This window comes from Sinorhizobium sp. BJ1 (genome assembly GCF_002531555.1).
GTDB lineage: Bacteria > Pseudomonadota > Alphaproteobacteria > Rhizobiales > Rhizobiaceae > Sinorhizobium > Sinorhizobium fredii_B.
This window is the reverse complement of record NZ_NWTH01000020.1, coordinates 1-57,671: the sequence shown is the minus strand read 5'-3', so window position 1 is coordinate 57,671 and position 57,671 is coordinate 1. Positions and strand designations below refer to the sequence as shown.

Here is a 57,671-nt window from a genome sequence, read left to right as displayed (position 1 = left end):
CCTCGACGGGCGAGCTGAAGAAGGCGCGGACCATGATCAGCGCGCGCGGGACGGTTGGATGATGCGCGGCTCTCGGCCGGCGTTGTCTCGCCGCGAGCGCTGCAAGGCGACAAACCCGGCGTCAACAGATCTGGCCAGCTCCTGCCGCAGCCCCTCGATGCCCGCATCCCGCTCGGCGATCGAAGCCTGCCACGGCCCGCTTAGCATCAGGAGCCAGACGCGGTCCGAACCTCGTCTATGCTGATCAGGACCGCCGTCATTCGCTCGAGGTCTTGTTAGAGGGTACTGCGCTGCAGATGGGACAGCCGCTTCTCCTTCAACAGGCTCCTGGCTTCTTGCGCTGAACGGGCCCCGGCGGGCCGATGTCTTGCGGTGATGCAGGCATTGGGCCAAAGGGTCGGCTGGCAATGCGCTATCAGCGGGCCTTTGGCATCAGTTGCCTGCTTCAGGCAGGCGGCAGTGCCGGGATCGAAGAAGCAGTCGGCCGTCGAGCGTCTCGGTATGGGCGTTGCGGCGGGTCCGGACAGCGTCGCGCCGGCCCGACGCCCATCGAAATAAGTCAACAGATCATCGAGCTCGCCGAGACTGTGCTGGTTCTCGACCCCCGCGCGGAAGCCGAATTGGCTGGAGCCGGCATAGCCTAGAAGGCGGCAACGGAAGCATGTTTATACTGAATCATGCCGGCGATTGTGCCGAAGGGCCAGTTGGCAATGTGCCATGCGATCGTGCGTCTGAACTGCCTCGTCGTGATCCGCCAGGGCCGATCACCGGGTCCGTCCGGAATTGCCAGTGTGTCCGGTGTGCCGAACAGGTCGTTGAGATGGTCGCGGAAGCGGTTGAGCTGACGAACGATCTCGGCTGAGAGGTGATCCTTGCAAACGGGCCTTGCGATAAGCACCGGCCAGAGCGTCGTGAGGCCATGGGCAGATGCCATGACAGGCGCTCGAGAACTTCGACAGCCTTGGCTACAAGCTCGATCGTAATTCCCTCGGCCGGCTCACCTTGGTCTGACCTACCCCTCTAGGCGACCGATCGAACGCGATGACGCATGATCATCCCATCTTCACTGCGCGTGAAGGAAAGACACCCGCGCTGCATTTGCCTGCACCTCCCCAATCGCGCATCCGGTCATATAGGCGCAGAGGATATAGGCTGCCGACTGCCCATCGCGTAGCATACCCTGCCGTGCTAGACGTGACCGAAATCATGAGGGGTTGGAAGGCGTGTGAAAGATCGTGCGGCATTTGAAGAGGTCCCATCGGGAGCGGACCGGTTCCCGCTCAATGGCTCCTCAAAAGGCCCGGAGCCGGGCGCGATCAGCCCCAGCCGGCTAGTTGACCCTCCAAGGATCGATTAAGGAAGATACGGAGGCGCGCAATACGCCATCACAAGAGAGCGGGATTGACCGGCACCTCCAAGCATGAAGTTTGCGCTACATCCCCCATCACGGCGGGAAGCCACGTCGACTCGAGGTGGGATTTTATTTGGAGGTTGAGAGGTTGGCCTTCATGAGCGCTTCATCTATCGATTTTGCTCCAAGCGCCGCGAGCGCACGAGCAAGGCTTTGTTCGACTTCAGGGATACATCTTCCCTGAATCAGAGCGATCTCGGCGACAGATCTATCTTCGGACACCCACCGAAGACACGATTTTTCGTGGGGTGAGAGCATGGTTTCCCAATTCAACCGCCAGGTTGTGCACTGCGCACTACGGACCATCGGCCTCGGAAACCGTAACAAGAGCATCGCCGGCGAAAGGATGGCCAACGGGTGGCCATATACTCCCTAGGGACTTCTTGATGAGGGATGGAGAGCGCAGTGAAGCCCGATGCCTCCCCTCCTGCTCCTTATCCCAAGTGGAGCTGAGTTCGAGTTCGGGCCTGAGTTGCAGGAAATCCGCGTTGGCTTCTGGGAGCAAGCCGACCTTTCCGTGAAAGGATGCTCCCTGCCGCCTGCGCAGGGTGATCTGAAGCCATACGTCGCGCCGGCTGCCACAGCGCGCGCGTCCCTCGCCTTGAGCACAGTAGAGGGCCGGCGCGCCGGCCCTCGCCGGAAATGCCGCGGCAATCGCGATAGCCGCGGAATGCAAGGACGCGGGACAGTTTCATGAGCTTCTCCCAAGGTTGAAGATGCACTCCTCTTACGCGGGCCTCTGTGCCACTTATTTACATTGCGCAAATTAATCCACATTGCAACAGATTGTTCGAACCTTTTGTCCGAAGCCGGACAAGAATGTTGGTGGCAGGCCAGGGATTTCGCTGGCGGCCGGCGCCGACAGTGGTGCGGCGAAGGGGGCGCGCCAATCCGGCACGCAACTTGCTCGGAGGGTTTTGTTGACAGCGGACGGCAGCGGCACATCTTCGGTGGATTGGCAGACGTTCGTGATGAGAGCGTGACAGGCGTATCAAATTATTTTCATCGGGGATTGAACATGCGAGTAACATTGATTTCTACGTCGATTTTTGCCTTGTGTTGTTCGTCGAATGTCAGGGCAGAGGCGGTGCTTCCAGTGAACCCTTCATCATATCTGGTCGGCGCTATCACGAGAAACATGTTTAGATTGCCAAAACCTGACCAGGACTTGGTTCTACTATCCGCGCATCGCGGATCTTGGGAGGTATATCCCGAGAACTCAGCTTACGCCTTGCAAGATGCCTGGAATTCACAGATTGAAATCGTGGAGGTCGATGCCCGCTTTACTGCCGACAAGGAAGTCATTCTATCTCACGATTACAGGCTTGAACGGGAGTCTACTGGAACCGGCTTGTTGTACAATCAGAACTATTCGCAAGTACAGCTAGCCGATCTACGCGACCGCCATGGGCGCGTGTTCAAGGACTCGCAAGGGCGCAAGGCCAAGTTCCTGACGTTTTCCGCGGCGCTTGATCTGCTCGCCCAATACGTCACCGATGATGGGCATGGTTATGTGATGATCGTCGATGCGAAAGGGGCGGTGGATGATCAGGATCCCACTGATCCCATCGAACTCACGCAGCGTTGCCTTGACATCCTCGCGGCCAAAAAGAACCGGCAGTTGAGCAAGGCTGTGGTATTCAAGCTGAAAGCCAAGGATGCGGTGGATATTGGCACGTTTCTGAATCGGACCACCTACGATCCCAATGTCATAGGCGGGTTGGTTATAGTTGAAAACCCGGACGACAAGAACGTTAAGGATTCCAACGATGATCCTCACCAGGATACGATCTACGATCAGTGGAATGTCGCGCCGTTCCCCGTTCAGTTTGAAATGAACCAATTCTACAAGGGTGACGGTCTTCAGGCGTATCTCGACTATATCGATCAAAGGCAGGGCTTCGCCACCTATCATGAAAGTAACTATTATCCGGAGGGCGTCGCCAACAGCGCGGGAAAATGTTGCTTCGAGCACAACACCGATCCAACATCGGCCGCTCCCGGAGGTATCGTGCCGGACTATCGCGGCGATCCGGAAATGGCGATCGTCAATCGTACGAATCTGATCACCACTGACTGGCCCGATGTGGTTGCCGACATGCTGCGCCAGTTAGGGCACCGCAACACCAGCAATCTGAGCCGCTAAGGTAAGACCTACCGCCTAAGGAGGAGTCTTCCAATGAAAACTGGAAAAACAATCGCTCTACCATTCTCTATAATGGCGTGTTTTGTTGGTGGCGCAAGCCAAGCTGGTGCATGCGCCAATCAGGCTGACTGCTTGAAGAGCGCGTCGGTAAAAGTGTCTCAGACACTCACCCCCAAGGTCGTGCCTGTTTTCGGTAACTATCCAAAGCTATATATACACGACTCTGCGGCGAAGGCGGATTATCCAGTGCCTGATAATACGAAGCAGGCATTTGACTTCTATACGGATAAGACTTCATTCAACTTTCCGCCGAACTCGTCAATCGAGACAAGGGAGATCGCATCGATCAGCCCGGCCACGGGTTTTACGATCCTTCTGGTCGAAAAGACCCGCGATAATACCGTTCCCAATGGCGGTAGCACGCTGTCGCTATTGAGTTCCGATTCCAACGGCGCTTACTTGTCATTCGCCTTGGGCGCCCAGCCCAGCTTAAGTGGGCAAAAGTGGTCTTTTGCCAAAAGTTTGCTTCAAGGCAACATGGCGCAAACCGCATATTGGCAGAAGCCGTGGGATATGAATCTCCTGGGACCAACAGGCGACTTCTCCGGAACCGAGTGGATCTATTATACCTTCACTCCAGACGGAAAGGTTCGCATCGACCGTTTCGCGCCGTATACCTATTTTCTGGCGTTTACCGCTTACCAGTGGGATGAGGCGGTGCTTGACGGTGGCTTTCCGCATTTTCCCTTCGACACTGGTACGCCGACCGACCGGCCGAAGTCCGTCACTTTCGGATCGGTCGGGCCATGGCTTATTGGCGCTGCTGGTGCGCCCGGACAAACCCCGCCGACGCCCGAGCCGATAGAGGCATTGCCCGGATTTGAGGGAGCGACGATATTCTCAGCGCCCTTGTCGATGAAGGAAGTTGTAGCTTACCAGAACTCTCTGAAGGGAAGTTATTTTCTCGACGTGAACATGCTGCCCTGCAATAGCGGCCAGTATCTATCCGGCCGAATTAGTACTCCCTGCGGTACAGGTAGTCCTGGCAATCCGCCACCGAACATGAACTCTGTCGCTCAAGACAGGATCAGCACCAATATCAATCGCTAGGTCGTAAGCAAGCAAGACTTTGGCCTTGCCTCAACAACGGTTGAAAAGATCTTCAAGGCGAGAAGATCAATCAGCGACGAGCAAACTTCAGGCCAGACCGCATAAGCTCATCGATGATCTCCTCGATCATTCAGGCTTGGCGGTCGGACGCTCGACCAGTTGCTAAGCTGAGGACGCGGTGACTAATTATAAGGCTCCCCAACGTCAGCACAATGCAGCTTACGGCGGGACGGATCTATTATCGGGCCAGTTGCGGTATCTCGCGCTAAACATAGATGGGAAAACCAGTCACCGACTGATCCGAAACCGCCCGCCCCAGTTCCGGACCACGGCACCAGCGCTCAGTTTAAGGTGCCCGACCTGTCGCCAACGTGGCGATTCAGGGTCAGGTAAGAAGCCGCACACGAAATCCCCCGTATCTGCGCCGATATCGCGTTCGTGTACTGTACGGAAACCGGTGCTGCGGCGCCCTGATAGTCCACCACCAGACCACTGCGTCACTGATCAGCATCTTGGCGGGTAGTCTATGAGGGAAGGGTCGCGCAATAGAGCACCATGTTCCAGGCGGGCCGAAAGTCCGCATCCTCGAGGAGAGCCACTCAACCTCATAGGTCGACGAAAGTCCTTCGGCGCCGACATCTGGTTCCAGTCCAGCATAGATTGCAACGCCGATGGTGTAGAGCAGAACGGCGACTCGCTGAACCAACGGTCGCCACCGTGGCGGCAGCTGCAAGACCCCGCTTGCCAAACCGCAACGAAATCACCTCATTTGTTCTTTCTGGCAACGGACCAAAACGGACCCAAGACGCGCGTCGATCTGCACTGTGGGAATTTCGAACTGCCCACGAGGGCGAAGATATGTTTTGCAGATACCGATCGCATCAGCTTTGGCCGCCCCTCTCAGATGCTGCGGGCTGGGAGGCAATGACGGTCACCTTCCCATTCGCCTGTCGGTGAATGGCCGAGGAGACGCCTGCAGCGCGGCACAACACATGCCCCGCAGCGCAGTCCCAGAGATTGGTGCCATGCTCGAGATAGCCGGCAAGCCGACCGGCCGAGACCATCGCAAGCGAAGCAGCACAGCTTCCCAGACAGACTACATGGTAACCCTGCGCTTCAAGCGCAGCCTCGCTTTCCAGCCGATGTGCAATCGCCCACGTCCGGTTGCGGCCGATGCCAAATGCGAGTGGCCGCGTCCCGACAAGCGGCGGAAGAGATCCCTGTGTGTTGAGCTGACCGTCCACCGAAGCCCACAACAGAGTATCGAGTCCCGGTAGCGCAACAGCGCCAAGGACCGGCTCCCTGTTGCGGACATAAGCGATCGAGACCGCCCAGAACGGTATGCCCGACAGGAAATTCGCGGTCCCATCGATCGGATCGATCAACCAATGGTCATCTTCGGCATCGCCAAGCTGTTCCTCGCCGACGATCGCGTCGGCGGGGAACTGGGCGTGAATCAGCCTGCGGGCGAGACTTTCGGCCTCACGATCGGCTGCGCTGACGTAGTCGGCCTCACCCTTCGTCTCAATGGCAATGTGGGGAAGACTGCGAAACCGGGCCAGCGCAAAGGCTCCAACCTTGCCGGTGACGTTCCGAAGCAGATCCAGCCGAGTGTCGAGCTCGCTTGTCAATTTGCCGCCCGATCCCGCGCCGATGCAACCATCTCTTCAAGCCTGAGAGCGATAGCGTGTGCCCGCTGATAGTAGGACGACTCCGACAGCACGTAGCGGTCCATCGGCGTCTCGAAGTTCAGGGGCGTCCTGTACTTTGTTGCCGCAATGGCGTTTGTGATCGCATCCCAGTCGAGCCTGCCGTCGAATGGCAGCAGATGGTCGTCCTTTGCGCCGAAGTTGTCGTGAATATGCGTGGCGATCAGCCGATCGCCATGGTGCTCCAGCACCGACAGCTTGCCGGGCTCGATCAGTTCCCAATGGCCGCTGTCGTAGCAGACGCCAACGAAGTCGGAACTGTAGCGGCTAAAGAGGCGGGCATAGAGCTTGAGGTAATTTTCCGCATTTGCCTTGACCAGGGTTTCGACCGCGATCTGCACGTTGCGTTCGAGGCAATGGGCCTCGACGTCGTCGAAGGATCGGAACAGGGGCTCGAACAACAGGTTCTCGTTTTCAACGCTGCGGAACGTGTCGTTGGTGATGTCGACGTGGAGCACGACATTCGGGGCGCCGAGGGCCGCAGCGAGATCGATACGATTTTTCAGAAGCTCCACTCCGCTTTGACGCTGCCAATCGTGGCGAGAAAGGATGTTCTTGCGTGTCTCGTGTGCGAATGGGGCAGGTCCGGCATGGGCGAGCTCGCTCACCGGATTGACGCCGTTGCTGGCATGAACGGAGTGTGTTTTCAGGCCCGCCTCCGCAACGATGCGGCGAGTGAACTCGATTTCCGCGTCGGCAAGCATATAGGAGCTGCCGGAATCCGGGTTCCAGTTGATATGCGTAAAGCCGGCCTCGCGGATCAGGTCGAGGGAGTGGCGGATGCCCTCGTCGTACCAGCGTTCATGCATGGGCCAGTGCCAGACGGTGATGCAAGTATCCATTTCAGTGTCCATTCAGAGGTTGCTCGATTCCGGGGTGCGGCCGAGGCTCAGGCGCTCGGCGATGAGGATGACGGCCAGCGAGAAGGCCATGATCAGGGTGACGTAGACGAGGCTGACGGCGGCCTGGTCGGGGTCGGCCGAAACGGCGCCATCGACGATGGCGATCGGCAGAGGCTTGTTGTTGACGTTGTAAAGGAAGGCCGAGAGCGGGTATTCCGCCAGCAGATTGTTGAACTTCATGCCGGCGACCAGGATGGCGGTCGGCGCCACGAGCGGCAGGACAACACGGCGGAAGCGATATGGCCTCGAGGCACCCATTGCCCGGGCCGCTTCGTCGAAGGCCGGATCGATCCCGATGAAGGCCGAGCGCATGAAGCGGACCATGAGCGGCAGGCTGAAGATGACGTAGCCGATCGGCAGAAGCCAATAGCTGCCGAGCAGAACGAGATTGCCGACGAGCGGATTGGGCGCATCGAAAGCAACGATCAGTCCCACCGCAAGCAGCATGGTGGGGATGATCCAGGGCAGGACGAAGCAGATATCCAGGCCTCGCGTCAGCCAGCTGCGCTTGCGCACCATGATCGGCACGGCGAACAAAGTGATTGCGAGGCCGACAGCAACCGCGATCGAGCTCATCACCATCGAATTGAAGAAGGGGACAAAGGCCGCGCCTCCGCCCAGCACCCGAGCGTAGTTTGCCAGCGTGAAGCTGGATGGCAGGACGTCAATGCCGATGCTCGAAGCCGGGGCGAAGGAGAACAGCACAATGAGCGCGACCGGCACCAGGTAGATCGCCGCCAGCAGATAGGCGAGGGCGGTCACCACGATACGGGCAAGCGGATTGCGTATCGCCCGCAACCGGATGCGAGTCGTCGTCTTTGCCCCGGCCGTATAGGCGCCCTTGGCCTCGAAATACTGCGACAGCAGGATCAGACCCATGAGCACCAATCCCATCAACAGCGCCAGCAGCGCCGCCATGTCGGGCCTGCGCAGGCTGTTCAGCGTCAGGACCATCTGGCTCAGCATGTGGAAGTCCCGGCCGCCCAGCACCTGGGGCGCGGCAAAGGAGCCCATCGCCGTAATCAGCGTGAGCAGCGTGACCGCGAGCACGGTGGGCAGGATGACCGGCAGGACGACGCGCCGCAGGATCGTCGCTTCCGAGGCTCCCATGCTGCGGGCCGCCTCGATCGTCGAATAGTCGACGCGGCGCATGGCGGCGCGCAGAAACAGGAAGTGGAAGCTGGTCATCAGAAAGGTGTGGGCGAAGAGAACGCCCAACCAGCCGATGAACCAATCGCGCGGCAGCGACGGGAAGAGCGTCGTCAAGCCGGCGGTGATAGCGCCGCTCGGACCATAGGTGAAGTTGTAGCCGGCAGCCGCAGCGACGCCGCCAAAGACCAGCGGCGTGGAGAAGGCCATTTTCAGGAAGCCACTGCCACGCACGCGAAAATATTCGAGCACCGCCACCTGGAACATACCGACGATCGTGACGGTGACGGTGGTCGCCGCCGTCATCCAAACCGTGTTCCAGAGCGCTGCGCGGACGCGGCGAGAGCGTCCGAGTTCCGATACCGCATCAAACATGGCCAGACCGCCGTGTCTGAACAATGCGGCCTGCAATGCGGCAAGCATCGGAACGAGAAGGAAGGTCAGCACGGCCCAGGCAATCACGATCAAGCCGAACCAGTAAAAAACATGGTCCAGGCGGGTGGATCGGCTCATCCGGTCACCTCCTGGAACACATGCGCAGCGCCGGGGCGAACTCCGAGCGAGACGGTGCTGCCGGGTTCAGGAAGTTGGTCGCCGATCAGCATCGCCGAAAGACCATGGCCCTCCACCTCGAGATCGATGCGGCTATGAGCTCCGAGGAATTCGACGTGGTTCACTTTCGCCGGAATCCCGGAAGCTGCCCCAAGCACGACGTCTTCATGGCGCAGGAAGCTGCGGCCTTTCACATCGCGCCCCAAGAGGCGTGCCGCTAACGGCGGAGCGAGCTCGTTGGAAACGCCGATGAACTCGCATATGAACGGCGTTGCCGGTTTGCGGTAGAGGGTTCGACCATCGCCGATCTGCTCGATCTTGCCACGATTGAGCACCACGATGAGGTCGGACATGGTCAGCGCGTCCTCCTGGTCGTGCGTGACGAAGATGGCGGTAAAGCCGAGCTCCGACTGAAGACGCTTAATTTCCTTGCGCATCGAGGCGCGGACCTTGGCGTCGAGGTTCGACAGCGGCTCGTCGAAGAGCAGAACGCGCGAGCCGGTCACGAGCGCACGAGCAATGGCGACACGCTGTTGCTGGCCGCCCGACATGTTCGCCGGCTTCTTGTCGAGCTGGTCGGAGATGGCGGCCATCTCGGCGACCTCTTGCACGCGTCTTTTAATCTCCGCCCTTGGCTTCTTTGCCACGCGCAGGGCAAAAGCGATGTTTTCGAAGGCCGACATCGTCGGAAACAGCGCGTAGTTCTGAAAAACGATGCCGACGTTGCGGCGCTCGGGGGGCAGGGCGGTAATCTCCTGCCCCTCAAGGACAATCCTCCCGCCCAGAGCTGGGAGCAATCCGGCAATGGTACGCAGCACGGTGGACTTTCCGCTTCCTGACGGCCCGAGAAGCGACACGAAGGCCCCATCGGCGACGTTGAGGTCGAGGCCACGGAGAACGGCCAAGCCCGGGAAACCGACGTCGAGATTTGTAAGAGACAGAACGTTGTCAGCCACGGCAGGACCTCCGATCCGTATCACATCCAACCGCCGGCTACCGGATTTCCAGCTCTATCTTCTGCAGCCACCCGTCGAGTTTTGGTGCGACGGCATCCCAATCGATCGGCTGTGCCTTCACGAGCCTGGCGTTCTCCTGAACGGCGGGCGGCGACTTGGCGAGCGCCTCCGGCAGGACGGGCACCTGGCCGAACCTGGCGGCGTAGGCGGCCATCACTTCCGCCGATCCCCACCACTCAACGAAGGCCTTGGCGTTATCGAGCTGATCTGTGCCGGCCATGATCCCCACGCCTTCGGAAATCACCGGCGTTCCGCCGTCGGTGTCGATCACCTGGACTGTCGCACCAAGGTCGGTTGCGCGCTCGAAGGCGCCCCCGAGCCAGTTCAGATCGATGGAAGCGCGGCTGGCCTTGAAGGCTTCGAGCTGCGAATCCGCGTCATTGGCGATGACGCCCTGCGCATAGAACCTGCTCAGGAAATCCCATCCATCATTGGATACCTCGCCATTGGCGTTGAGGAAGCGGACGAGGATGCCCGCTAGATACATGCGCGTCGTCTGGGCCGCCGTGGGACCTATGACATACTTGCCCGCATAATCATCCTTCGTCAGGTCCAGCCAGCTTTTCGGCGCTTCTCCCTCCGGCAGACGATCCGGGTAATAGGCGAGCACGATCGGCGTCTGCCAAAACTTGTGGACCATGCCTTCCGCGTCCTTATATTGCGCCGGAAGGCTCTTCGCCCAGGACGGAGAATAGGGCTGGAAGAGACCTTCCTTCTTCAGCAGGGCCATGGACGTGTCGACCATGCCGAGAACGACGTCGGCTTGCGGGTTGTTCTCCTCGGCGATCAGGCGATCGTAAAGCTCGCCGCCGCCCGCGTTCAATAATTTGATGTCATGTCCCGCGGCCTTGGCCTGTTCAGCAATCCATTGGCCGCGCTCACCGCCTTGGGGGCTGTAGATGGTCAAAGCGTCGGCCAGCGCTGGACATGCCGCAGTCACGAGAATGGCGGCGGACGCGAATGCAGTCGATAGCTTCATGGTATTCTCCCCGTTCGAGCGACGCGCTCCTCTTACGCGGGCTCTGCGTCATTTTAATTACATTGCGTAAATTAGTTTTCTTTGCAATAGCTTTCGTCGACCTTGCGATAGCGGACTTCTCATGCCTGCAACTCTCGAACTCTCGCTCAACGAACGACGGCTCGTCGAGCTGATTTTTAAGAACAGGGGAGTGGCTCGCATCGAATTGGCGCAGCTGTCCGGGATGACCGGCGCCACTGTGACGCGCTTGATTGCGAGCCTGCTCGATGTAGGTCTGATTACGGAGGAACCGGATCGAAGCGGCGCGCAAGGCCAACCCCGCCGGCTGTTGCAGCTGCAGGCGCGGCGTTTTTTTGCCGCCGGCGTGACCTTTTCGGTCACCCGCATGGAAGTGGTCGTCATCGATCTCAGCGGCTCGATTGTGGCCACGAGAAGCGTGGAGGTGCAAACCGGCAGGCCGGAAGAGGTAGCGGAAGCAGCTCAAGCTGCCGTTGATGAAATGCTTACCGAGTTGTCGATTCTGAAGAGCGATTTGCTTGGCATTGGCGTTTCCGTCCCTGGAAACTTCGGCACTGCCTTAAACCTGTTGAAAGCGCATCCCTTCTTTCCAGCGTTCGAAGACGGTCGTGCAATCGAAGCATTCCAGGAGGCTTTCGATGTCCCATGCTATGTCGAGAACGACGGGACTGCAGCGGCACTCGGCGAATATGTGTTCGCAAGTGAAAACGTCGTTGATGATCCCCTTTTCTTTATCCACATCGGTCATGGCGTCGGCGGCGGCGCAGTGATCGACGGCAAACCGTATGGGGGTGCGCACGGCAATGCCTGCTTGCCGGGTGTCCTCTATCCCTACGACCATCCTCGGCCGTCCGGGCAAGACCTTCTCGCGAACCTGAAGAAGGCTGGTTTCCATCTTCGAGATTTCGAGGACATGGGCGCGATGCCTCCGGCCGCTCGCTCGACCGTGATCGAATGGATCACGCGCGCTGGCGCGCAGCTTCGGCAAACCGTCCGTGTCGCAACAGCATTTTTCGATCCGGCTCGTATTGTCGTAGGTGGGCGGTTACCCGGCGATCTGAATAAAAGGCTTGTTGAAACGATCCTGTCTGAGCCGATTGAAGGACCATCGCGAGGTCTGCCGACCGCTCCGGTTTCGGTATCTCGACTTGGCATTCGCGCCGGCGCCGTTGGTGCCGGCTGTGTTCCGTTCTTCAGGGCATTTTTTACGGGTGCCGTCGCCAATGGTGGAAGCGCCTATCTGAACGGTAGACGACCTGTTCCTCGGACTCCCGCTCCATAGTTCCGTGTCGGAACACGCAACGCCATCACAGCCCCAGCTGTGCAGCCGGAAGCTTGTGCACATGAGGCCAACTTGTCAGGAAATCCCGCGCAAAACATGTCGAGACCACTTGCAGATACCGCCCCTTGAGCAGGGGGCGTATGTCCGAGCTGCGGATATTCTCATCGTCAGACCAATCGGCGCCGGCAGGTGATTCCCCTGGAGTGACCTTTGAGCAGCATTCCAACAGGCGACGGCTGGCGCACGTCTTACCGTGTGGAGCATCTCTAAAATGCTACACTCCAAAAAGTCAGGACCACGATGGGGTTCCATCGGCGCATTATGACCTTTCCGAAAATCGTCAGTTCATTGACAGCTAAGTCTTGTAGAGGATTCGGCGCTTCTGGGATTTTGCAGCCGCCCTCCATTGCCTGCTTCGGCATTGGTCGGTGATCACCGTCGATTCTGAGAGCTACTGGGTTTCCCAAAGCACTCGGCGCAATCCTCCATATCGTTACCGAGGAGACAATATCGATGAATGTACAACGGCCCGGGCTTGGCGCCGGCACTCCTTTCGAGAATTCCGAATCAGAAAGTTCAGAACCAGTGTCTCCGGCCGCCGCACGTTGGGTCGAAGCGTCTACGGTGGCGGTAGCGTCCGCCGCCGCCTCGCAGCGCCAGGTCGTGGCCCCGACCGCCGAAGAGCGGCCAGGGGAAGGTCCTCGGCAAGAGGCGGTAAGTCGAACGAGGGCTTGGCGGGAGGCGGGCGATATCGATGAGCCGCTGGATCTGTCGTCCCTATCCCTGACCGCCTTGTCCGTCCCCCTCGTGACCGGGCTCCGGCGCCTGAACGTCAACAACAACCAGCTAACGGATCTGCCAGACACCCTTCCGAGAACGCTTCTGGAGCTGGAGGCCAGCGGCAACCAGCTGACCCGCCTGCCCGACCTTCCTGCCGGGCTAGAGAGGCTGAACGTCGAAAACAACCAGCTGACCAATCTCCCCGAGCCTCTCCCGGCCGCGCTCGAGTGGCTGGGTGCTGCCCACAACCAGCTAACCCGCCTGCCCGAGATGATTCCCCCCGAGCTTATATGGCTGGGCGCCAGAGACAATCAACTGACCAGCGTGCCTGAAAGCCTGCTGACGCAGCTAGGCCGCTGGTCTATCGTTGATCTGGAAAATAATCCGATACCGCATTGGGTACAGACAAACCTGGCGACAGCCATGCATGCCGCGGGTTATGCCGGCCCGCAGATCTTTTTGCCTATGGGATCGGTGGAATTGGACCCGCGGCCCTTGCACGAGGTGGTCGCGGACTGGCTCGAGGGGGATTCGGAGACGGTGGCCGCTTGGCAGGGCTTCACCGACGAGCAAGGTGCCCGGGATTATGCACATTTCCTCGACCGGCTCAGTACCACCGTGAACTATGGCAATGATGCGTTCCGCCAAGCGGTGGCCATAGATCTGCGGCAGGCAGCGGCCAGGCCGCAATTGCGCGCACAGTATTTTGAACAGGCTTCCGGAGCTAGCGATACCTGCGAGGATCGCATCACTTTGGCCTGGAATGGAATGCAGACTGCACGTCTGAACGCTGATGTAGAGGACGGGGTCTATGACGGGTCGCTCCACCAACTGCTCCAGCACGGCCGTGTCATGTTCCGTTTGGAGGCGCTGGACGGGATCGCGCGCGAGACGGTCAACTCGCTTCGACGTACCAATCCGGACATCGACGAAATCGAGGTCTATCTTGCCTACCAGACACGGCTGCGCGACACCCTGGAACTGCGGCACGTCGCCCCAGACATGCGCTTCTTGAACATCTCTCACGTTACCGAGGACGACATTGCCAGGGCCGCGAGGTCGGTGCGGGAACTGGAGGCGACGGGATTCAGGGACTATGTGGCAACGGGCTGGCAACCTTGGGAAAGAGTGGTGAAGCGCATCGCCCCCGAAAGTCATGCAGCGATGCAGGAGCAGCTCATCGATGCGATGGGAGAGGAGTTCGTCATCCGCCTGCATCAAAGGCTCGCCGAGCATGGCCTGGCAGGCGATGCCGATGCCGAGCGGGTGCTCGGAGCTGAGATCCGCAACGAGATCGCCCGCGAGATCAAAGGCGATTTAATGGACACGGTACTCCGGGATCGCGGTGTTGGGCTGTGAAGCGGCCGCTCATGCGAGGACTGTCAGTCGCTGTTTCCCCTCGGCCGTCGCCGCGGTGATTGCGCGATCGGAGATGAGAGTTATGCCTGCCTGGCAGCACCGCCGCCAAGCAAACGGTGAATTGGTGCGCCTGGGAAGCCACCAAAGCCGTTCTGGCCGGAACGGCAATTGCCGTTGTTGCGCGCGTAACGGCATGCGTTTTTTCAAATGGACAGCTCGAACCATCGTCGTTTTCTGGCGCCCGCCATTGGCCCGCGGCATCGCCTCGCTCGCCGGCCTCCTATCGCCTGGACCGAGAAAGCGCCAAACGACCCACACAGCACTACTGTGAGGCATAGAAGGCATAGCATCTATGCCTATTAGGCTACCGTTATGCCACAGAGAAGGTTAGCAAAAAACTTGCTTAATTCGCACTGCTCGAAGGCATGAGCGACGCCGAAGATGGGCAGGCTGATCTGTAGGACGCTTGGTCGCTCATCGCGATCGACGCGCGTGCTGAAATGCCGCAGAACGCTGCTGCTGGAATTTTCACGGAATGGCCGAAAGCAAGAGAAATACCGTGAATATCGCCAGATGAACGGCGCCCTGTAGCACGGTCGTTCTGCCCGTTCCCAGGGTGATCGTACCGACGAACAGCGTCAGGATCAGCATAATGAGGTTCTGTGGCGCGAGACCCAAAGCAAGATCTCGGCCAAGCGCGACAGATATGGCAGCTACCACCGGGATTGTCATCCCAATGCTCGCAAGCGCAGATCCGAGTACGAGGTTGACACTATTTTGAAGACGATTCATTAGTGCCGCCTTGACAGAGGCTATCCCCTCTGGCAGCAAAACCACCCCCGCGATAGTCACGCCCACTACGGCTTGTGGCAGTCCCAGCGCCGCGACGGCGCTGTCGAGCGGAGAGGAAAGTAGCTTTGCCAATAGGACGACTGCAATGAGGGCCAGCACAAGCAAGCCTCCGGCCGCTAGCGGATTACACGGCGTCTCATATGTAGCCGGAGGCGAAATGGCGTCTTCGTCAGCGGCTACAACATCGATGAAATAGTCGCGATGGCGAACGGTCTGAACGAATAGAAACACACCGTAGAGGGCCACAGACACAAGTCCTATGACGACGAGCTGTGTCACAGCGAACTGCTGTGGTTTTCCTGCGGTGACGAAATTCGGCAAGACGAGAGACAGTGTCGCGAGTGTGCCTAGTACCGCCAGTGCCGCCGACGCGGCATCCAACTGGAACGACTGCTCGCGATGGCGTCGGCCGCCAAGCACGAGACAAAGGCCGATGACGCCATTGAGCACGATCATCACGGCGGCAAAGACCGTATCTCTCGCGACCACTTCGTTTCCCTCCGCGCCGGACAGCATTAAAGAAACGATGATCGCCACTTCGATGATTGTCACGCAAACGGCGAGGAGGATCGCTCCAGAAGGTTGGCCCACTCGAGCGGCAAGAATTTCGGCGTGATGCACGGACGCAAAGACCGCACCCGCGAGCAAGCCGGCCGACATCAACAGAAGTACGACGGATCGTTCCGGCAGCACGTGCGCCAGTGTCATAGCCGCGATGACGCAACCGAATAGCGGAACGATCCAAGACCACAGCGGGACATGTGCGGAGCTATCCTGCAATCTAGATTTCATGTTTCCATTCCTTGGTGACGAGTATGCGAGGTTCCTTGCCGCGGCAATCGGCGTACCGAACCAAGGCTTCGGAGAACCGGGCGAGGTTCGCCAGATCTAGCAAGACGCAGGACGAGCCCTTGGGTGTGGCGTCAACCGCCCTCGCGGCAGGTGCAAGAAGCAGGCTCTGCCTGCCGTGAGAAGCGCCTTTCATGTGATTAGGCACGTCAAAGCTGTGGTGTACTTGAAGGTGTACGGAGCTATGCTCCCCAGCCCGTCTCGAAAGTTCAGGTCTCCTTTGCGAGGCTCTGCTCAAGGCGCACGACCTCGCGTCGCAACGCCTCGATCGTTGCATCACGGTTGCGAATGGCTTCAAGCTGTGTGGCTCGGTCGTCCTCGGAAGCCATGAGCGCCTGTTTTAGCTGAGCCACCATTGATGTGGCCAGCTGCAGGTTTTCAGCTATTTTGAGCTGGGGTAGACGTTGCGCCTCTCCATATGTGGAGGAGTTGGAGCCAATGGGGGTGTTCTCTTCAGCTTGCCGAAAGATGCTGTTGCACTCACTCGCACCGGCGGGAATGCCGTCTGCCTCGCCACGACGCAAGTCCCACCAAGTTCGAAATACCTGGCGGTATCGTTCCGTTACCGCTTTGCCCCTGTCCACGATCCCAGCGTCTTTTGCGTGCTGAAGTGACTGCTCGTAACCGAGTTCCACCAATAGCTCGGCGCCGACTAGATCGGTTACTGTTTGCATCTCTTCGATGGTCAGTTCGGTTCGCCAAGTTTCGACTGAGCGGTTGTCGACAGCCTTTTTCTTCAGGAGCCTCCGATCCCCGAAGCTACTTAGCCTAAGATATTCCGTTTGCTCAACTGCTGGAACTATAATGCCACTTGGATCGTAGCCAAGCGCAGCGATCACACGCCGGATTTCCTCGTCTGGGCGCTCAACCAGGTGTTCATAATGTACAGTTTGCGTATGCGGGCGCCCGCGCTGCGCCGCGAGCGCGGGTAGGCCCAGCACGAGATCGGCGAGAGCCAACGCGACAGCCGCAGTAGGCGTGCCGATTACGAGGTCGGCGAGACAGGATACACTGGTCGGTGGGCATCTTTCTGAAACAAACGGAATGCCCCACGTCGATTTCAGTGATGCCGCAATCGCATAAGGATTACGCAATAGAAGGATATGTGGTGCTTCTGGGTACAGGGAATGCAAATAATCGAGCACCATCCAGTACCGCGGAGTCTTGTCGATCAACGTGCGCTTGCCCGCTGCTGCTAAATATTGAGAGTAAGCGGCATCGGCAAAAGCTCGGCTGACGCTAATGTGATCTATTCGTCCCAAGAACTCGTGGGTCGCAGCCTGGATCAGTGATGCCCCTGCCGCATGACGGCGGTCCACTCTACCAAATGCCTCGAGTGCCAACATTAGCCAAGGCTCAGGCGGCGCTGTGATATCCGGATGCTGCTGGAGCAAATGCGCCAGCAGCGTGGTCCCCGAGCGGGGAACGCCGAGGAGAAAACAGACCGCAGGGAAATGGCTGACATCGCGGCTCATGAGTTCCGACCCCTTCGCCAGCTTGTGGGAACACATACCCGCCGCGCGTGAGCTTCTAATTGACCCACTGGGGCGTGCGCCCCCGTCAGTTTATCGTGGTGTACACCGGAGAATTCTTCCTCAGAACCACGGCAAAGATCGATAGCCATCCTGATACGCCGGACTCCTTCTATCCTTCGTTTGCTATGCGCCGTTCCGGCAAACCCGGTCAAATCGTTTCTGCCAATGAAACACATCCACGTTTTGGATGATGGTGCGCATAGTAGATTTGTGAACACAAAGCGTCGATCCGTGCGCTACAAGGCGCAATGCATCCTGGCCAACGAGGAAGCAATGTACTGACCTCGGGAACGCGTTCGAGCACAGGTTATTCGCCCACAGTAGGAATGTTCCAAAACGCACTCGTCAACCTCATCCCAGAATGATGGCCTCAGCCCTCATGTCCCGTCTGCAACGGGGAATGGTAGTCCTTGCAATAGACCTCCGCGCTGCCATTGTAGACGTCAATGATAGCCGCGCCGGGGTCGAGAGCGACACGCTCCAGCACGTCGGAAAATCGCGTCATTTCCCATCCAATCGCCTCTCGAGAAATTCTTCGATTCGTCGCGCCAGCGCCGCCGGTTCGGTTCCAACCGTCTTGAGATGTAGGTCAGGATTTTTAGGCACCTCATAGGGAGCGGAGACGCCGGTGAAGTTTTTGATCTTGCCTGCAAAAGCCTTCTCATAAAGGCCCTTCGGATCTCGCTGTGCACATTCCTCCAAAGGCGTATCGACAAAAATTTCGATGAACTCTCCTTCGTTCATCAACTCGCGCGCCATGCGCCGTTCGTCGCGAAATGGAGATATCAAGGAGACGATCACAATCAGTCCGGCGTCGGCCATCAGCTTGGCTACCTCGGCTACGCGGCGAATATTCTCCACGCGGTCGGCCTCGGTAAAGCCTAGATCGTGATTGAGGCCGTGACGCACATTGTCACCATCAAGCAGGTAGGTGTGTTTGCCGCGCGCGTGCAGTAGCTTGTCGAGCGCATTGGCTATCGTCGACTTGCCGGATCCGGAAAGTCCCGTGAACCACAGGACGGACGGTCGCTGCCTCTTCATCGCAGACCGGGCTTGCTTGTTCACGTCAATGGCCTGCCAGTGGACGTTCTCGGCGCGCTGAATCGGGAAGTCGTCGATGCCAGCGCCGACAGTCGCGTTCCGAAGCACAACCGTAAGATTCTCCGCGGAAGCCGCGGTGGCCAATTCCCGCGCAAATTTACACCGACCGGCCGTCTCCGCAAAGAGGAAGGTGCGCTTCTTGATCTCGAGATGACGATAAGCCACCTCGTCTGCGAGGCCGGTTTCGCACCGCGCTTCATACCGGTCGAGCGGGGAGACGAGGTCAATCTCTCCGCCAATAGTGCCACTGGTCTTTCCCTCGAGCCCGGTGCCAGGCAGTTGATCATTAAAGATCGGTTTTGGGTGGAGCAGCTGACAAAGTAGCATGGATTTTCCGTCACCCGCAGAACCGCACGTGATGAATGTTAAGGGCAAATTGAGTCGCGCATCTAGCTCGCCTAGCGGCAGGAACGGATGTGGCAACAGAAATATCTCCCGCTTCTTCTTCCCCATCGCGCTTCGACGACGCCTCCAGCGACTGAAGTAGATTTCTCCGGATAGTTCCAAGCAGCGACGGCGGCAAACGTGACGCATCGGTGCTCGCGTGCCAATTACGTAGGACGGCCTGCAACGGGGGAAGCAAGCAAGCCGGCTTGTGGCTAAAGAGTCGTGTTTCTGAGCAAAACGTCACCCTCCACTCCGCGTGGAAACTGAGCCACCAATTCGAACGAAGGTAGTAGGTCAAGAATTGCGCTGAGGGGCAGTTGACCTTCATACAGCTCCCGATCACTATATTCCGTGTAGATGAAGCGCGTTTTGTTTAGAGTCTGTTTGCCGCCAGCGATAACGTCGGACTCGGCCCCCTGCACATCCATCCAGATCAAATCGACGCTCTCCAAGTCAGCTTCACTGCACCAATCATCCAGCCTCCGAGTTTCAACTGAGATGGGTCCGTCAAACCGAACCCACTGGTATTCGGAAAGGTGGTTCTTGGGCCGGCGTATTGATCCCGACAGATCCCATTCCTTTGCATCTCCATCTCCATTACTGGGGTGGAAATCGATTTTGCCGTTTCGGTCACTGATCGCGACTTCAAATAGCCTCATCCTGTCCAGATAAAGACCCATGTTTTCCCTACAGCGAGCAACGGCACGAGGGTCTGGCTCAAAGCAGTAAAGCTGGGCCTTCGGACAAAGCTGGAGAAAGCGTCGTGCATCGCTTCCATCATTGCAGCCGATGTCCAGGATCACGGGGTCAGGCTTTTTGAGAAGCGAAACGATCTGTCGATGGACCTTCAAGGAAGACGTTGGCCCCCTTACGACCTTCACAAATTCTCGCATGGATCTCTGAAGAGAGATTAGCAGGCCTTCTTTAAGATACCGCGCTACTTCCATCAAATTTCACCTCAATTATTGCGAATTTATTCGTTCGCTAGGTTCAAGCAGTGGTCTTTCAGCCCTAGGGTCAGCACATTAAACGCCGACGAAGCAGTTCCACAGATAAGAAAAATGGCACCACCGCGTATACGCAAAGCGCGCTGATGTGCAGACCGACGCTTCCGCCTGGGCGATCTAGCATCGCTGGACGAATGAGCTCTATTGAATGTGCCAGCGGCAGCAAATGCGATAGCTGCTGAAAAATGTCGGGCAGTTGGGTGACTGGGAAGACCGCTCCAGACAAGAACAGCATGGGTGTGAGGAAGAGCGTCTGATAAAATATGAAATAGTCGTAACTGGGCGCAAGCGCCGTCACGATCATCGCCAGGCTTGCAAAGGCGAACCCCGTGAGTGCGATCACTGGCAACGCAAAGAGAACGGACGGCCACGATGCGTAGCCGATCGTGGCGGCAACGAGCATCATTGCTGTCCCAGCCAACAACGCCTTGCTGGCTGCCCACGCCAGTTCACCAAGAATGATGTCCCCGAGCGTGAGCTGCGTGCACAGGGCTGATTCCCAAGTGCGTTTTGCGTGCATACGAGCGAAGGTCGCGTGAATGGTCTCGAACGTCGCTGAGATCATTGCACTTGTTGCAACCATACCAGCCGCCAAGAACGCGACATATGGGATGCCGTCGACGCGACCAACCATTGCGCCCAGGCCGAAGCCGAGGCCAAACAGCGAGGTCATGGGCTCGGCGAGGTTGCCGAGAATTGAAGCGATCGCGGCTTTCTTCCATGCCATGTAATTACGACGCCACACTGCAACCCAGTTCCAAGGATTGGCGGGGAGGACCGCCGCGTAACGTTTCCACATTGCTTAGTCCTTCATTTCGCGCCCGGTCAGCCGCAAGAAAACATCCTCGAGATTTGGTGGACGCTGCAATAGGCGTAGACCGGTTTGCCCGCGCAATTGCACGCGCACCTGTTCTGGATCGGACGCATAGCAAAACAGCGTCTCACCGCTCACTTCCACACGCTGCGCATACGGCCCGACCACCGAAATCAGTTCCCGCGGATTACCGCCGTAGATTTCAATCACGTCGCACCCGATCTGCTCGTCGATTAGCGCATGAGGGCGGCCTTCCACGATTTTGCGTCCGTGCTCAATCACGCACAGGCGGTCACATAACCGGTCCGCCTCTTCCATGAAGTGAGTGGTCAATAGAATCGTCTTGCCACGCGCCAACAAGGACCGCAGCCGTTCCCAGATTAGGTGGCGAGCATGCGGGTCGAGGCCGGTAGTCGGCTCATCCAGTATCAGGAGTTGTGGATCGTTGATCAGCGCACAAGCCAGCATCAGCCGCCTCTTCATACCGCCGGATAATTCCGCCACGGGTACATCCGCCTTGCTCTCGAGCCGGGCGAACTCGAGCAACGATGGGATGGCTGCTTCGAGCTCGCGAGTGCGCAAGCCAAAATAACGTCCGAACACCAGTAAGTTCTCGCGCGCCGTGAACTCACGATCAAGAGTGTCGAATTGCGGGACCACCCCTACGCGGCTGCGCGCCAGACGCGCGCGGGCAGGCACCGGTTCACCGAGCACTGTGATCGTGCCCTCATCAGGCGGTGCCATGCCGAGAACCAGGCGCGATACCGTGCTTTTGCCCGCGCCGTTCGGTCCCAGCAAGCCGAAGCATTCTCCTGATGCGATGGTGAATGACAGTTGGTCGACAACGACTTTGTCGCCATAAGACTTACTTACGTTGGTAAGCTCGATTGCCACATCTGATTTGGAGCGAGATAGCGAATTATCCGCATTGTTATGCCCGTGGCACTCCTGCTTGAATGGATTGCTCTCAGGCCGCCGCGACGGTGAGCTTGAGACATTTGCTCGAGTCAATAGCTGCAATTTCTCGTCCTATCTCAAATTCGTTCACCTGATTGGCATGACGGGCTAGCGTCACCGTAACAGCCGCCTGATGTCAGCAGCCTCGCAGCCCGCCGCAAGACAGAGCCAGCGACGCGGGTGGCGCAGTTTCAGGGGGCTCCGCAGCGCTTGTTTCAGCACTGGGGGCTCCGGATAGAATCTTTTCCGCTGTTGAGCGCGGCAACCGGGGAACCGCGCGACAGCCAATCGCTGTTGCTCAACGTGCACAACGCGTATGCTTTGAGGGGGAGCAGGAGAGTGATGTTGACGAGGGTGTGAAGCGAAAACCCAAGGAAACGCAGCTGGCGCGCTCGAAAGGCCGCTACGCCGCAGCGGACCATTGTCATAGATGCAATCATCAGGATCGTCGACCAGGGCACTGTGGCTGTTAGAGCGAGCTGTGCTAGCCCCGTTAGCACCGAGATGGCGAGGAGCAGCGGACCAAGATTCTGTCCGATCACGTCCAGCGTAAGATAGCGATCGAGGCCCGGCAGTAGGCGCAGCGCGAGCAATGTGTCACGAAACGTGCTGCGTGCCCAGCGTAGTTGTTGGCGCAGATACGCCGCCATCGTGTTTGGAACGACGGTCGCCGCGATGGCTTCCGGAACGTACTCGGTTCGAAAGCCTGCGTTTAGCATGAGGATTGTGAGGTGGCGGTCTTCCCCGAAGTCGCTTGGCCTTCCTCGAAACAGTTGTGTCTCGTATTCGTCGAGCAGCAATAGGAGTGCGGACCGCCGGTACATGGCACACGGGCCGCAGCAACACATAACGGCTCCAAAGCGAGCCTGTGCTGCGCGTTCCTCGTTGCAGGCGAGCCAGTACTCCATGTCGATCAACCGCGTCAGCCAAGTGTCGCTGCGGTTGCTGGCCTTCAACTGACCCATTGCCGCGCCGACCGCAGGACTGGACATCTTCAGGGCAAGCTTGGTGACCACGTCGGGCGCAATGGTCGTGTCCGAGTCAATGTTGAGCACCAAATCTCCCGATGATTCCCGTATCGCGACAATCTGCGCCTTGCGCTTTCCGACATTCTTTGGCATCAGGATGAATCTGAATCTCGGGTCGCTCGCATAATGATCGTGTACAGGTATGACGGCGTGGCGATTGCCAGAACCGTCGTCAACCAGATAGACTCGCAGTTCTCCAGCGTAGTCTTGCTTTGCAATAGAAGCTAGGCACGCGGACAGCGCGCGCGGATCCTCATTGTAGCAGGGGACGATAACGTCCACGCTAGGCGGTGCACCGGAGCCGGTCAGGGGCATTGACGCAGCTGTGGCGTTTGTTGGCAAAGCATAAATGGCTTGCATGCCTTTGTAAGCCGTCGAGAGCACTGCATACAAGGAGATGGCTAGGGCGCCGGTGGTGCCAAGCAGATCCATGAAAAACCGTCCATTTAATGATTCTAAGGAAGCGAGCGGATTACAAATCCGCGGCCATGCAGGGCAGGGATGAGACGAGACAATGCCGCCACCGTCTGGTCGCGCAGACTGGCTTCAGTGTTCGCCAACTCGTCGGGAGGGCACCCATCGTGCAGGAGAATGACTGAGCCGGGCCGGACCGAGGCGAGTACCGCTTCGACGATCGCGTCGATGCCAGGGCGGGACCAGTCTCGCGGGTCCACAGACCAGTGCACAGCCGCCAGTCCAGCGCTCGCCGATGTTGTTAGCACGTCCTCGCTCCAGATCCCGTAAGGCGCACGTATGTGCCGCACCGAAGCGTCGGGGCACGCCATCCTGATGGCCCTGTTCGCCTGAAGTACCTGGCGTTCCACGTCCTGACGTCCGCAGGTAGACAGGTCCGGATGGGTCATCGTGTGGTTGGCGACCTCGTGCCGTTGCGCAATCATGCGTCGGATGAGTTGCGGCCGGTCCTGAGCATAGGCTCCGATGACGAAGAAAGTGGCCGGGACACGGTATTCGGCCAGCACATCGAGGATCTCGGGGGTAAAAACCGGATTGGGACCGTCGTCAAACGTCAGGTAGACGCTCGGAGCCCCAGTGCCGCTACTGGGCACTGCGCATAGATAGTCACGCTGTTTCATAGTTCCGGACCATTCCGTTCGATTAATGTGCCGGATGGCCATTCGTTCATTGAGCGCCCAATCGGAAACACCACAACGAGTACGTCTTCAGTGCGCGTTGGAGGTAGGTTGAGATAGACATCTGAAAGGGTGGACCGCACGCGAACGCCATCCAAGATTGATGCGTGACCGTTTCGGCAGAGTCTGCCTACAAGCTTGTGCAGCGCGTGCCGAACGGTGCCAAACACGAACGGAACGCCAAGCTGCTGCAGCACCGGGTACATGACGAGCATGGAGTGGTTGAGCCCCAGTCCTTCGAGGTCCGGTCGAACCCCCCACAAACCCAGTTCCGCCACCAATAGATCGGCATCGCCCACCCTGATAAAACGGCGCAACAGCCCCATATGAGCAGCCACTCCGTGCGCGTCGTAGCCGATTATGCGTAACTCCGGCCGTGCTCCGGCCCAACTGCGCCCACCTTCAAATGGTTTTGCGTTGAAGGCTCCGGTCGGTCCATAGGTCTTCCGCAAGAACTCAGCGAGTCCCGTGTGGTCGGAGAGCTCCAGCTCATTTTCCCAGCACAGTTTCCACCGCACCTGAGGACGCATATCCAAGGAACTCCACATATTGCTGCTTCTTGACGTGCACATCAAACGACCGAAGCGGCCGCGGTCGATGGACGCTCGTCACTGTCGTCGACCCCCCATTGCGGACCAAGTTGGTTGTTAGAACCTGCACAGCGAGTGGGTGACATTTCCCAAACCTTCCCGTATCACTCGTAAATCTCTGCCAGTGACACACTTGATTTTTTTCAACGTGAGCATCTTCTAATATCGATCGGACGGATCCGTAAAATTGATTGTTTGGATTATAGTTATTCATTCTGTGGATACACCTTATCCAAATCTACCTGCTCGCATCGGTTGATCAGCGAAAGCGACGCGGCGGCGGGAGCATCACCAGCAAGCCCCGGGCGCGAGGCCGTGCGGCCACGCTATCGGACTGAGACTTGGCCGACAGCGGCAATGAAGCTAATACTCCTTGCTCCCGAGCCGTTCGGCAGAAACCCGCGAGATCAATGTGGCTCGCTCTCTATGCGTATCTGCGAATTCCCCTTGGCCCCGCTAATAGTGCGAGCGGTCAAGATAGGCGTCGAATGCCGCAGCGACGGCGCGAAGCACAAAGCGATGCTCCTGCCGCACGCGAACGAACCCCTTGTCGACCTCCACTATCCCGTCCTCGGCCAGCACCGACAAGCGCTGAGCTGAATCGAGAAAGCGGGTCGCATCGAAGCCATGGTCGGAACAGATTGACGGCACGTCGGCCTCCAAATCGCACATCAGCCGCTCGATGATTGCGGCTCGCACGCGATCTTCGTCAGTGAGACGACAGCCCCTGGTAGTCGGCAGGTGGCCAGCTGCTATGCGCCGGGTGTAGGAACTCTGTGCAGGTTCGTTCAGGACATAACCGTCGCCGAGACGGCCGATAGCCGACGCGCCGAAGCCAATCAGGGTTTGGCAGGTGTCGGCCGAGTAGCCCAAAGAATTGCGCCGCAGACGACCGGCTTTCTGAGCGAGCGCGAGTTCGTCGTCCGGTAAGGCGAAATGGTCGAGCCCGATTTGGCGATAGCCGCCGGCGATCAGCGTATCGGCCACAGCCATGGCCTGTTCAGCTCGGGCAGCTATATCAGGCAGTGCCTTCTCGTCGATCAGGCGCTGGTTTTTCCTATAGGATGGAACGTGCGCGTAGCCAAACACCGCAAGCCGGTCAGGGCGCATTGCGACCGCTGCCGTCGCGCTCTGAACGCAGGATTGCACCGTTTGATGCGGGAGCCCGTACATGAGGTCGAAGTTGATGCGACTTATCCCAATCCGGCGCAGGTTTTCAATGGCAGCGGTCGTCTGCGCTTCGCTCTGGACCCGGTTGATCGCGTTTTGAACAATGGGATCAAAACTTTGCACGCCGAGGCTCACGCGGCTTACCTCGGCTGCTCCTAAGGCTTCGGCCATCTCGGCCGTGAAGGTGCGCGGCTCGATCTCGACAGCGATGGTAGCCGTTTTCCTGAACGTGAAACAGCGGCGCAGGAGATCCATCAGAGCCAGAAAATCTTCTGGCTTGATGATGGTCGGTGTTCCACCGCCGAAGTGCACGTCGCTGACGGACAGCGCCTGCGGCGCGTGGGCTGCTACCAAGCGGATCTCCTCACGCAACGACGTGAGATAATCGAGGATCGATGCGTCTCGCCGAGTGATGCTCGTAGGAAAGCCACAATACCAGCACATAGACCGGCAGAACGGAATGTGGAGATACAACGACACGGGGTCTGAAGCTGGCAAGCTGCTTAGCCACTCCTTACAAGCCTCAGCGCCGACGGCTGCGGAGAAATCCGGTACAGTCGGATAGATGGTGTACCATGGTAGGTGCGCCTCGCAGTACTTTGCAAGGGTGGAGGTCAGCGGCGCGATGCTTTCGATCGAACGCGTTCCCGCGCAAGTCTTTCCGCCGTCAGCCATTATGGTCTCCCGCTCGAATGCCATTCAGCAGTTCCCGCTGCCTTTCGATGAGGATCTCAAAATCCATGCCAATTGCGTCGATGCTATTGCAGCTCAGATTCGCCGGTACTTTTCAGTTGGCTAGTGGACATCCAAACTCAAAAAGATTTCTGTCGCGGATTCGACAAACACGACAGAGTTGTAGGCAATCGATCCACATTCTGCTTGTCAAGAGAGCTACCTGCGTGAGCTTGCTGCCGGGGCACACTTTGCGAAAGTGGAGGATGGTGCTGTTCAGAAGTAGGTCAGTTGAATGTCCCATAACGCCAGCAGCCTTGCCAGTTCGCGAAGGAGGAAGCTAAGCGGAGCCGTCAGACCCGAGGCCGACCAACGGCTGCACTCCGATACGCCTTTGCATTTCGGCTACTGAGGAGCAGACAGTCGGATTGGAGGTCCTTCCGCGGTCAACTTGCAGTTCAGACAACCCAGCAGAACGCTGTGATCGTTGAGGAGATGAATGCGGCGTCGACGGCCCTCGTTGCGCAAGATGCATCCGTGCGTTCAAAGGGGATGGATAGGTTACCGGTCATGCGCAATGGCGAGGGACGATTGGGAATGGCCCATTTATTGCAGTTGGAAGCACTGTGAAAGATAAGCCTTGGCTACTGGGTTAAACCTGAACTAATCGGCGGATCCCCGCTTTCCGCAACTGCAAAACTGCCGCACCGTCGCGCGCTGGCGTTCGCACAGAGGCTAAGACAGCAATGGACACGGTAGCAACCGGCCTCGGAATAGCTTTTTTCGTCATTGCATTGGCGTATGCAGCAGTCGGACAAGCTGGGGCATCAAGCTACATTGCCGCCATGGCGCTTTCTGGCTTTTCGCCGTTGGTCATTAAGCCGACAGCTCTCGCATTGAACCTGATGGTCGCAGCGATCGGCACGGCCCATTTCCTGAAGGTGGGGCGGCTGTCCTGGCGTAACGTGTATCCTTTCGCCATTCTGGGCTTTCCTTTTTCGGTTCTCGGTGGTTCAGTGCACCTTCCCGAGAGAGTCTATCACCCGGTTGTCGGGTTGATCCTGGTAGTTTCCGCGATTCAGATGGCGCGATCCGCGCTTCGCAAGAGCGCTTCAGTCATAACCATGCCAAAAACGCCGCCGCTCCACGCTGCATTGATCACGGGAGCTGTTATCGGTTTCGTCTCGGGCACCACCGGGAGCGGAGGCGGCGTATTCCTCGCACCAGTGATCCTTGCCAGGAATTGGGGAACAGCACATCAGACCGCTGCAACCACGGCCGTCTATAATTTGATGAATTCAACCGCTGCCTTGATTGGAGCCGGCGCTTCATGGAATGCACTTCCAAACTTCCTGCCGTGGTGGTTGCTTGCGGTTGCGGCAGGTGGATCGATAGGCGCTTTAATCGGAAGCCGATATCTTTCCGCCTGCTGGATTCGCATTATTCTTTCCGTGCTTCTGATGGTATCAGGCCTCAAGCTTCTTTGGTGATGGAGTGCCCATTTTGCTTGCACCGAAAACCTTTGCCCAGCTTACGCACTGGCAGGAGCAGGCGCGAAGGCGTACTATTCTCATCCGCGGCTGAGACGAGACGGCCCTCGACCAAAGGTCGCTGAATGAATCCCCGACGACCGACCTCCTGACCAGCACGGTCCTCCTGTTGACCATAGGCTCCGACAGGGCAGGGAATAGTTAGGGCGTAAACTCATTAAATTGCTTAGTGTGTTCATCGCCTGTCGTGATTCAAGGCTCGCCGCTACGAACTCACGGATCACGAACGATCAATCCTGCCGCCGTTGTTGCCCAACAAGCTTCGCGGCGTTCCCCTGGTCAACGATCGGCGGGTGCTGAACAGCGTTCTCGGGCAATTCCGTACGGGGTCGCCCTGTGCGGAGATCCCGGAACGGCATGGTCCGTCGACCCCCCGCTACAATGGCGTCGTCCACTGGCGGAAAGCCGGGGTTCGGGGATTGGCTTCTTGAAGCGGTTTCGGAGGCTTACGATGGCGACATCGTCATGATCGACTCGACCTGTGTCTGTGTTCACCGTTCACCAGCATGCGGCCACAGAAAAGGGGACGGAGATAATTGCGGCATGGGACTTTACCGCGGGGGACTTACGAACAAATTCACGCGCTGGTCGACGCCGAAGGTCGCCCGTCGCCCCTCGTATGACTGGCGGGCAGATCGCCGACTGCGCGAGGCGGCGCGCTGACGGACGAGCTCGGCGACGGACACATCCTGCGGGCCGACGAGTGGTACGTCAGCAATGCCATTCGGGCCAAGGCGGCCGAGCGAAAGGTCTGGGCCAACATCCCGCCGAAGACAAACCGTGAAGGCTCCTTCGTGTTCTCCCGCTGGGTCTATCGGCAGCGGAACCTCTTTAGCGATTGTTGAACAGGATCAAGCAGTCTCGAGACATCGCAACCCGATATGGCAAGCGTCCCAAAACTATCTTGCCGCCGTAAAGCTGGTCGCCACGCGAATCTGATGGAGCGATCTCCGAAGAAGGTCACAATTGGAGAGCGGTCGCCGCGCATACGTTAGGGCACGGCTTCGCCGGGTCATGAGAGAGCTCTCTGCCAATCCGGCAGACCGTCGGCGCCGTATTCAAAGTGCGGATGATCGTGATGCAAACTATCTATTTTACTCGCTTTACCAATGCTGCAAAAACAACCACGGTTGATTTGCATCGATACTAGAGCAGTTCCGGAGTGCCGGCGCTTGAAACCGCTTTGCGTCTCAAAGAAAGGACTACCCGTGAAAGCACATCGCTCGGAATCCACATGAATCCGGTTGTCCATAAGGTGGTGGACAGGTTTTGGGCAGATGTAGCCGCTCTTGTACTCTACACTTGCTAGATCATGTGTGAATGAGTTTGGCGGGCGGTCGGGGGCAAGCATGGCGCCCTTTGTGCGGCCCCGATCTGGACGGCTGCGGGCAGCAGTCGCTCTTTCTGCCCCGCAGGGCTCGGCATGTGACTAATTCGGAGTTCCGACATTGCGTTCAAATATGACTTTAACGACGGATTTCATTGCAGAGTTGCTCAGTGCGGCAAACGAGGTCGACAAACTCACTCCTTATGAGATCAGCCGCCTTCTAGACCGCTCGATTGACACCATCCGCGATATACGCGAACAGGCTGGCGTCGCATGTACATATATGCAGGGCGTTGTGATTTGTCTTCGGATATCGTCAGAGCGCGTTCGCCACCTCTCCGAGGAGGATGTCAAGCGGGCCCTCGTCACCGCTGCGGAAGTCCTGAGTGCATTGCTATCGAACCGTGTCGATTGAGGTGTACGCCCCGCCGGGGTCCAGATCGCTCTAGCTCTCATCGATGCCGCAAACCAATGCGGCGCATTTCGGCTGCAATCTCGACAGGCGGAGGTCTTTGTCGAACATCGCTTCAGTTTGCGCTTCTGATTGGACCTATTTTGCGTATCCGATTCGCGACGATGTCGGACACGCGACATAGGCGTGTCGAGAGCCAATCTTGTTGTTTAGAGACGATTTTCTCCTTGGCATGATACATGCACGCTAATCCGCAAATGCCCGAGTTGAGGACTTGAGAGGAGCACACTGGGAGTACAGCCTTTCCCGGGGGGCACCGAGCACCCGAGCAGCAACAGGGCCGCAATAAGGCAGCAGCGGCCGCGAGGGCGTTTAACGGTGGGTGCTGTGCGACGCTCAGTCTCCTGCAGTGGCTTGCCGCCGGCAATGCTGTAGAAAAATAAACAAGGAGTGATCAATGGTCTTTATTGGAAAAAGCGACCTGCGGAGTCCGCTGCTCGGACGACGCCTGCGGTTAGGATTCATCGGCGGTGGAAAGGGGGGGCTTGTCGGACGATGGCATCTCGCTGGGGCCCGGCTGTCGAACCACTGGGAAATTGTCGCGGGAGCTCTTTCTTCAGACCCGGATAACGCGCACGCTTCGGCTGCAGAGTGGATGATCGCGCCGGACCGGTCGTACAGCGACTGGAACGCTATGGCAACAGCAGAAGCCGCACGGGCCGACGGTATAGAGGCAGTCTCGATCGTGACGCCAAACTGGACACACCATCGGATCGCGACGGCATTTCTGAAGGCCGGCATTGATGTAATACTCGACAAGCCTATGACAACAACAGTTTCCGACGCCCAAGAACTCGTGGAATTGCAAAGAGCGACGGATCGCCTGGTCATCATGACTTACCCATACGCACATCACGCGATGGTTCGCCAGGCTAAGCACATGATTCGGAACGGGGCCGTCGGCACGGTCCGGCAGGCACATGTGGAGTATGTTCAGGAGTGGGCGACAGGGCCCTTCTCATCTGAGGCGAGGGGGGCTATGTGGCGACAAGATCCCGAGAAGGTGGGTCGCGCGTCGGCGACCGGAGATATCGGCACGCACGCCTATCATCTCCTGCACACAATGACTGGACAGGATATCGACAGGCTCAGGGCTGAGTTTCACACCTGTGGCGCTCCGAAGGCGATGGAAGACACCGCCTACATCACTTTCCGTCTCAAGAATGATGCACCTGGGATCCTTTGGGTAACGCAAGCTGCTCCTGGCCAATATTGCGGCCTTCGCATTCGCGTGTGGGGCGACAAGGGTGGGCTCGAGTGGGATCAGGAAAAACCGGAAGTGCTGCGCTATGTGCCCTTAGGGGAGCAGGAGCAGATTTTCGTGCGCGGTCACGGCAGTGGAATGTTACCCGAAGCAGAACGCCTGATACACCTCCCACGGGGGCATGGAGAAGCTTTAGTGGATGCATGGGCAAATCTCTATGCCGAGGCTGGCGTAGCGATAGCCGCGCGCCGCGCGGGGTATGCTCTCCCGAAAGATAGCGTCGAGCTTTCCGGGGTTGAGGACGGGCTCAAAGGTATGTTGTTCATCGATGCTTGTGCCGACAGCCACGAATCTGGCGGATCTTGGATCTCGATAAAGCGGTGAATCCACTTTCACAGAGCTGAGCGGCCAACCCGCGCGCCCGCCGTTGGTCGCTGCAAGTCTTTGACCCGAGGCACCGCGTTTTCGGCTCTGATTTCTCTGGAAGGGTCGGCATACAAGGGCCCTTGTGTCCTGGGCCATAGACCGCTTTGCTTTTTCGCCGGGGGAACGGGATCGGGGGAGCGGATCCTGCTCCTGCGCCGGTGATTGGCTCGACGTCTTTTAAGAATTCAAGCCTTTTCCGTGATTGCGATATACATCATGCCTTCCGTCCAAGAGCATGGGCGGACGACGTTCGATTCGAACTTTCAAGTCTGCCAACCCGCCCGCAAGGATGAGACCTTTCGGAGTCACATCATCTGCTGTGACAAAAACCGGGTCAAGTACCGGACGACAGCATTGGAAATGCACGGCAGCCGCCTCGATTTTTATCGAGGGTGAAAATAGAGGATCGCTTCCATCACCTCGGATAAGAACGATTTTCCCCCCAAGAGGCTGAGGGTAGGAGTCAAAAACCGTGAAGGCTGTTATCCCATCCCGCAGTCCGTCTTCATCTAAGAATAGTATATGCGAGTCGTCAAAGCGGATCATCTGCACTAGTCGGCAACCGAGCAAACTAAAGATCGGCGCGAGGCCAATGCCGTCGGCAATCTCAACAGTGCGAAAGAGTGTCGTCTCCGGGTCCAAGAGGTATGCGACATTCTTCATGTCCCAGCCTTTCTCTGTTGTCGTAAATGTCATGCCCCAACAAAAGGCAAGCGTCACACGAGTAAGCAGCGGGGTGATCAGCCCACGTCGGGTGGTGACTTCGCTATGCAGCATTTGGCAAGATTGGAAAAATCGATTGTTTGTATGGGGCCTATCCACACCATGGAACGTGCGAGCGAATGCGCTTAGACTTCGGCTTGAGTCCTCGTCGATGAGGACCCCGTCTGCGAGGCGATCGCTGCTATCAACCGCACCAGTCAGCTCGTCCGGAACCCAATGGTCGTGGTCGGGCAAGTTCAAATCACGAAAGGATCCTCCGGCATCCGCTGTCTGTTGATGTTGCGCGATTGCCCCGAGAGTCGGCGAGGAGCTGCGTCCGTCCACCGTCTCCAAAAGCAGATTCTGCTGGTTCGCAGGCGGCCCGCTGTGCTGCGCAGTCGCGGCCCAGGTCCGCCTCGGCTCAGATCGCGATGCATCCGCTTGATGGGCGCGGACCTGCATGAGCACGGGAGCGGACGGGACAGCGACCTCGCTCAGCTGCCGCTGAAAGGCCGCCGCCTCTGCCGACGACTCGGCCGGAGAGGCATCTTGCGCTTCCACGCCACCCGTTTGTTGACGCACCCGATTCATTGAGACGAAGTACATCTGTACTCACTTTCGAAGACGAAGGGTCAGGAGCGCTGATCGTATGCGCCTGGAAGGACGTCGGGGTCACGACACTCCCGATCGAATTTCAGTCGGACTCCGTTGTCGGTCTGTTCGAGGGAGCCCGCGCCGGCTTCGAGCTCATCGAGCATTGGGGCTGCCACACCCGAAGTTGGTGGGCTGGCTCACGAGCGGTGCCGTTCTATCCTGAGGCCGGAGCTCATCCGCTCCACGACGGAGTCGAATGACTGCCTGCCTTCTCGGGGCCGGACCGGACTCCGGGCTCGAACCTCGATCCCCACGTGCTGTCGGCTCCTGCAGCCCCAACGTGCGATTTGCCAGGTCGGGCAATGCCCGCCATATTCCACCTCCAATCAAGTCGAGAATGCGCAACCTCCTAGATAGACTCGCTGGCTGACGAGTAGCTGACGAAGGGGCATTTCTTCCGGATGCAATTCCATGGGTTTTCGGATGCTGCTGGAGGCAGCGGGGGATGACCGCGTCATGTAGGATAGTCAGCTGCCGTGCATGACCGCGGCCTGGTGCTGCCTCGCCGTGACGCCATAAGGATCCGCGCTGTCAGGCTGCGACAGAATCGGCGGTGACGGCGATGCTTAAGAGTGCGCCCTATGCCGGCTCCTTGTCTATAGGGACTTGGCAAAGACATCCCGAGTAGCGGAGCGCCTCCACGAGAATACTCGCGTCCTGAAAAGGACTGGTGGATTGTGGTGAGGCAAAAATTTACCTGGCCCCCCGGGGATTGCCGACAACCGGCCATGGCAACCATCGCGGGGCGGGAAGTTTCGGCGGCCGCGCTGATTCCGACAAAGGGGCTCGCCACATTCCAATGACGGATGGCGAAGGCAGGAAGCCGACCGCCTCCTAGAGGGCTCGTGCGTCATTGGAAATCGCATGCACCAGCACGCAGCGGATGCCGGGGATTTCGCCAGCATTGAGCAGGCGCAGGCCTGCGTCGCGCACTAATGCCCTGCCGACGCCGCGTCCCGGATAGGCATGGTCGATGGCGAAGCGGCCGAGGACCGCAACCGGAACCGAGTCGGGCATATGCGCCAGAACCGGCCAGGCGCTTCCGGCTGCTTTACCGCATCGGAAGCGAGTGCATAATAGCCGATGACGTGGTTGCCTCACAGACAACGAAGGTGCGTGATGTACCACCCGCCGTGATTGGCGCGGGCGCGGCGACGCAGCCAGTCATCCAGTGCAGGGACGCCGGAGTTGAATTCGGCCAGTTCATGATGATCTTCAAGCGGTGTCGGTGCGCTGAGGGTCACGCCATCCCACGGCGCATTGGTCGACATGGCGCGTTTCAGACGCTCATTGGGCTACGCGGGGGCATCGAGCCGGGTAAGGTATTCGGCACAAATTTCGGGGCTGACCGTGAATATCGTACGCAACGCTCCAGGGTTCAGACCAATACTGTCCGGCTTCGCGTCGGAATGAAATCGAAATGATGGCCCGCTTCGCTTCGGGATCATTGTCCGACTTCGCCAAAATACGCAGTCAGCTGAGCGTGACGCAGCGCAGCCGAATGAAATCGGCAATTCGCGGAGTCGCGTGCGCATGCAGTTCTGTGCCAATGGGGTTAGTGCATTATCATTGGACCCGCAGGCCATGATGCTGGCCAGCGGGCACGAAGAAATCCGAGCTCTACATGCGGGAGAGGATGAGGCGGTGCTGGGCGCCTCAGCGGTACAGACCGCTCAGTCAAATCGGGTGTTGGTAGGTCGCACCAAGGAGCCGCTTTATGCCAAAGATGCGCTCCTTATTTCGGGGCTTAAGGAGGCGCTCCTCAGGGGTGGAGCCGCCGAGAGCACCGCCACGAGCAACGTCTGTTATCTGCTCAGCTTGGGCCGCTGGCTCTTTGCAAACGACAAGCCGGGCATTGCTGATCGGCTTCATGACGAGTCGATGGACAAGGATGCCGAGGAGTTCATAACAAAACGAGGGACGGCAAACGTCCGGTGGGCACTAGCTCATCTGCGGACCTCTCAGTCGACGGGAGGAGTCGTACCGACCGCAGGCCGCGCTGACCTGACTCCTTATCCCGAGGATTTGACTCTCATCAAAAAGTACAAAAAACAAGCAGTGACGGCAGGGACGTCAAGTACCGCCAAAACCTATGCAACGGTTCTCACGGATTTCAGCCACTACCTGCGTGCAAACAACAAGCCGGGCCTTGCTGCTCGGCTTCACGCGGAGACATGGAATGACGACGAATCGCTGAAGGAAGAGATCAAGCGCTACAAGCACGCCGGTGGTCACAAAAGTATCGGTGCGGCACTTGTTCATCTCCGTGAGGGAGCAAGAAAACTCAACGGTCCCCCTTTTCATTCCGAAGACGCGCCCTTGATTGCCGGACTTCAAGACGCACTCGTTAAGGCGGGGTACAAGGAGATCACCGCTAAGACGAATTATGTTCGTCCTCTTCGCAGATTCAGCCGGTGGCTTTTTGCAAACAACAAGCCGGGAATCGCTGCCCGGCTTAACGACGAATCGCTGGGCAGCGACGCTGTGATGTTCGATAAAAGTCGAAAGCGGTTCGTTCTTACCGCACTAGATCGTCTCCGGGCCTCCCAGTCGGCGGACGGAGTCGCGTCGATCACTGACCGGGCAGGGGGCATTGAGGCCAAGGCTAAGCAGGGCGGGTTGCAGCCGGCTTTCAGTTGGCCAGCGGCCCTCTCTGAGGGGGACGATCAGGATTTATTTCTTGGGACGGTCGATGAAGCCGGTGCATCGTCGTGTCTTCCTGATGAAGACGCGTCTCTTATCGAGGGGCTGGCGCCGCGACTCATCAAGGCTGGGGCCTCCGAGCGCACCGTCAGGCGCAATGTACTTTGTCTTCGCAGATTGGGGCACTGGCTCGTAAAGAACGAAAAGCCGGGCATTGCTGGCCGGCTTTACGACAAGTCGCTGGACGAGGATGCTCAGGAGTTCTGCGAGCAGGAGGGGCAGGCCGTCGCTACGCCACTCGATCATCTTCGAGCCTCCCAAACGCCGGGCGGCATCGCGCCGTTTGCAAGCCGGGTTGAGCTGAATCCCTATCCCCAAGATGCGGATCTCATCAAAAGGTACAAGAAAGAAGCAGCGCCAGGCACGGCCAATACCGCCAGGACCTATGCAACTATTCTTATCGATGTCAGTGATTACCTCCGTGAAAACGATAAGCCCGGCATTGCTGATCGACTTGGCCATGACTCCCTGGATGAAGATGTCAGCCGGTATAAGGAGGCGAACTCCGGTGGCCGCAGAAAAGCCGGGGCCGCACTGGCTCATCTCCTGAAGTCGCCGGCGGGTGCTAGAGCGATGGAACTCCGGCGTCATATTCGCCCCGTTCAGTCACCGCGGCATGGCCTGGCATTGGATCCTGTAGAGGTCCTTCGTCCCTTGAACTGGCGCCATCATGATCACGAACTGACGGATGAACGTCACAAGAACACCCTCATGCCAGGCGAGCAGATTCTCATTAGCGATGAGCATGATACAGGGGAGTTGATTTCAGCGAAGAGGCAGAAGACGCTAAGCAATTCGCAGGGCGTCCCCGTTGAGCGGCAGCTGATGCAGACCCCCTCCCATCAACTGGGCGCGTCATCATCGCAGAGGCAAGCTCCGATGCCGTCGCACGCGCTCGAATACGCCCCAGCGGCACATCCAGTAGCGAGGCATGTCCGAGACACCGCTCGGCAGCACAACGCAGTGCGTGACGCCGTCAGTTGGCCATTGGTCCTCTCGAAGGGTCACGCTCAGAATCAGCCTTCGGTGATGGTCGAAAGCAGCCAATCATGGTCCGTCTTGGTGCCGCCTGAGCAACTCCAAGGGGCAGTACACCCCGGGCCGCAGGAACCCGCCGGGCCCACCTCAACCTGGTTACCGCAGATGCCGCTCGACTTTGATTGGAGCATGTGGCCGAGCTCGGAAACTGCGCCATCCTTACCTGTCCCAGCTCAGCTTCCGTCCAGATCGTATCAGTTGCGTGATGATGCTACCTTTCCGAGCACACTAAACAAGATTGCGCTCGGGAGCCTCCCCTCGCCGGACGAGTTGATCGGCAAGCAGCTTCCTGCCGAAGACGCGGAGCTCTTGGCAAAGTTCCGGTTAGACGCCGAGCAGCGCAAGATCACCCCAGGGGCGATCAAAAACAGTGTTTCCGGCGTTCCTCATCCCGAAGACAGCCCCCCTCATCAAGGCCGCGCTCGGCCAAGTCTTGAACGATTGTAGAAACCCGACTGCGGAGCTCAGGCAGTCTGTAGAGAAGCAGGCTACACGTCTTTGTGCGCTGAGTGCGTGGCTTAAAGCAAATGGCAGGGGGACCATAACCGGGCGACTTAACGGCTCTAGCAAGGAGCAGTTAGCGCTGGACAACGATGTGGTAGCGTTCCAACGCACTGGAGGCAGAGTGGTCGGGGCGGCATCAACCCGCACGCGTATCTCGCCGACATCATCAATCGCATCGCCGACCACCCCGCGAACAGGATCGACGAACTCCTTCCGTGGAACTGGTCTCCCAATCATAGTGTCCACTTAAATCCACAGTGGACACTATCCGGCTCCAGACCGAATGCTTCCGCGCGGTCAGTACGCCACGCTTACCTTCATTCTGGTACAGGAACACATCGGTGCCGGAATCGCTGACGTAGCGACCGGGTACAATGTGTCGATCATCTTGAGATCCTTGCCCCTTGGTCTTCAGACGAAGCGCTGACCGCTTCCGCTCGACCTGATAGTCAATCTCAAGAAGGTCGGCGAGCTTGTCCCAGATCTGCTCCAGGCGTCACGACACGAAAGTGTCCGATCTGTCCGGGTTTGAGAACATAGGGTGATCAGGTGATCACGCCGCCAGGATGGAAGTTTCCCTCCGCAAGGGTAGAGATCGACACCGTCCGTCGGGGGTCCAGATGTAATCGCCGGGGACACTGATGTGCTACCAGCCGAGTGGGGTAATGTGCTTGATGACGTTAGGCGGCGTGGGAATGCCCTCCCGGTTGAGCGCGGCGAACGCCGGTTCGAGATAGAGCATGTTCCAGTGGACGATGGCGTTGATCAACAGGTTCACCCCGGACGCTCGGTAGAACTGTTTCTCGAAGGTACGATCGCGCAATTCTCCGAGAAGATTGAAGAACAGCGCGGGCCTCGCTCCTATAAGTCCGCGCCCGGTTCCGCAGATCAAAGGCCAGAGTCGAAAGAGGGCCTTATACGAATATGCCCCTCTTGTCGGAATTCGGCAGTGTGAGGCACGCCCATCATCAAAAAGGTTGTTGTCGGGACCTCCGCGGTTGGCATAAGCCCGTTCGCTCTTAGCATGTTCATCTGGTCTTCTGAGGCCGTATGAGGAGCTAAGAGCCAGTGGTCCCACGCACGAAATCCGCAATTCATAACGAAATCTTTAAGTTCAGCCGGAGCGGCCCCTGTGGACGAGGACGGCCCAGCCTGAGATGGCCCACTCTGCGATGGCCCAGCTTGCGGTTCCGCGGCATGCTGCCATATCAGATCTTCATCGTATTCGGGCACGTCCTGCAGCGTCCGAGCAAGCGGTTGCTGCTCGTTAGGCTGGGGAGACCTTTCCCTATCAGCGACCAATGGGGCAGGAGAGGCTGTAGACTGCGTATACAGCCTCTCCTGCCAATCAAACGATGATGGGTAAGGATTCGCCGAAAAATACTGCGAGTAGGGATGCCCGGTGTCCAAATACGCTTCTCCCTGCGGCACTAGTGAGTCAGCAGCTTGCGGTTCAGCGGCATGCTGCCATATCAGATCTTGATCGTATTCGGGCACGTCCTGCAACGTCCGAGTAGTAATCGGTTGCTGCTCGCTAGGCTGGGGAGACCTTTCTCTACCAGCGACCAATGGGGCGGGAGAGGCTGTAGACCGCGTATACAGGTCATCTTGCCAATCAAACGATGATGGATAAGGATTTGCCGAATCCAAATACTGCGAGTAGGGATGCCCGGTGTCCAAATACGGCGAATAGGCTTCTCCCTGCGGCACTAGTGAGTCAGCAGCCCGTGGCCGAGGGCTATACTGAAATCCGCTCAGCTGGTCTGCAAATGCCCTTTCGTTGGCGGCTGGTGGAGAGCCGGGCCGTGGGCTAGCGTTTGATGGGTTGATTGAATTGACATCCATCCTGTTTCTCCTTCGAATATGGAGCGCCTCGAGCCTTTTCGATGCGATGGCGGCACAATCCGCCCAGCAATGGTAAGAGAGATGCCTTTCGAGAAGCTGACAATCAGATGGACCGAATGCCAATAAGACCGCACTGATGTCCGCGGGACGTCACGTCATACTGCCAAATTCATTCTGGACGGGCCGACGCTCGCGCACGAAGCTGTCTTGGCGCGGCGCGTCAAAAGAGGGTCTCCTGTCGCCGCGGCGCCGTGAAACAACCTCAGCACCGATTCCTCCGGCGTCGTCACCTGCTAGCCTGAGTCTCTCAAGTAAGAGATGCATCGACCCCGCGACACTGAAAAGCGCTTTAGTTACCGAGGCCTACCGGCTTCGCCAAGGAGGTTCGATGCAAACACAGTGTGTGTCCACGCAGCTCGATTTGAAGACGTCGACAGCCACAAAGTGGTCGCTGGTTTCGACGGGGCGCCGTCACTTCGGATGTGCTCCGCCACTCGATGGAGCCATCGGCTGATCGACGGAGTGGTCGCGTGCTTCGTTGATGGGCGCGATCGCACTCCCAATGCCTGAACTGCTTGCGTTCGGCGACTGTATCAGGACGGTGAAGAATGTTGAGTTCCGGGCTGAAGCGGCGACCGTGACGCCGTCGGGCATGCCGCGGCCTGCGTCTCGCTCGACGCTCCGGCAGGTGCCGCCACAGCTTGATCGCCTGGCCGTCTGTGGAATAGGCGAACTTGTAGATCGTCTCATAACTGACGCAGATCGGATGGCGCTCCAGCCGCAGCGGCCGGCGATCTGCTGTGGCGACCAGCCATGCATGATCCGCTCGATCACCGATTGGCGCACATGCGAGAACCGGGCGAGCTTGCGCAGCCGTCGCCGACGCTCCTTGGAGATGTCGTTGGGCGATGCCGCCGTAATAGCCGCTGTATTCGGGAAATTCGGCGTCATGAAAGGTGTTGCGCTTCAGCTCGCGATAGAACGTCGAACGATGGCGCCTGAGTTGCCGGGCGATCTCGGCAATCGGGAACTTCCGTTCGAGAAGCTGATGCAAGCGTCGGCGATCGGGTAAGGGTGAGCTGCAAATAGCACTGCGACATGCAAGAATATCCAACGGGCAAGTCATTGTTTTTGTTGCCATGTCGCACTTGGAAATAGAATGCCCCGCTACACCAGAAGATCGCATAATGGAACACTCGACCGAGTCGGGCGGGATGCATTTACGGAGCCGTCTCGGGCGCGGACCCCGATGTGGAATGTGTGGCGGAGTAGGGACCTCGGATATTGCTAATCAGCTGTTGCGGATCGCTTGAAGCTCAGCAAGGACGGCGGCAGCGATTTCGGTCGCCTCAGATGCTTCCGCGGTCGCCACGTCCATTCCGTGCGCTGCGCGGTTCATCGCGTGAAGGTCGTTTCGGAACCGCTCGGCAGTTTGGGGCGCTAGCCCGAGTCGCTGGAGTTCCGTTAACGCCGGTTGCTCGCCCTCGGCCTGGTCGCAGTTGCGCGGCGCCGATATTGGCCAGCAAGGGAATGTCTGGGGCAGGCGGCGCAGCGCGCGCGTCGGCCTGCGGGATTGCAGGCTCACGCGCTGCGAACCGACGCACTGGCGATCCACAAGGCTTGCGCTGGCTCGCTCAGATGCCGGTTGATGGGCTCGGCGCGTGGCATGCCGCCGGTCATGGAGCTGATCAGCAGCGGCGCGCGCATGGTCTTGCCAGCAGCGAGGCGCACAAGTCGATCTGCGTCAGGTCCAACTCGGGCAATGCGCAGTGTTCGAACGGATGTACTCCCAGCCGGCGGCGACCGTGGCCGGTGCCGTTCGCCGATCCAGCACGATGTCCAGATGGTCGTCCTTGCGCCGCCTCCCGCGCGTTCAGGCCGGCGGACGCTAGCCTCCCCTCGCAGCGTCGCTGCGGTAGCGGCTGGTCGAGGTCTGGTAGTACTGCGCGCGTATGGCCGTCATGGCCTCGATCAACGGTCCCCACGGCGCGGGAAAGCGTTCTTCTGCCATCACCCGGTGCAGCATGCGCGTATGGCCGGCAAGCTCGTCGTTGAGGAACTCCACCACAGGCATAGCCGGATAGCGCTGCAGCAGCAGGATCGCCGCGTTGTCGGCCTCGCCGGCCGACGTGTCCTTGTCGCGTCCATGCAGATCGTTCTGCAGGCGTCCTATCGCGGAGATGAGCCGCAGGACCTGCCGAAACGCCGGACGCGCGCGCAAGGTCGCCATGTCCAGCCCCCACAGCAACGACAGGCAACAGAACACGTTCGCGTAGGCGATCGAATCGATGCCGTTGTGCAGGCACTCTGCGTAGGACCAGCTTTCCGCCCTTGCCGCCTGCGCGTGCCCGGCGCGCAGCGCCGCGCAGTAGCACCGGGTATCGTCGAGAAGCTGAGCATAGTCGCGACGATCGTAGGCGAGCGCGGCCAGCGAAGCGCGCAGCACAGCGCAGCCCTCGAATCCGGGGAGCGCGCACGGCACGCCCTGCCCCAGCGCCTGCTCCACTGCGGCGAGCTGCTCCGGCGCGATCAGGCCAAGGTCGTTGCAATCGTCGAGCCAGAACAGCAGCGCCAGTTCGCGATAGAACGCCACGATCAGCGTTTCGTCCTGCGGATCGCGGCCGGTGCGGGCGCTGGTCTCGCGCAGGCTCGGTTGGATGCGCTGCAGGATGTATTGGCCGCCTTTGACCGCTTCCACGGCATGCTCGTCGGCGAACCCGGTCAGGGAATGCCCCCACTCCAGCACCTGCTGCAGCGCGCGTTCGGTCTGGATCATGGCGCCACTCCTGCTCCCTCGGCCAGGAGGCGCCGCCCCCAACGAAGCGCGAGCCACAACCCGGCGAGTTCCGCCACGCGCACGACCCGGGTGGGGCAATACAGTTCCTTGCCGATCCACAGCGGCATCTGCGGCAATGCATGTGCCGCGTGGCGGGCGAGCATCCACTCCAGCGCACGCGCCGCCGCGTGCGCGATGCGCCGGCGCCCTGTCGGGTCTTCGCTCCCGTCCATCACGTGCAACGCGAACAGCGCATAGGCGGTTTCCTCGAATGTGGACGCGCGACCGGCGCCCCAGCCGCCGTCGTGGCGCTGCGCCTGCAGCAGCGCCGCCAGCGCGCGCTCGTCGCGCCACTGGGGCTTGCCTTGCGCCAGCGCAGCCACCGCATGCGCGGTGGGGTACAGCCACGAAACGTGCCATTTTTCGTTGTCCCATAGACCGTGCGGGTTGCGATTGGCCTCGACGTAGGCGGTGGTGCCAGCGGCGGGCTTTCCCAACAGTCGCAGCGCATGCAGGGCATGGATGTTGGTCGACACCGAGACATTGCGCTCGCCGGGAAAGGTGACGAACAGCTCGCCGATTTCGAATTGGCGCAACGCATCGACCGCCGGGTCGCGGCCAGCAACGCGCAGGACGCACAACGCAACGGCGGTGTCGTCCGCATCGGCCGCGAAGTGCAAGGCAGGGCCCAGACCGCGCACGCCCAGGCGGGCGTCGAGCTGCGCGACGATCACGCGCACCGCCTCGGTGAGCGCGGGGTGCGCGAACAGCCCGGCCAGATGCAGGGTGTACAGCGACCAGCATGGCTCGAACACATTGATCGGCCAGACGTTGGGAACGACACCTTCGATGCCGCTGCGCGTCGCCCGCGATGCCACCTGTAGATACGCGTCGGCGCGCCCGACCTGCGGCGTGCTCCCCTGTGTCACGGCGTGCGCACGCCACGCGGCGGTGGCCGCCGGACTGATGCCGATGCTGCCGTCGTCATCTGGGCATGCGGCGGTCGGCAACGTCCCCCAAGCTTCCCAGGAGTGCAGCAACGGATGGCCGCTCGGCAATGTCGCCGCCGCCCCCAGCCTGACCAGGCACGCTTGCCGCAACGGCAACAGCGCCGGGTGGCGCGGAAACGCCACGCCGCTCACCAAGGATGCGGCCTCGCCGCACAACTGCGGCAGGATCAGCTCCGCGCCGATCGGCGCGTCTTCCGGCACCGCATGCGCGTAGGGATCTGGCTGGCGCTCGAGGAACCGGGTTGCAGCCTGAACTGCGTCGGCGGCGCCGGGAAGAGGATCGGCCCGCTGCAATGCCAGCAACGCCGCCCACGTGGGCGCATGGCGGAACAGCGGGAAATCCGCGCTTCCCCATCCGCCATCGGCCTGTTGCTGCGCCATGAGCCACGTGTATGCGTCCTGCCGACCGGTGACGTTGCCGTGGAACTGCAGAGCTCGCGCCGTGTCGTAGACGGACGGACCGACGCTGCCGTCGTCGCTCATCTCGCTCAGCAGGTGGCGCAGTTCGGAAAGGATCTGTTCGGACAGCGTGTTCACGCGGGATGTTCCTTCTGCAGAGGGTTGACGAGAACCAGGATAGGGCAGACGCATCGTCGCCGCAGGCCCGTCGCGGCCGATGCGGGCGCCGGTCCGCCGCATAGGCTTTGCGCACGGCGCGCCGCGTGCGCCGTGGGCGTGCTGGCCAACCGCTGCGATCGGCGCCTCGGACTCGGACACAGTGCTGCATGCACCGCTGCCGCAAGCCGGTCGCACGACTCCATGCAGACGGGCGCGCTCATGCGCATGGCGCATGCTTGAACAGATACGCGTTGGCCCGCTGCAGCATCTGCGCCAACCGTTCCGCATGCGGCCCCAGCGGGGCGATGGCCTCCCCAGCGTCGCGCAGCAGATCCAGCGCGAACTGGCGCGCTGCCTGCAGCCCCATGATCGACGCGCAGGTCGGCTTCTGCGCCGCCGCGTCCTTGCCGGGGGTCTTGCCCAGCGTCGCGGTATCGGCTGTCGCGTCGAGAATGTCGTCGACCACCTGCAACGCTAGGCCGAAACAGGCGCTGTAGCGATCGAGCGCACAGTACAGCGCAGCGTGCGCGGCACCCTCCGCGATGGCGCATAGCGCGCCCATGCGAACGGACGCGCGCACTAGCGCTCCGGTCTTCATCCGGTGCATCGCCACGATCCTGTCCAGCTCGACGTGCTTTCCGACCAGCGACAGATCCATGGCCTGCCCGCCTGCGGCACCCTCGGCGGACACCGCCTGCGCCAGTTCGCGCACGAGCGCGATGCGGTTGTCGCCCGGCGCATCCAGGCTCGCCAGGGTCAAGAAGGCGTGCGCCTGCAGCGCATCGCCGACCAGGATCGCAGTGGCTTCGCCGAACTTGACGTGCACGGTCGGAAGGCCGCGGCGAAGCACGTCGTCGTCCATCGCGGGTAGGTCGTCGTGGACCAGGGTACAGGCGTGCATCATCTCGATGGCGGCGCCGACGTCGTCGAGCACGTGCGCCGGCGTGTCGGCCAGTGCGCCGGCAGCCAGACAGAGCAAGGCGCGGGTGCGCTTCCCGCCATGCAAGGTGGCGTAGCGCATCGCCGCTATCAGCTCGGTCTCACCGTCGTCTTCGGCGCAGAGAAGACGCGCCAGCGCCCGTTCGACCCGCTTTGCGCCGTCCTGCATCCAGATCTCCGGCAGCAGCCTGCCGGATGCGCCGCGCGCCGGCGCGCCAAATCCGCCGAGCGCCGAGACGCCAGTTCGGTCTTCGTGTAGCGTGGAACCAGTCTGCATGTTGTTCATGTCCTTGTACCTGACAGGAGACGGCCACGGCGAGCGGCGAGCCGCCGCGGTGTTGCCGGGGTCGCACCGAGCCGCGCGCCGAGTGCAGCAATGCCGCGCGTCGCCGGCGCCGCTGCCTCGCCACACGGGGCATGCGATGCCAGCTCATGAGAATCCGATGCGGATTGTCATGGACGGATGTGCGGTCGGGTAATAGCGCTGGCCTTTTTCGACGCCGCTCAGCAACCTCGGCCGTACCCCGGCCTTGTGCATGGTCAGCGCCAGGGCGATGCAGAACTGCACCAGCACCAGCCATACCAGGTGGTAGCCGATGCAGACGTGTGGGCCGGTACCGAACTGCAGCATGTCCACCGGCCGAATCGGCTCCGTGCGTTGCAGCCACCGCGCCAGGCGGAACTGATCAGGCGCCTCGTGCAACAGCGCCGAGGTCGAGAAATGCAGCAGCGGGATGCACAGATGGGTGCCCGCGGGAATGCGCCGTTGGCCGAGTTGCAATTCCTGCAGCGCGCGACGCGGCAGGAGCGTCGTCGCCGGATGCACGCGCAGCGTCTCGCGGAACAGCGCCTCGGCGACCGGACACTGCGCCAGGTCCGCGTGCCGGGTCGGCACCGCGCCCACGCGTTGCGCCTCCTCGACCAGGGCGTCCCACAGCACAGGCTGCCGCGCCAGCTCGATTACCATCCAGGCCATCGTCGAGGCGGTGGTGTCGTGACCGGCAAGCAGCAGCAAGCGGATATTGGCGACCAGGATGTCATCGGAGAGCGCATCGTCGCTGCGATCGAAGGCGTTCACCATGTCGTTGATCAACCCGGTGCGCGCGGCATGCACGCGCGCGTCGCGGACGAACTGGCGCAACTGCGCGTCGATCCAGTCGCGGGCGGCGCGGCCGCGCCGCAAGGGCAGTCCGGGCAGGTCGACCGGGGGCGCGACGATCAACTGCAGCAGTTGCCGGTACTTGCGATGCCATCTCGGCAGGTCCTGCGCAGGGATTCCCATGAGACTGAAGATGAGCTTGAGCATCAGGTCGCCGGTTTCGCGCAGGATGGTTATGTCGCCGCGGTCGCGCCACGCCTGCACCCGCGCCCGGATGACGGGCGCGAATAGGTCGCCGATGCCCGCCTGGGTCAGCCCCTTGGGCAGGAACGCCGCCTTGATCGCATCGCGCGCCTGCCGGTGCGCGCCGCCGTCCTGGGCGACCAACGTTCCGCCAAGCAATTCGGGCGCGATCTCTTCGATCAGCGCCGAGGACATGTCCTTGTGCCGGAGCAGTGCGAACGCATCCGGATCCACGCAGGTCATCAGGTGTCCGGCAGGGCCGAAATCCAGCCAGAAGTGGCTGCCCAGCGTCCGTTCCGCGCGCCGCAGCAGGCGCGGCAGGTCGCAGACGATGGCGGGAAGATGTCCGACCAGGGGGAAAGCGCCGGGCACGACCGGGATGTCGTACCGCAGCCGGTGCCGACGGTTCAGCGGGTTGAGCAGCATGTCCATCAGCAGTGCACCGCTTCGGCTGTGTCGCCGGCGGCCCGCACGGCGCGGCTGTTGCCACCGTCGGCGTACGTCGGCACATGCGCCAGCATGCCGCCGTCGATGCACACGACCTGGCCGGTGATCAACGCAGCATCGTCGGAGAGCAGGAACGCCACCAGCGCGGCGACGTCCTCGGGGCGGCCGACGCGCGGCAGGAGCTGATGCCGGCGCAGATGTCTTTGCATGCACTCGTCCAGCTTGGCGAGGAGACGCTCGGTCATGATCAGACCCGGCGCAACCGCGTTGCAGCGGATCTGCGCATGACCGTACTGGGTGGCGAGCGAGGCCGACAGCATGTTCATCGCCGCCTTCGACGCGGCGTAGGACGTCTGCGCGGTGTCACCGCTGAGCCCCTGGCAGGACGACATGTTGACGATCGCGCCACCGCCGCGGGCGATCATCCGTGGGATGGCTTGCCGGCAGCAGAGTAGCGTGCCGCGCAGATTGGTCGCCATGGTCTGATCCCAGACCGCCAGGTCCAGGTCGAGGATCGCGCGGTCGCGCGGGGTCAGATGCATGGCGCTCGCGTTGTTCACCAGCAGGTCGATCCCACCGAAGTGCCGCTCCGCCGTCTCGAACAGCGCTGCCACCGCCTGCGCATCGGCGATATCGATGGCCAGGGCCAGCGCGCGGCCCGCTTCGGCCGCGATCTGCGCGGTGCAGGCGATGGCCGCCGAGCCATCAATGTCGGCCACCACCACTCTGCCGCCGTCGCGCGCGATGGCGAGGGCGCATGCCTTGCCGATGCCGGCGCCGGCGCCGGTCACCACGGCCACCTTTCCTTCAAACCGTCCCATCGTGTCCTCCTGGATTGCGTTGGTCTTTCGCGGCATGCCGCTCGGCCTCCGCCGGACAAGGCGCAGGGTCGGCGCCGGCGCGCTCGTCATCGCCAGCGTCGCTTTCGATGACCCGAATGGCGGCGACTGGGCACTGGCTGGCCGCGAGCCGCACGGCGGCGTGCAACGTCCGCGGGACCGTCGCCACGCACACTTCGGCCACTCCGTCCGGTTCGCGCTGGCGAAATGTGCCCGGCAGCGTCAGCACGCACTGCCCGGTGGTTCCGCACAGATCCTGGTCGACCACGACGCGCATCTCAGCCCCCCTTTGCATGCAGCCGCACCGGCAGCGCGCGGAACGTCCTAAGGAACGCGGAGGGCTCCCGGGTCGGCTGCTCGGCCAATGCCAGCGTGGGGAAGCGCGCCTGGATCCGCGGCAGGCTCTCGGCCAACTGCACCCGGGCCAGTTGCGCACCGAGGCAGAAATGGATGCCGTGGCCGAAACTCAGCATGATCTTCCCGTCGGTCGACATGCCAGGACTGGTGCCGTAGAACCGCGCGGGATCGAAGCGGTCGGGATCGGCGAAGGCGTCCGGGTCGCGATTGCCGGCCGCGATCAGCACGCGCACGTCCGCGTTCTTCGGGATCACCACGCCGCCCAGTTCGATGTCGCGCTGGGCGATACGCGGAATGGAGCTGAACATGGCGGGCGCGTCGCACCGCAGGACTTCTTCGACGAATGCCTCCACCCCCATGGCGTCTCCTTGCAGCCAGTGCCGCTGTTCGGGATACGCCAGCATCGCCAGGACCGCATGGTCGATGGTCGCAGCTGTGGTGGCGAACCCGCCCAGCAGCATGCCCCACAGCATGCTGATCAACTCCGCATCCGACAGCGTGTCGGCATCGTCGTCGTGTGCGCCGACCAGCATCGACACGATGTCGTGGCGGGGATCGGTGCGCTTGCGCTGTATGTGGTCGCCGAAGTAGGCCTGCACCCTGGCGCTGGCCGCGTCCGCCGTGGCGAGCTGGGGATCGCTGGCGTGCGGGCTCAGGCCTTCCAGAATGGCGCCGATGCCGGCGGCGAGCCCGAACATGTCGTCCTGGGGCATGCCGAACAGTTCGGCGAAGACCAGCATGGGCAAGGCCAGCGCGAATTCCCGATGCACGTCCACCGCCTCCCCGCGCTCCAGCGCGGGCGCCATGCCGTCCAGGCGCGCTGCGACGATGCGCGCGATGCTCGGCCGCAGGTTGTCGATCTGGCTTATGGTGAAATCGCGCGAGATCAGCCGGCGCAGACGCGTATGCGCCGGTGGTTCCTTCATCGCTAGCGTGGACGCCAGCAGATTGAGCGACAAGCTGGTTGCTGCACGCGGGAAATAGCGCGCCAGTTCGCCCGGCACCGGTCCCCGGAAGGCATCGCCCGTGGCCTTGAGCGCCCAGTAGATGTCGGCGTGGCGGCTCAACAGAAAGAGGCCCGACGCCGCGCGATGCACCGGATCGTGTTCGCGCAACCACCGCATGAACGGATACGGGTCGTGGATGCACGCTGGCGACGCCAATTCCGCGAAGGCGTCCCGGCATGCTGCCGTGGTTTCTTGCACGTCCATCTTGGTTACCTGTTGGCTGGCTGATCTGACCGGCGCGCCAGGCGCGCCGGCAAATTGCTGAGTAGATCGCGATTCCCGGCGGCGTCCGCGCATCACCAGAGCACCGGGAACTCCTCGAACCCGCCAGTGATGATCTCCTTGCGCAACTTCAGTTCTTCGGGCGACACGGCCAGGCGCAGCGCGGGAAAGCGCTGGAAAATCGAACCGAACACCACCTTGAGTTCCAGCCTGGCCAGCGCCACGCCGATGCAGTAGTGCGGCCCGTGGGAGAACGCCAGGTGCGGGTTTTCGTCGCGTCCGATATCGAAGATTTCCGGGTCGTCGAAATGGCGCGGATCGAACGACGTCGCCGGCAGGCCGACCAGCACCTTGCTCTCCGCGGGAATATGCACGCCCGCGATGGTCACGTCGGTCCTCGGATAGCGCATGATGCCGTCCCAGCCCGCGCCCGGCGGGTACATGCGCAGGATTTCCTCCACCGCCTTGTTGACCAGAGATGGATCGCCGACCAGGCGTTCGCGCTGTTGCGGATGGCGGAACATGGCCAGCAGGCCGAATTCGATCTGCGCGACGGTGCTCTCGTGCCCCGCCACCAGAATGCCCGCCGCCAGGCCGATCGCCTCTTCCTCGGTCGCCTTGTCCTGGTCGACCGCCGCGAGCAGATCCGTCAGCAGGTTGTCGCCCGGATCCTGGCGCTTGTCCCGCATCTTGCCGCGAATGTAGGCGCGCAGTTCTTTCCAGGCCCGGCGCGACGCGCTGCGCGGGCCGCTTTCATGCTGGTGCGTCATCACCTCGTCGGACAGGCCGGCGAAAAAGGCGTGATCCTCGTAGAGCACGCCCATCAGCGCGCTGATGACCATGGCCGGAAGCGGAAAGGAGAGGTGGCGCCGCAGGTCGGCGGGCTGGGGCTGGGCCGCCAGCGTCTCGAACAACTGCGCTGCGATCACCTCGACTTGCTGCGCGAGCAGCTTCACCCTGCGGTCGCTGAAGGCCGGCGCCACGATCGTGCGTAACCGGTCATGCTCGCCCCCCTCGTGCGAGACCAGCCACCCCGGCGAACCGAGAAGCACACAATCCGGGGTGAATGCCGCCGGTGGCATTCCCGCGGGCCGGAACGCCGCGTCGGACAGCACCGCCTTCGCCTCGTCGTAGCCTGTCACCCACCAGCCTTCGTCCCCGGACGGGAAGCGCACGCGGTGGATCGGACCGTTGGCGCGTAGCGCCAACATCGTGGGCGAGGGCTCGATGTGATCGACCCGCCACATCGGCAGCGTCGGCAAGGGTTGTTCGGACATGGTGGCACTCCACTCTCTAGGCGATGGAAGGGCATGCCGGCGTGTGCCGCCGCACAACTAGGGCAGCAAGAATCGTACCAATTGCGCAGAGCGCCTCAGATAAACTGCACTGCACATCATTCAGTGTCTTAACTGGGCCCGGCACGCCCGGGCCGAACATCACCATGTCGCGCACGCGACAAGCCGACAGTAAGTCAACGCAAGGTATGTCGGTCGCCTTAGGCTTGGCGCAGAGGTGGATCGCGATCCTGTTCCGCTGACGCAGGCGCTGTGCGCATCTATGGACGTATATGGACCCCGCCCGATTGCAACAGTCGGCTGGATCAGGATCATTGGTCACAACTGCTGACGTATATCCGGCTTCGTGATGCGGCTGGACAACGTCTTCGCCGCGAGCCTCGATGGGTTTTCGCCCGCTTCCACCTCAAAGCCCCGGTGACATTGGCTACCGCCATGCCGGTCCACAGATCAGGTTCGGGAAGCGACGGGGTGACCGTTTTTCCATCTCCTGCCATTTGCTGCAATTGCCGGGGTGGAGACCTCCTTTGCTTATTCGCGGCTTGGGCTCAGGCCGCCTTCACCGACAGCGCGGGCTCGTAAGCGGTGTCGTCCGAGAGCATGGCCCACACGATCCGCGCATTTTTGTTGGCAAGCGCAACGGCCGCGACGTTGGGATGCCGCCGTTGCCGCATCTTGCCGAGCCAGAGGCTTCGTGGGTCCTGCTTGCCGCTAGCCCGGCTTAAAGCGGCGCGAGCGCCGTGAATCATCAGTGTGCGCAGATAGCGATCGCCGCGTTTGCTGATGCCGAACAAACGGGTTCGCCCTCCACTGGATCGCTGCTTCGGCACCAGGCCAAGCCAGGCCGCGAACTGGCGGCCGTTCTTGAAGGAGGTTCTATCGCCGACGGCGGCGATCAAGGCCGTTGCCGTCACAGGGCCGATGCCTTCGATCTTGCCAAGCCGTTGGCACTGCTCACTGGTGCGGAAGATTTCCCTTATCCGCCGGTCATAGGTTGCAATGCGTCGATCAAGCTCGGCCAACTCCGCCTGCAGTTCCCTCATCAGCGCTTGGACCATCTCGCTGAGGCCGTCATTGACCCTCCCCACGATGAAGGCAAGGCCGCGCCGCAGCTGCGCGATGTCACGGGCAATGACAATCCCATGCTCGGACAGAAGACCGCGAATCTGGTTGACGAGCCTGACCCGGTCGGCGACCAGACGCCGGCGAATGCGATGGACGGCTTGCACCGCCAGCTGATCGGTCGATTTCCGTGGCACAAAGCGCATCGACGGCCGGCCGACCGCTTCGCAGATCGCTTCCGCATCGTTCCGGTCGTTCTTGTTTGACTTGACGTATGGTGTCACGAACTGAGGGCTGATCAGCCGCACCTGATGGCCGAGCTCGGTGAGCACGCGAGCCCAGTAGTGCGCCCCGTTCGAAGCCTCCATTCCGACCAGACACGCCGGCAAATTGGCGAAGAAGCGGGACACCGCATCGCGACGCAGCCTCTTTCGCACAACGACTTTCCCGTGCTTGTCGACGCCGTGAACCTCGAAGACATACTTCGCCAAATCCAAACCTATCCGAACGACCTGCATGATATCCTCCTTCATCGCAGTTGACGTTCGAGATTCCACCGCGTCGCGAGGGCGGGGTCCATACCATTGCCCCCGGTTTTGCAAGGAGTAAATTAGCGAAATCTGGCGGTCGCCGCGGCTGCAGTCATCTATTCGGCCTCTCAGCGTGCCACACCCTGTGGCACCGGCCTTGATGGTAGATCCGCAAATCAGCGCCCAACCACGCGACGCGAACTCGAAGTTCGATGCGCCCAACGGGCTCTGCTGATTCCGGTTAACCCGGCTTTGCCATCATTCGCCTTCTATCCTCGCAACCGCTTCGACCGGCGATGGTCGAACCCGAGAATCATGCCATGTTCATTGCCAGCGGCCGGGGGTGGTTGTAGGTTCCGCCAAAGCGGAGCAAAGCCCAAACGACACGTGCCGTCTTGTTCGCGATCGCGACTGCCGCAACGTTGGCAGGTCTTCTGTCTCTCAGCTTTGCTAGCCACGTCCAGGAACGACCTCTCCAGCGCATGATTGAGCGACTGCCGTGGATGAGCAATCTCCGCAGATAGCCATTCCCGCGCTTGCTGATCCCACCCAGGCTCTCCTTGCCGCCAGTCGAATGTTGTCGCGGAACTAATCCCCAACCAGGCCGCGAAATGGCGGCCCGATTTGAAGTCGATAGGTTCTCTCATCGAGGAAACCAATGCGGTGGCGGTGATGACACCAACGCCGGGAATACTCATCAAGCGCCGGCAGGCATTGCTGTTCCTTGCGACGGCAATCAAGTCGCGATCGATCTTGAAAAGTTGGCACTGACTTCGCGAAGCTGGTTGACAAGGTATTGCAACGCATGCCGAGCGACTGCCGGAAGCTCATCGTAATTGGGGTCTTCTATCAGCGTGGTCAAGAGACCGATTTTGTGCGACCGATTGGGGCCGATGATGCCGAACTCCGCCGGATGTCCTCGGATTCCGTTGATCAATTGGGTGCGCTGGCGAATGAGCATCTCACGAACCCGGTGAATTACCAAAACTTCCTGCTGCATCTCCTCCTTGATGGGAACAAAGCGCATTGTTGGGCGGGTGACTGCCTCGCAGATTGCCTCAGCATCAGCAGCATCATTCTTGTTCGTTTTGACATATGGTTCGACGTACTGCGCCGGCAGGAGGCGAACATCGTGCCCCATATCACGCAGCAGCCGCGCCCAGAAATGCGAACCTGGACACGCCTCAAGCCCCACCAGGCATGGAGCAAGTGCGCGGAAGAAGCTTTCGACCTCTTCCCGTTTGAGTTTACGACGGATCACCGGCCGACCGAAATTGTCGGCAGCGTGAACTTGGAAAACTGATTTTGCAATGTCGAGACCGGCAACACTGGCGTGAACCTGCATGATGGACCCCCTCTGATTGAAGCGCCACCATCTTCCTCCTCGCCTGGCTCCGGCGGAAGGGGGCGTCCATGCCATCATGCACGGCGCAAGTTCTTCGTGCTTGCCGACATCGCCAGCAACGCCAAACGCGGAAAGAATGCTGCCGCGATTTCGCCGGTTGCACTGGAGGCGGTCAAGGGCATTGACGCGCTGTTCGACATCGAGCGCGACATTAACGGTCTTTCAGCCAACGAGCGGCTGCAACGACGTCAGAAGGATAGCCGTCCGCTCGTTGATGAGCTTCAGACCTGGCTTCGAACTGAGCGAAGGCACAAGTTCGCGCAGCTACCCGATGCGTTCCAGTTTCTGCGGGCGCATGAACTGACATTGGTGTATTTGCATCCGGCGAACGGCGCCTGCCTGCAAACCGCCTGCTATTTACTGTGCCGGACGTGAGTGCAGACGCCGTCGGCGTCTGCGCTGCAGCTAGACTCGTTTGCAGCGTTGCGCACCTTGCGATCGCGTTAACTCCCGCCCCTGTGGCCTAGAAAATGATGGTCTCGCCCTGACGATCAGCCTGCGCCTTGCTGTAAGTAACGAGATGGCTCGTTGAACCCACCCGGTTGACGAGACGTATTTCGCCGCCCTTGTTGGACAGTTGGACGGAATGGCGTGGCAGCAAAATGGTGCTCGCCATGCCAGGCGCGAGCGTGACATCCTTGATGCCGAAGCGATTGCGCATTTTGTCGACGAGGAACCAACCGTCGAGCGAGACCGTGTCGATCCCGGTATTGACGAGGGTCACCGTCTCCTCGCCATCGTCGCGCCCCATCGGATTGACCAGTGCGGCTACGATCTTGACCGATCCACTGACGACACCCGGCGTTTGGCCTTCGGAACCGCCGGGTGTAGCGCCGCCCGTCGGCTGGTTCCCGGCCGGGCCGAGATAGACAGGGTAGAATGTGCGAACGAAACGCTGGCTTTGATCGAGGAACAGCTTCATGTCGTAGCGTGCACCGTTGATCACCGCTTCCTTTGGCGCGCGGGCGCCGCGATGGGCGCGGATCGCACCCATGGCCATCAGGCCTTCGACGCTGCAGCCGACGAAGAAGCCGCCGATAGGCTTCGTCAGCGGCCGGGTCTTGCCGGCGTCATAATCGGGTGCATCCCAGCGGTAGGAGATCGTCACGGATTCCGGGAACTGCTCCTGTCCATCCTTATAGTGGCCACGCAGGTAGAGAATGCGGTCGTTCTGAAATCCGGGGAAGCGATTGCGATCGATCTCAGAGGCGAGCCCGTCATCGAGGTGGTACTTGTACCAGAAGTGATAGCCTTGGACCTTCGGGCCTTCCTGCTCGCCGACGAAGACGTGCTCGAAGCCGGAGAGATCGCGGTCGCCGCTCTGCGAAAAGCGACGAAACCATTGTTGGGTGAGCGTTGCATACCAGCGGTCGCGCGAGACGGGTGTGCCGGTTTCCTCCGAGATATAGGCCCGCGCCACTTGCATCGGTGCGGTGTCGATGACGGCTTCGAGAAGCTCGTGCACTTCAGCGCGCTCCTCCGGGGTCTCGACCTCCGCTGCCCGTTCGTCGAGAGCGTAATTATCGAACAGTGCGCGAACGAGATTGTAGGTCGTTTTCTTGTGGTTCGGTATCTTCACCTCAGAAAGGACCTTGAGGTCGCCGGCGGCAATGCCGCCACCGCCGGTGTTGACCACACGAACGTAGCCCGTTTCCGGCGATGCGTCCGCCCCCGCCAGAATGGGTTTTATGCCATTGCCGCTTTGGTCGGCATCCCAGATTTGCTGATAGATATCCATGCCTGTGTCCTCAATCGTGTTTAGATTTTCCCGGGTACTCTAGGGTCGGGTGTTAAAAGCTGATGACAACGGCCGACGGGAGGCAGTCCGCGACCTCGGCTATTCCACCGGTCTTTCGCATCCGGCCGGCTACACAAGATATGGCAGCCATGTTGAAATGTCCGCCGCTGAGCAAAGTTAAAATGTCACGCGCTGAGGCAAGCCCCCGACCAGACCGGCTGGGCCGGGTTGCAAGGGAAGGGAGGGGGCGGGTGAAGGGCACCCTTTGGCTTTAGCTTTCTCAGTTCCAATTAGTGCGTTCCTGGTAGATGTTGCAGGTAGCTGAATGTGCAGGGCCAGGATCTCGCGATGCTTCCGGAAATCAAGCTGATGGGTGACGTCGATGTAGCCGCTTTGTCGCCACTGCTTCGCGGCATGGCCATGACTGTTTCCTACGCCGAGACCCAGGGAGGCATCGGTCTGACCGCGTCGGGGGCGATGAACCGCAAGTTCGTCCACTGGGCCGCTGTTCACTTCGATTGGCCCGGCTACACGTCGGACGACTTATACCGCATCAACAAGGTTCGCAACGAAGCCGATATGCCGCCGCTTTTGGTCGTCCGTGACATGCTCAAGTACTTGCGGCTTCTGCGGCGGCGAAAGGACGTACTGGTACCAACCAAACGCGGCCGAGACTTTCTCGCGAAACCGCAGGCCTTCTTCGATCTGATCGCGATGGATTATCTTTATGCCTATATCCATTACCGGCAGACGCAGGAGGCTGTCCGCAATCGGATGCGTTGGTGGCACGTCTTTCTTAATCTTATCAATATGAAAGCAGAAACGGGCTGTTCGTTGGACGAACTGGCGAACGAGCTATACCCGAGCGAATCGTACCCGGAGCCAGCAGAAATGACTGTCGAAACCTGGGCGGAAAGGTCGTCGCTCCGCTACGATATCATTCGCCCGCTGTGCTGGCTGGGATTGCTGCACGAAGATCGCGAGGGGCTGACTATTTGGCAGGATGGAACCTACTACAAGACACCGTTGTGGGCTGCCTGTCTAAAGCTGGACTCCGACATGCAATCTGAATCTACTCTCCATTGAACTGTGCCGGGTAGGGTTGCCCTTGCTCCACCGCAGTTTGCTGGGGAAGCGCCTGCTGCCGTCGGGCGATCACGGCCGGATCGTTCATGAAATCCGTCCGCTTGCCCGGCTTGCGACCGCGCGGCGTGTAACCGATCTTCTCGCTGTTGGTCTTCACCTTCGGCGCCGGCCGCTCGTCCTGGCGCGCCTTGATGTAGGCCAGCACATCGGAAAGCCGTTTGTTCTCGGTGATCGCCGCATGCGTCACCCGCTGGTCCTTGTCGAACACCCGGTAGGGCAGGGAATGGCCTTTCCAGCGCACGTCGAGCCGGCCGTCGGCATAGGCGTAGGTCTCAACATAGCGTCCGACCAACCCACGCGTCACCTCGTTCTCTTCCAGCATGATCCGCTGGCGCTCGTAGGAGAACGTCAGTTGCGCATAACGCTGCTCACGTTTGCACAGGACCTCGCGCAGCCGATCCGGGGCAAGGTTCAGCGACCGATGCAGATTGTCGGAACGGGTAGGGGTAATGGCGAATTGCCGGTTATAGCGCTCCATGAACCGAGGCAGGAAAGCGTTGCCGTCGTCCATGCCGCAGATGCCCTCCAGACGCAGATCCTTAATCAACCGACCCTGTAGCGTCCGGTTCATCCGCTCGACCCGGCCCTTCGCCTGGCTCGAGTTTGCGCAAAGAATCTCGATGTTTAGCTCTGAAAGCGCACGCCCGAACTGCGTCATGCCCTGGCCGCCCTTGGCGTCTTTCTTCGCCACCCGGAACACCGAATGCTTGTCGGAATAGAAGGCGACCGGAGCACCATGCGCCTTCAGATAGAGCTCCAGCGCCTCGAAATACGTAAACGCGCTTTCCGATCGTACGAAGCGCAACTGCATCAGTTTGCCGGTCGCATCGTCGATGAACACCAGCAGCGAACATGGGTCACCGCGATCTTCGAACCAGCGATGCTCGGAACCGTCGATCTGCACCAATTCGCCAAAGGCTTCACGACGCAGCCGCGGCTGATGAAAGCTGCGGCGCTGCTGGCGCGACAGCCACAGGCCGGCCTCCGCCATCCATTGGCGCAAGGTCTCGCGCGACACCGTCAGCCCGTCGCGCTCGGCCAGCTTCTCGGCCGCCAGCGTCGGACCAAAATCGGCATAGCGCTCGCGCACGATCGCCATGGCATAATCGCGCACGCCGTCGCTGATCCGGTTGTTCGACGGTCGGCCGATCGCTCTGTGGCGGATCGATGCCGCACCATCCGTGCGGATCCGCTCCAAGAGCCGGCGCACCTGGCGGGTACTCAAGCCCAGCACATGTGCCGCCGACACCAGCGTCATGCGGCCGTCGACCACCTTCGACAGAACCTCAATCCGCTGCAGGTCGCGCTCGCTCATCGCAATCAATCCCATCCGTAATCTGCCACGTCATCAAAACGCGGGGAGAGTGACATTCTTACTTTGTAAGCGGTTAGCTGACGGCGTCTGACCTGAAGTTCCAGGGCATGAGGGCTTCGATTTCGGATGCGGGCCAGCCTTGAGCGATGCGGGTCAAGGTCTGCGAGAGCCAGTCGAGCGGATCGACGCCATTCATTTTGCAGGTCTGCAACAAGGTGGCCACCGTCGCCCAAGTTCGTCCACCGCCCTCGCTGCCGGCGAATAGACTATTCTTTCTCGTAATCGTTTGAGGCCTGATCGCCCGTTCGACGATGTTGGAGTCGATCTCGATGCGACCATCCGTCAGAAAGCGATCCAGCGCCTCGCGCCGGGTGAGCGCGTAGCGGATCGCCTCGGCGGTTTTGGATTTTCCCGAGACCTTTCCCAGTTCCTTTTCCCAGAGCTCGAAGAGGCTGGCGACGGTGGCCGAGGATTTCTCCTGGCGCCGGGCCGCGCGGCTGTCGGCATCCTTACCGCGAACTTCATCCTCGATGCGCCAGAGCTCGGTCATTGCCAGGACAGTGTCTGTGGCGGCCTGCGAGACTCCGCTGATGTGCAGGTCATAAAATTTGCGCCGTAGATGTGCCCAACATCCTGCAAGCTGGACCGTTTCGTTGCTGCCGGTTTTCGCCCGCGTCTTGGCGAGATTGGTATAGGCCGAGTAGCCATCCACTTGCAGGATGCCGGTGAATC

The 57,671-nt window shown here is 60.2% G+C and carries 42 protein-coding genes and 7 pseudogenes; 13 read left to right on the top strand and 36 right to left on the bottom strand.

What is annotated here, in order from left to right; translation table 11 throughout:
• Positions 1-640: 640 nt before the first annotated feature.
• Positions 641-934, bottom strand: a complete 294-nt coding sequence (locus tag CO676_RS36195; protein ID WP_052728471.1) for a hypothetical protein — start codon at positions 932-934, stop codon at positions 641-643.
• A 1,495-nt stretch (positions 935-2,429) separates the two neighbouring features.
• Between CO676_RS36195 and CO676_RS22560 the strand changes: the two genes are divergently transcribed.
• On the top strand, positions 2,430-3,557 hold the full coding sequence (locus tag CO676_RS22560) for a glycerophosphodiester phosphodiesterase family protein (RefSeq protein ID WP_097522759.1): 1,128 nt from the start codon (positions 2,430-2,432) through the stop codon (positions 3,555-3,557).
• 33 nt (positions 3,558-3,590) lie between these two features.
• Positions 3,591-4,667, top strand: a complete 1,077-nt coding sequence (locus CO676_RS22555; protein WP_097522715.1) for a hypothetical protein — start codon at positions 3,591-3,593, stop codon at positions 4,665-4,667.
• An 881-nt stretch (positions 4,668-5,548) separates the two neighbouring features.
• On the opposite strand, the gene CO676_RS22550 is transcribed toward CO676_RS22555, so the two are convergent.
• Genes CO676_RS22550 through CO676_RS22530 form a run of 5 tightly spaced genes read right to left on the bottom strand, consistent with a single transcriptional unit; the run spans position 5,549 to position 10,974 of the window.
• On the bottom strand, positions 5,549-6,298 hold the full coding sequence (locus CO676_RS22550; RefSeq protein WP_144340178.1) for an inositol monophosphatase family protein: 750 nt from the start codon (positions 6,296-6,298) through the stop codon (positions 5,549-5,551).
• Positions 6,295-7,218 (bottom strand): sugar phosphate isomerase/epimerase family protein, encoded by a 924-nt coding sequence (locus CO676_RS22545; RefSeq protein ID WP_046118803.1) that lies wholly within the window; start codon positions 7,216-7,218, stop codon positions 6,295-6,297. Before CO676_RS22545 ends, CO676_RS22550 begins: the two co-directional genes overlap by 4 nt.
• Before the next feature lie 12 nt (positions 7,219-7,230).
• Entirely contained in the window at positions 7,231-8,940 is a 1,710-nt protein-coding gene (locus CO676_RS22540) for an ABC transporter permease subunit (protein WP_046118785.1), read from the bottom strand.
• Positions 8,937-9,935, bottom strand: coding sequence for an ABC transporter ATP-binding protein (locus CO676_RS22535; protein ID WP_179875596.1), 999 nt, complete (start codon positions 9,933-9,935; stop codon positions 8,937-8,939). The genes CO676_RS22540 and CO676_RS22535 overlap by 4 nt, the downstream gene beginning before the upstream one ends.
• 37 nt (positions 9,936-9,972) lie before the next feature.
• On the bottom strand, positions 9,973-10,974 hold the full coding sequence (locus tag CO676_RS22530; RefSeq protein ID WP_046118783.1) for an extracellular solute-binding protein: 1,002 nt from the start codon (positions 10,972-10,974) through the stop codon (positions 9,973-9,975).
• A gap of 121 nt (positions 10,975-11,095) precedes the next feature.
• Here CO676_RS22530 and CO676_RS22525 point away from each other — a divergent pair, with 121 nt between their 5' ends.
• Positions 11,096-12,274 carry an ROK family transcriptional regulator gene (locus CO676_RS22525; protein ID WP_097522714.1) on the top strand — a complete coding sequence of 393 codons (1,179 nt, stop codon included), beginning with the start codon at positions 11,096-11,098 and terminating at the stop codon, positions 12,272-12,274.
• A gap of 513 nt (positions 12,275-12,787) precedes the next feature.
• Positions 12,788-14,413, top strand: coding sequence for an NEL-type E3 ubiquitin ligase domain-containing protein (locus CO676_RS22520; RefSeq protein ID WP_097522713.1), 1,626 nt, complete (start codon positions 12,788-12,790; stop codon positions 14,411-14,413).
• 528 nt (positions 14,414-14,941) lie between these two features.
• On the opposite strand, the gene CO676_RS22515 is transcribed toward CO676_RS22520, so the two are convergent.
• Positions 14,942-16,045: an ionic transporter y4hA gene (locus tag CO676_RS22515; protein WP_046118802.1), complete on the bottom strand. Its 1,104-nt coding sequence runs from the start codon at positions 16,043-16,045 to the stop codon at positions 14,942-14,944.
• A 278-nt stretch (positions 16,046-16,323) separates the two neighbouring features.
• Positions 16,324-17,589 (bottom strand): sulfotransferase, encoded by a 1,266-nt coding sequence (locus CO676_RS22510; RefSeq protein WP_097522757.1) that lies wholly within the window; start codon positions 17,587-17,589, stop codon positions 16,324-16,326.
• A 59-nt stretch (positions 17,590-17,648) separates the two neighbouring features.
• Between CO676_RS22510 and CO676_RS34665 the strand changes: the two genes are divergently transcribed.
• On the top strand, positions 17,649-17,840 hold the full coding sequence (locus CO676_RS34665) for a hypothetical protein (RefSeq protein WP_144340177.1): 192 nt from the start codon (positions 17,649-17,651) through the stop codon (positions 17,838-17,840).
• A gap of 179 nt (positions 17,841-18,019) precedes the next feature.
• Here the strand turns inward: CO676_RS34665 and CO676_RS36810 are convergent, their stop codons facing one another.
• From CO676_RS36810 to hemN, 9 genes and pseudogenes are all read right to left on the bottom strand, one after another.
• The gene (locus tag CO676_RS36810) at positions 18,020-18,154 is read right to left on the bottom strand and encodes a hypothetical protein (protein ID WP_280952042.1); all 135 of its coding nucleotides are present in this window, start codon (positions 18,152-18,154) and stop codon (positions 18,020-18,022) included.
• Positions 18,151-18,801: pseudogene (gene cysC, locus CO676_RS22505) on the bottom strand (adenylyl-sulfate kinase); the annotation flags it as partial. The pseudogene cysC and the gene CO676_RS36810, both read right to left, overlap by 4 nt.
• Before the next feature lie 548 nt (positions 18,802-19,349).
• Entirely contained in the window at positions 19,350-20,084 is a 735-nt protein-coding gene (locus tag CO676_RS22500; RefSeq protein ID WP_097522712.1) for an FkbM family methyltransferase, read from the bottom strand.
• A gap of 70 nt (positions 20,085-20,154) precedes the next feature.
• Positions 20,155-20,943 carry an ABC transporter permease gene (locus CO676_RS22495; protein ID WP_097522711.1) on the bottom strand — a complete coding sequence of 263 codons (789 nt, stop codon included), beginning with the start codon at positions 20,941-20,943 and terminating at the stop codon, positions 20,155-20,157.
• Between the two features lie 3 nt (positions 20,944-20,946).
• Positions 20,947-21,978, bottom strand: coding sequence for a nodulation factor ABC transporter ATP-binding protein NodI (gene nodI / locus CO676_RS22490; RefSeq protein WP_084726820.1), 1,032 nt, complete (start codon positions 21,976-21,978; stop codon positions 20,947-20,949).
• A 152-nt stretch (positions 21,979-22,130) separates the two neighbouring features.
• Entirely contained in the window at positions 22,131-23,375 is a 1,245-nt protein-coding gene (gene nodC / locus CO676_RS22485; protein ID WP_097522710.1) for a chitooligosaccharide synthase NodC, read from the bottom strand.
• 23 nt (positions 23,376-23,398) lie between these two features.
• Complete coding sequence (gene nodB / locus CO676_RS22480; protein ID WP_097522709.1) at positions 23,399-24,037, bottom strand: chitooligosaccharide deacetylase NodB; 639 nt, start codon at positions 24,035-24,037, stop codon at positions 23,399-23,401.
• On the bottom strand, positions 24,034-24,624 hold the full coding sequence (locus CO676_RS22475; RefSeq protein ID WP_046116663.1) for a NodA family N-acyltransferase: 591 nt from the start codon (positions 24,622-24,624) through the stop codon (positions 24,034-24,036). The genes nodB and CO676_RS22475 overlap by 4 nt, the downstream gene beginning before the upstream one ends.
• 516 nt (positions 24,625-25,140) lie before the next feature.
• Positions 25,141-26,529, bottom strand: coding sequence for an oxygen-independent coproporphyrinogen III oxidase (gene hemN, locus CO676_RS22470; protein WP_046116657.1), 1,389 nt, complete (start codon positions 26,527-26,529; stop codon positions 25,141-25,143).
• 743 nt (positions 26,530-27,272) lie between these two features.
• On the opposite strand from hemN, the gene CO676_RS22465 reads away from it, so the two are divergent.
• The 4 genes and pseudogenes from CO676_RS22465 to CO676_RS22450 all read left to right on the top strand — a co-directional run bounded on the left by CO676_RS22465 (position 27,273) and on the right by CO676_RS22450 (position 31,463).
• Positions 27,273-28,016, top strand: coding sequence for a sulfite exporter TauE/SafE family protein (locus CO676_RS22465; RefSeq protein ID WP_046116656.1), 744 nt, complete (start codon positions 27,273-27,275; stop codon positions 28,014-28,016).
• Between the two features lie 293 nt (positions 28,017-28,309).
• Positions 28,310-29,015, top strand: a pseudogene (locus tag CO676_RS22460) (IS5 family transposase).
• Between the two features lie 521 nt (positions 29,016-29,536).
• Positions 29,537-29,818 (top strand): hypothetical protein, encoded by a 282-nt coding sequence (locus tag CO676_RS22455; RefSeq protein WP_046116655.1) that lies wholly within the window; start codon positions 29,537-29,539, stop codon positions 29,816-29,818.
• Positions 29,819-30,272: 454 nt separating this feature from the next.
• Positions 30,273-31,463 (top strand): Gfo/Idh/MocA family oxidoreductase, encoded by a 1,191-nt coding sequence (locus CO676_RS22450; RefSeq protein WP_097522708.1) that lies wholly within the window; start codon positions 30,273-30,275, stop codon positions 31,461-31,463.
• 219 nt (positions 31,464-31,682) lie between these two features.
• On the opposite strand, the gene CO676_RS36190 is transcribed toward CO676_RS22450, so the two are convergent.
• From CO676_RS36190 to CO676_RS36180, 3 genes are all read right to left on the bottom strand, one after another.
• Positions 31,683-32,813, bottom strand: coding sequence for a hypothetical protein (locus tag CO676_RS36190; protein WP_245424394.1), 1,131 nt, complete (start codon positions 32,811-32,813; stop codon positions 31,683-31,685).
• 882 nt (positions 32,814-33,695) lie between these two features.
• Entirely contained in the window at positions 33,696-33,878 is a 183-nt protein-coding gene (locus tag CO676_RS36185; RefSeq protein WP_179875595.1) for a hypothetical protein, read from the bottom strand.
• An 80-nt stretch (positions 33,879-33,958) separates the two neighbouring features.
• Complete coding sequence (locus tag CO676_RS36180) at positions 33,959-34,132, bottom strand: hypothetical protein (protein WP_179875594.1); 174 nt, start codon at positions 34,130-34,132, stop codon at positions 33,959-33,961.
• 262 nt (positions 34,133-34,394) lie between these two features.
• Here CO676_RS36180 and CO676_RS36175 point away from each other — a divergent pair, with 262 nt between their 5' ends.
• Together CO676_RS36175 and CO676_RS22425 are read left to right on the top strand one after the other, a co-directional pair.
• Positions 34,395-37,049 carry a hypothetical protein gene (locus CO676_RS36175; RefSeq protein WP_245424393.1) on the top strand — a complete coding sequence of 885 codons (2,655 nt, stop codon included), beginning with the start codon at positions 34,395-34,397 and terminating at the stop codon, positions 37,047-37,049.
• 189 nt (positions 37,050-37,238) lie between these two features.
• Positions 37,239-37,337 (top strand): annotated as a pseudogene (locus tag CO676_RS22425) (transposase domain-containing protein); the annotation flags it as partial.
• 415 nt (positions 37,338-37,752) lie between these two features.
• Here the strand turns inward: CO676_RS22425 and CO676_RS36805 are convergent.
• The 13 genes and pseudogenes from CO676_RS36805 to CO676_RS22355 all read right to left on the bottom strand — a co-directional run bounded on the left by CO676_RS36805 (position 37,753) and on the right by CO676_RS22355 (position 52,680).
• A complete protein-coding gene (locus tag CO676_RS36805) occupies positions 37,753-38,184 on the bottom strand; it encodes a Tn3 family transposase (RefSeq protein WP_280952041.1) in 432 nt (143 codons plus the stop codon).
• Positions 38,185-39,501: 1,317 nt separating this feature from the next.
• Positions 39,502-40,077: pseudogene (locus CO676_RS22410) on the bottom strand (IS30 family transposase); the annotation flags it as partial.
• A 367-nt stretch (positions 40,078-40,444) separates the two neighbouring features.
• Positions 40,445-40,794, bottom strand: a pseudogene (locus CO676_RS22405) (type 2 isopentenyl-diphosphate Delta-isomerase); the annotation flags it as partial.
• A 45-nt stretch (positions 40,795-40,839) separates the two neighbouring features.
• On the bottom strand, positions 40,840-41,727 hold the full coding sequence (locus tag CO676_RS22400) for a hypothetical protein (RefSeq protein WP_046116648.1): 888 nt from the start codon (positions 41,725-41,727) through the stop codon (positions 40,840-40,842).
• A complete protein-coding gene (locus tag CO676_RS22395) occupies positions 41,724-43,274 on the bottom strand; it encodes a hypothetical protein (RefSeq protein WP_097522706.1) in 1,551 nt (516 codons plus the stop codon). The genes CO676_RS22400 and CO676_RS22395 overlap by 4 nt, the downstream gene beginning before the upstream one ends.
• Positions 43,275-43,512: 238 nt before the next feature.
• Complete coding sequence (locus CO676_RS22390; RefSeq protein ID WP_097522755.1) at positions 43,513-44,511, bottom strand: polyprenyl synthetase family protein; 999 nt, start codon at positions 44,509-44,511, stop codon at positions 43,513-43,515.
• A 153-nt stretch (positions 44,512-44,664) separates the two neighbouring features.
• On the bottom strand, positions 44,665-46,008 hold the full coding sequence (locus CO676_RS22385; protein WP_097522705.1) for a cytochrome P450: 1,344 nt from the start codon (positions 46,006-46,008) through the stop codon (positions 44,665-44,667).
• Entirely contained in the window at positions 46,008-46,844 is an 837-nt protein-coding gene (locus CO676_RS22380) for an SDR family oxidoreductase (RefSeq protein WP_097522704.1), read from the bottom strand. The genes CO676_RS22385 and CO676_RS22380 overlap by 1 nt, the downstream gene beginning before the upstream one ends.
• Positions 46,831-47,139 carry a ferredoxin gene (locus CO676_RS22375; protein ID WP_046116645.1) on the bottom strand — a complete coding sequence of 103 codons (309 nt, stop codon included), beginning with the start codon at positions 47,137-47,139 and terminating at the stop codon, positions 46,831-46,833. Before CO676_RS22375 ends, CO676_RS22380 begins: the two co-directional genes overlap by 14 nt.
• A 1-nt stretch (position 47,140) precedes the next feature.
• Positions 47,141-48,430 (bottom strand): cytochrome P450, encoded by a 1,290-nt coding sequence (locus tag CO676_RS22370; RefSeq protein ID WP_097522703.1) that lies wholly within the window; start codon positions 48,428-48,430, stop codon positions 47,141-47,143.
• 92 nt (positions 48,431-48,522) lie between these two features.
• The gene (locus tag CO676_RS22365; RefSeq protein WP_097522702.1) at positions 48,523-49,725 is read right to left on the bottom strand and encodes a cytochrome P450; all 1,203 of its coding nucleotides are present in this window, start codon (positions 49,723-49,725) and stop codon (positions 48,523-48,525) included.
• Positions 49,726-50,291: 566 nt separating this feature from the next.
• Positions 50,292-51,323 (bottom strand): IS110 family transposase, encoded by a 1,032-nt coding sequence (locus CO676_RS22360; protein ID WP_097522701.1) that lies wholly within the window; start codon positions 51,321-51,323, stop codon positions 50,292-50,294.
• Positions 51,324-51,648: 325 nt separating this feature from the next.
• Positions 51,649-52,680, bottom strand: a pseudogene (locus CO676_RS22355) (IS110 family transposase).
• Between the two features lie 75 nt (positions 52,681-52,755).
• On the opposite strand from CO676_RS22355, the pseudogene CO676_RS36800 reads away from it, so the two are divergent.
• Positions 52,756-53,115: pseudogene (locus tag CO676_RS36800) on the top strand (transposase); the annotation flags it as partial.
• 88 nt (positions 53,116-53,203) lie between these two features.
• Here the strand turns inward: CO676_RS36800 and CO676_RS22345 are convergent.
• On the bottom strand, positions 53,204-54,478 hold the full coding sequence (locus CO676_RS22345) for a hypothetical protein (RefSeq protein ID WP_046119400.1): 1,275 nt from the start codon (positions 54,476-54,478) through the stop codon (positions 53,204-53,206).
• A 348-nt stretch (positions 54,479-54,826) separates the two neighbouring features.
• On the opposite strand from CO676_RS22345, the gene CO676_RS22340 reads away from it, so the two are divergent.
• Positions 54,827-55,564 carry a hypothetical protein gene (locus tag CO676_RS22340; protein WP_179875593.1) on the top strand — a complete coding sequence of 246 codons (738 nt, stop codon included), beginning with the start codon at positions 54,827-54,829 and terminating at the stop codon, positions 55,562-55,564.
• Here CO676_RS22340 and CO676_RS22335 read toward each other — a convergent pair.
• Entirely contained in the window at positions 55,551-56,954 is a 1,404-nt protein-coding gene (locus CO676_RS22335; RefSeq protein ID WP_097522700.1) for an ISNCY family transposase, read from the bottom strand. The genes CO676_RS22340 and CO676_RS22335 overlap by 14 nt on opposite strands.
• Positions 56,955-57,012: 58 nt before the next feature.
• A partial coding sequence (locus CO676_RS22330; RefSeq protein WP_144340176.1) for an IS66 family transposase occupies positions 57,013-57,671 on the bottom strand: 659 nt, incomplete at its 5' end.

Coding starts and splice junctions, on each gene's coding strand:
- CO676_RS22400 (WP_046116648.1), bottom strand. CDS start 41,727: ATGATCCAGACCGAACGCGCGCTGCAGCAGGTGCTGGAGTGGGGGCAT.
- CO676_RS22475 (WP_046116663.1), bottom strand. CDS start 24,624: ATGCGTCCTCAGGTGCGGTGGAAACTGTGCTGGGAAAATGAGCTGGAG.
- CO676_RS22540 (WP_046118785.1), bottom strand. CDS start 8,940: ATGAGCCGATCCACCCGCCTGGACCATGTTTTTTACTGGTTCGGCTTG.
- CO676_RS22360 (WP_097522701.1), bottom strand. CDS start 51,323: ATGCAGGTCGTTCGGATAGGTTTGGATTTGGCGAAGTATGTCTTCGAG.
- CO676_RS22450 (WP_097522708.1), top strand. CDS start 30,273: ATGGTCTTTATTGGAAAAAGCGACCTGCGGAGTCCGCTGCTCGGACGA.
- nodC (WP_097522710.1), bottom strand. CDS start 23,375: ATGGATCTGCTTGGCACCACCGGCGCCCTAGCCATCTCCTTGTATGCA.
- CO676_RS22380 (WP_097522704.1), bottom strand. CDS start 46,844: ATGGGACGGTTTGAAGGAAAGGTGGCCGTGGTGACCGGCGCCGGCGCC.
- CO676_RS22385 (WP_097522705.1), bottom strand. CDS start 46,008: ATGGACATGCTGCTCAACCCGCTGAACCGTCGGCACCGGCTGCGGTAC.
- CO676_RS22345 (WP_046119400.1), bottom strand. CDS start 54,478: ATGGATATCTATCAGCAAATCTGGGATGCCGACCAAAGCGGCAATGGC.
- CO676_RS22560 (WP_097522759.1), top strand. CDS start 2,430: ATGCGAGTAACATTGATTTCTACGTCGATTTTTGCCTTGTGTTGTTCG.
- CO676_RS22335 (WP_097522700.1), bottom strand. CDS start 56,954: ATGGGATTGATTGCGATGAGCGAGCGCGACCTGCAGCGGATTGAGGTT.
- CO676_RS22510 (WP_097522757.1), bottom strand. CDS start 17,589: ATGAGCCGCGATGTCAGCCATTTCCCTGCGGTCTGTTTTCTCCTCGGC.
- CO676_RS36195 (WP_052728471.1), bottom strand. CDS start 934: ATGGCATCTGCCCATGGCCTCACGACGCTCTGGCCGGTGCTTATCGCA.
- CO676_RS22500 (WP_097522712.1), bottom strand. CDS start 20,084: ATGGAAGTAGCGCGGTATCTTAAAGAAGGCCTGCTAATCTCTCTTCAG.
- CO676_RS22520 (WP_097522713.1), top strand. CDS start 12,788: ATGAATGTACAACGGCCCGGGCTTGGCGCCGGCACTCCTTTCGAGAAT.
- CO676_RS36190 (WP_245424394.1), bottom strand. CDS start 32,813: ATGTACTTCGTCTCAATGAATCGGGTGCGTCAACAAACGGGTGGCGTG.
- hemN (WP_046116657.1), bottom strand. CDS start 26,529: ATGGCTGACGGCGGAAAGACTTGCGCGGGAACGCGTTCGATCGAAAGC.
- CO676_RS22495 (WP_097522711.1), bottom strand. CDS start 20,943: ATGTGGAAACGTTACGCGGCGGTCCTCCCCGCCAATCCTTGGAACTGG.
- CO676_RS22340 (WP_179875593.1), top strand. CDS start 54,827: ATGCTTCCGGAAATCAAGCTGATGGGTGACGTCGATGTAGCCGCTTTG.
- CO676_RS22525 (WP_097522714.1), top strand. CDS start 11,096: ATGCCTGCAACTCTCGAACTCTCGCTCAACGAACGACGGCTCGTCGAG.
- CO676_RS36180 (WP_179875594.1), bottom strand. CDS start 34,132: ATGTCGACCAATGCGCCGTGGGATGGCGTGACCCTCAGCGCACCGACA.
- CO676_RS22375 (WP_046116645.1), bottom strand. CDS start 47,139: ATGCGCGTCGTGGTCGACCAGGATCTGTGCGGAACCACCGGGCAGTGC.
- CO676_RS36810 (WP_280952042.1), bottom strand. CDS start 18,154: ATGACGCGATTTTCCGACGTGCTGGAGCGTGTCGCTCTCGACCCCGGC.
- CO676_RS22465 (WP_046116656.1), top strand. CDS start 27,273: ATGGACACGGTAGCAACCGGCCTCGGAATAGCTTTTTTCGTCATTGCA.
- CO676_RS22555 (WP_097522715.1), top strand. CDS start 3,591: ATGAAAACTGGAAAAACAATCGCTCTACCATTCTCTATAATGGCGTGT.
- CO676_RS36175 (WP_245424393.1), top strand. CDS start 34,395: ATGCAGTTCTGTGCCAATGGGGTTAGTGCATTATCATTGGACCCGCAG.
- CO676_RS22545 (WP_046118803.1), bottom strand. CDS start 7,218: ATGGATACTTGCATCACCGTCTGGCACTGGCCCATGCATGAACGCTGG.
- CO676_RS22455 (WP_046116655.1), top strand. CDS start 29,537: ATGACTTTAACGACGGATTTCATTGCAGAGTTGCTCAGTGCGGCAAAC.
- CO676_RS22365 (WP_097522702.1), bottom strand. CDS start 49,725: ATGTCCGAACAACCCTTGCCGACGCTGCCGATGTGGCGGGTCGATCAC.
- CO676_RS36185 (WP_179875595.1), bottom strand. CDS start 33,878: ATGCCCGACTCGGTTCCGGTTGCGGTCCTCGGCCGCTTCGCCATCGAC.
- CO676_RS22390 (WP_097522755.1), bottom strand. CDS start 44,511: ATGCAGACTGGTTCCACGCTACACGAAGACCGAACTGGCGTCTCGGCG.
- CO676_RS22370 (WP_097522703.1), bottom strand. CDS start 48,430: ATGGACGTGCAAGAAACCACGGCAGCATGCCGGGACGCCTTCGCGGAA.
- CO676_RS22530 (WP_046118783.1), bottom strand. CDS start 10,974: ATGAAGCTATCGACTGCATTCGCGTCCGCCGCCATTCTCGTGACTGCG.
- nodB (WP_097522709.1), bottom strand. CDS start 24,037: ATGAAACAGCGTGACTATCTATGCGCAGTGCCCAGTAGCGGCACTGGG.